The sequence below is a fragment of the Limnohabitans sp. 2KL-17 genome, from assembly GCF_003063415.1.
GTDB lineage: Bacteria > Pseudomonadota > Gammaproteobacteria > Burkholderiales > Burkholderiaceae_C > Limnohabitans_A.
Map to the genome: position 1 here is coordinate 1 of NZ_NESK01000029.1, position 52400 is coordinate 52400.

48 protein-coding genes and 2 pseudogenes are annotated in these 52400 nt (G+C 59.4%); 13 read left to right on the forward strand and 37 right to left on the reverse strand.

Going from position 1 to position 52400, the window contains the following annotated elements:
• The 14 genes from B9Z45_RS13870 to B9Z45_RS13935 all read right to left on the reverse strand — a co-directional run.
• The coding region (locus tag B9Z45_RS13870; RefSeq protein WP_146180858.1) for a transposase at window positions 1-247 on the reverse strand (247 nt) is incomplete at its 3' end.
• A gap of 50 nt (window positions 248-297) precedes the next feature.
• Window positions 298-1779, reverse strand: a complete 1482-nt coding sequence (locus B9Z45_RS13875) for a glutamate synthase subunit beta (RefSeq protein WP_108407817.1) — start codon at window positions 1777-1779, stop codon at window positions 298-300.
• 30 nt (window positions 1780-1809) lie between these two features.
• The gene (locus tag B9Z45_RS13880; RefSeq protein ID WP_108407818.1) at window positions 1810-6507 is read right to left on the reverse strand and encodes a glutamate synthase-related protein; all 4698 of its coding nucleotides are present in this window, start codon (window positions 6505-6507) and stop codon (window positions 1810-1812) included.
• 133 nt (window positions 6508-6640) lie between these two features.
• On the reverse strand, window positions 6641-7342 hold the full coding sequence (locus tag B9Z45_RS13885; protein ID WP_108407819.1) for a transposase: 702 nt from the start codon (window positions 7340-7342) through the stop codon (window positions 6641-6643).
• Between the two features lie 53 nt (window positions 7343-7395).
• The gene (locus B9Z45_RS13890; RefSeq protein ID WP_108407820.1) at window positions 7396-8268 is read right to left on the reverse strand and encodes an SAM-dependent methyltransferase; all 873 of its coding nucleotides are present in this window, start codon (window positions 8266-8268) and stop codon (window positions 7396-7398) included.
• A 119-nt stretch (window positions 8269-8387) separates the two neighbouring features.
• Entirely contained in the window at window positions 8388-8942 is a 555-nt protein-coding gene (locus B9Z45_RS13895; protein WP_108407854.1) for a DUF1415 domain-containing protein, read from the reverse strand.
• Window positions 8943-8947: 5 nt separating this feature from the next.
• Entirely contained in the window at window positions 8948-10165 is a 1218-nt protein-coding gene (locus B9Z45_RS13900) for a CynX/NimT family MFS transporter (RefSeq protein ID WP_108407821.1), read from the reverse strand.
• Window positions 10162-11313, reverse strand: coding sequence for a deoxyguanosinetriphosphate triphosphohydrolase (locus B9Z45_RS13905; RefSeq protein ID WP_108407855.1), 1152 nt, complete (start codon window positions 11311-11313; stop codon window positions 10162-10164). The genes B9Z45_RS13900 and B9Z45_RS13905 overlap by 4 nt, the downstream gene beginning before the upstream one ends.
• Before the next feature lie 35 nt (window positions 11314-11348).
• On the reverse strand, window positions 11349-12461 hold the full coding sequence (aroB, locus tag B9Z45_RS13910) for a 3-dehydroquinate synthase (protein WP_108407822.1): 1113 nt from the start codon (window positions 12459-12461) through the stop codon (window positions 11349-11351).
• Between the two features lie 31 nt (window positions 12462-12492).
• A complete protein-coding gene (locus B9Z45_RS13915) occupies window positions 12493-13044 on the reverse strand; it encodes a shikimate kinase (RefSeq protein ID WP_108407823.1) in 552 nt (183 codons plus the stop codon).
• A gap of 98 nt (window positions 13045-13142) precedes the next feature.
• The gene (locus B9Z45_RS13920) at window positions 13143-14579 is read right to left on the reverse strand and encodes a type IV pilus secretin PilQ (protein WP_108407856.1); all 1437 of its coding nucleotides are present in this window, start codon (window positions 14577-14579) and stop codon (window positions 13143-13145) included.
• Window positions 14579-15670, reverse strand: a complete 1092-nt coding sequence (locus B9Z45_RS13925) for a hypothetical protein (RefSeq protein ID WP_108407824.1) — start codon at window positions 15668-15670, stop codon at window positions 14579-14581. Before B9Z45_RS13925 ends, B9Z45_RS13920 begins: the two co-directional genes overlap by 1 nt.
• The gene (locus B9Z45_RS13930) at window positions 15667-16242 is read right to left on the reverse strand and encodes a hypothetical protein (RefSeq protein WP_108407825.1); all 576 of its coding nucleotides are present in this window, start codon (window positions 16240-16242) and stop codon (window positions 15667-15669) included. Before B9Z45_RS13930 ends, B9Z45_RS13925 begins: the two co-directional genes overlap by 4 nt.
• On the reverse strand, window positions 16242-16991 hold the full coding sequence (locus tag B9Z45_RS13935; RefSeq protein ID WP_108407826.1) for a hypothetical protein: 750 nt from the start codon (window positions 16989-16991) through the stop codon (window positions 16242-16244). Before B9Z45_RS13935 ends, B9Z45_RS13930 begins: the two co-directional genes overlap by 1 nt.
• 188 nt (window positions 16992-17179) lie before the next feature.
• Here B9Z45_RS13935 and B9Z45_RS13940 point away from each other — a divergent pair, with 188 nt between their 5' ends.
• A complete protein-coding gene (locus tag B9Z45_RS13940; RefSeq protein WP_108407857.1) occupies window positions 17180-19567 on the forward strand; it encodes a penicillin-binding protein 1A in 2388 nt (795 codons plus the stop codon).
• Between the two features lie 53 nt (window positions 19568-19620).
• Here the strand turns inward: B9Z45_RS13940 and cyaY are convergent, their stop codons facing one another.
• Window positions 19621-19950 (reverse strand): iron donor protein CyaY, encoded by a 330-nt coding sequence (gene cyaY, locus B9Z45_RS13945; protein ID WP_108407827.1) that lies wholly within the window; start codon window positions 19948-19950, stop codon window positions 19621-19623.
• Window positions 19951-19974: 24 nt separating this feature from the next.
• Between cyaY and B9Z45_RS13950 the strand changes: the two genes are divergently transcribed.
• Together B9Z45_RS13950 and lysA are read left to right on the forward strand one after the other, a co-directional pair.
• Window positions 19975-20256 carry a lipoprotein gene (locus B9Z45_RS13950; RefSeq protein ID WP_233252207.1) on the forward strand — a complete coding sequence of 94 codons (282 nt, stop codon included), beginning with the start codon at window positions 19975-19977 and terminating at the stop codon, window positions 20254-20256.
• The gene (gene lysA / locus B9Z45_RS13955; protein ID WP_108407829.1) at window positions 20253-21542 is read left to right on the forward strand and encodes a diaminopimelate decarboxylase; all 1290 of its coding nucleotides are present in this window, start codon (window positions 20253-20255) and stop codon (window positions 21540-21542) included. Before B9Z45_RS13950 ends, lysA begins: the two co-directional genes overlap by 4 nt.
• 88 nt (window positions 21543-21630) lie before the next feature.
• On the opposite strand, the gene B9Z45_RS13960 is transcribed toward lysA, so the two are convergent.
• The 5 genes from B9Z45_RS13960 to B9Z45_RS13980 all read right to left on the reverse strand — a co-directional run bounded on the left by B9Z45_RS13960 (window position 21631) and on the right by B9Z45_RS13980 (window position 27593).
• Complete coding sequence (locus B9Z45_RS13960; protein WP_108407830.1) at window positions 21631-22230, reverse strand: sulfite oxidase heme-binding subunit YedZ; 600 nt, start codon at window positions 22228-22230, stop codon at window positions 21631-21633.
• Between the two features lie 16 nt (window positions 22231-22246).
• The gene (gene msrP / locus B9Z45_RS13965) at window positions 22247-23242 is read right to left on the reverse strand and encodes a protein-methionine-sulfoxide reductase catalytic subunit MsrP (protein ID WP_108407831.1); all 996 of its coding nucleotides are present in this window, start codon (window positions 23240-23242) and stop codon (window positions 22247-22249) included.
• Window positions 23243-23331: 89 nt separating this feature from the next.
• A complete protein-coding gene (gene ccsB / locus B9Z45_RS13970; protein ID WP_108407832.1) occupies window positions 23332-24642 on the reverse strand; it encodes a c-type cytochrome biogenesis protein CcsB in 1311 nt (436 codons plus the stop codon).
• Window positions 24639-26765, reverse strand: a complete 2127-nt coding sequence (locus tag B9Z45_RS13975; protein ID WP_108407833.1) for a cytochrome c biogenesis protein ResB — start codon at window positions 26763-26765, stop codon at window positions 24639-24641. Before B9Z45_RS13975 ends, ccsB begins: the two co-directional genes overlap by 4 nt.
• Window positions 26766-26963: 198 nt before the next feature.
• Complete coding sequence (locus tag B9Z45_RS13980; RefSeq protein ID WP_108407834.1) at window positions 26964-27593, reverse strand: cytochrome c; 630 nt, start codon at window positions 27591-27593, stop codon at window positions 26964-26966.
• A gap of 169 nt (window positions 27594-27762) precedes the next feature.
• Between B9Z45_RS13980 and yihA the strand changes: the two genes are divergently transcribed.
• Both yihA and B9Z45_RS13990 read left to right on the forward strand, forming a co-directional pair.
• Window positions 27763-28431 carry a ribosome biogenesis GTP-binding protein YihA/YsxC gene (gene yihA, locus B9Z45_RS13985; RefSeq protein ID WP_108407858.1) on the forward strand — a complete coding sequence of 223 codons (669 nt, stop codon included), beginning with the start codon at window positions 27763-27765 and terminating at the stop codon, window positions 28429-28431.
• Between the two features lie 79 nt (window positions 28432-28510).
• A complete protein-coding gene (locus tag B9Z45_RS13990) occupies window positions 28511-29473 on the forward strand; it encodes an alpha/beta fold hydrolase (protein WP_233252208.1) in 963 nt (320 codons plus the stop codon).
• On the opposite strand, the gene B9Z45_RS13995 is transcribed toward B9Z45_RS13990, so the two are convergent.
• Entirely contained in the window at window positions 29467-30333 is an 867-nt protein-coding gene (locus B9Z45_RS13995; RefSeq protein WP_108407835.1) for a lipid A biosynthesis acyltransferase, read from the reverse strand. The genes B9Z45_RS13990 and B9Z45_RS13995 overlap by 7 nt on opposite strands.
• A gap of 7 nt (window positions 30334-30340) precedes the next feature.
• A complete protein-coding gene (locus B9Z45_RS14000; RefSeq protein ID WP_108407860.1) occupies window positions 30341-31174 on the reverse strand; it encodes a lysophospholipid acyltransferase family protein in 834 nt (277 codons plus the stop codon).
• Window positions 31175-31400: 226 nt separating this feature from the next.
• Between B9Z45_RS14000 and B9Z45_RS14005 the strand changes: the two genes are divergently transcribed.
• The 3 genes from B9Z45_RS14005 to groL all read left to right on the forward strand — a co-directional run bounded on the left by B9Z45_RS14005 (window position 31401) and on the right by groL (window position 34154).
• Complete coding sequence (locus B9Z45_RS14005) at window positions 31401-31985, forward strand: helix-turn-helix domain-containing protein (RefSeq protein ID WP_233252209.1); 585 nt, start codon at window positions 31401-31403, stop codon at window positions 31983-31985.
• 148 nt (window positions 31986-32133) lie between these two features.
• A complete protein-coding gene (groES, locus tag B9Z45_RS14010; RefSeq protein WP_108407836.1) occupies window positions 32134-32421 on the forward strand; it encodes a co-chaperone GroES in 288 nt (95 codons plus the stop codon).
• Between the two features lie 86 nt (window positions 32422-32507).
• The gene (groL, locus tag B9Z45_RS14015) at window positions 32508-34154 is read left to right on the forward strand and encodes a chaperonin GroEL (RefSeq protein ID WP_108407837.1); all 1647 of its coding nucleotides are present in this window, start codon (window positions 32508-32510) and stop codon (window positions 34152-34154) included.
• A 202-nt stretch (window positions 34155-34356) separates the two neighbouring features.
• Here the strand turns inward: groL and B9Z45_RS14020 are convergent, their stop codons facing one another.
• The 11 genes and pseudogenes from B9Z45_RS14020 to tal form a co-directional block, all read right to left on the reverse strand.
• Window positions 34357-34704: a DUF6488 family protein gene (locus B9Z45_RS14020; protein ID WP_108407838.1), complete on the reverse strand. Its 348-nt coding sequence runs from the start codon at window positions 34702-34704 to the stop codon at window positions 34357-34359.
• A gap of 35 nt (window positions 34705-34739) precedes the next feature.
• On the reverse strand, window positions 34740-35528 hold the full coding sequence (locus B9Z45_RS14025) for a HupE/UreJ family protein (RefSeq protein WP_108407839.1): 789 nt from the start codon (window positions 35526-35528) through the stop codon (window positions 34740-34742).
• 49 nt (window positions 35529-35577) lie between these two features.
• On the reverse strand, window positions 35578-35853 hold the full coding sequence (locus B9Z45_RS17410; protein WP_233252211.1) for a copper-binding protein: 276 nt from the start codon (window positions 35851-35853) through the stop codon (window positions 35578-35580).
• Window positions 35854-35868: 15 nt separating this feature from the next.
• Window positions 35869-36342: pseudogene (locus B9Z45_RS17415) on the reverse strand (DUF411 domain-containing protein); the annotation flags it as partial.
• Window positions 36343-36353: 11 nt separating this feature from the next.
• Complete coding sequence (locus B9Z45_RS14035; RefSeq protein WP_108407841.1) at window positions 36354-36854, reverse strand: plastocyanin/azurin family copper-binding protein; 501 nt, start codon at window positions 36852-36854, stop codon at window positions 36354-36356.
• A gap of 66 nt (window positions 36855-36920) precedes the next feature.
• A complete protein-coding gene (locus tag B9Z45_RS14040; RefSeq protein WP_108407842.1) occupies window positions 36921-38336 on the reverse strand; it encodes a multicopper oxidase family protein in 1416 nt (471 codons plus the stop codon).
• A gap of 2 nt (window positions 38337-38338) precedes the next feature.
• The gene (locus tag B9Z45_RS14045; protein WP_108407843.1) at window positions 38339-39685 is read right to left on the reverse strand and encodes a TolC family protein; all 1347 of its coding nucleotides are present in this window, start codon (window positions 39683-39685) and stop codon (window positions 38339-38341) included.
• 73 nt (window positions 39686-39758) lie between these two features.
• Window positions 39759-40163: a hypothetical protein gene (locus B9Z45_RS14050; protein WP_108407844.1), complete on the reverse strand. Its 405-nt coding sequence runs from the start codon at window positions 40161-40163 to the stop codon at window positions 39759-39761.
• Window positions 40164-40232: 69 nt separating this feature from the next.
• Entirely contained in the window at window positions 40233-40574 is a 342-nt protein-coding gene (locus B9Z45_RS14055; RefSeq protein WP_108407845.1) for a J domain-containing protein, read from the reverse strand.
• A gap of 114 nt (window positions 40575-40688) precedes the next feature.
• Window positions 40689-42224, reverse strand: coding sequence for a glucose-6-phosphate isomerase (gene pgi / locus B9Z45_RS14060; RefSeq protein WP_108407846.1), 1536 nt, complete (start codon window positions 42222-42224; stop codon window positions 40689-40691).
• Between the two features lies 1 nt (window position 42225).
• The gene (gene tal, locus B9Z45_RS14065) at window positions 42226-43173 is read right to left on the reverse strand and encodes a transaldolase (protein ID WP_108407847.1); all 948 of its coding nucleotides are present in this window, start codon (window positions 43171-43173) and stop codon (window positions 42226-42228) included.
• Between the two features lie 214 nt (window positions 43174-43387).
• Here tal and zwf point away from each other — a divergent pair, with 214 nt between their 5' ends.
• Both zwf and B9Z45_RS14075 read left to right on the forward strand, forming a co-directional pair.
• The gene (gene zwf, locus B9Z45_RS14070) at window positions 43388-44851 is read left to right on the forward strand and encodes a glucose-6-phosphate dehydrogenase (protein ID WP_108407848.1); all 1464 of its coding nucleotides are present in this window, start codon (window positions 43388-43390) and stop codon (window positions 44849-44851) included.
• A 17-nt stretch (window positions 44852-44868) separates the two neighbouring features.
• Window positions 44869-45714 carry a MurR/RpiR family transcriptional regulator gene (locus tag B9Z45_RS14075; RefSeq protein WP_108407849.1) on the forward strand — a complete coding sequence of 282 codons (846 nt, stop codon included), beginning with the start codon at window positions 44869-44871 and terminating at the stop codon, window positions 45712-45714.
• 20 nt (window positions 45715-45734) lie between these two features.
• Here the strand turns inward: B9Z45_RS14075 and B9Z45_RS14080 are convergent, their stop codons facing one another.
• A complete protein-coding gene (locus B9Z45_RS14080; RefSeq protein WP_108407850.1) occupies window positions 45735-47144 on the reverse strand; it encodes a sensor histidine kinase in 1410 nt (469 codons plus the stop codon).
• Window position 47145: 1 nt separating this feature from the next.
• Entirely contained in the window at window positions 47146-47853 is a 708-nt protein-coding gene (locus B9Z45_RS14085) for a response regulator transcription factor (RefSeq protein WP_108407862.1), read from the reverse strand.
• 138 nt (window positions 47854-47991) lie between these two features.
• On the opposite strand from B9Z45_RS14085, the gene B9Z45_RS14090 reads away from it, so the two are divergent.
• From B9Z45_RS14090 to B9Z45_RS14100, 3 genes are all read left to right on the forward strand, one after another.
• Window positions 47992-48966 carry a tripartite tricarboxylate transporter substrate binding protein gene (locus B9Z45_RS14090; RefSeq protein WP_108407851.1) on the forward strand — a complete coding sequence of 325 codons (975 nt, stop codon included), beginning with the start codon at window positions 47992-47994 and terminating at the stop codon, window positions 48964-48966.
• Window positions 48963-49427, forward strand: coding sequence for a tripartite tricarboxylate transporter TctB family protein (locus tag B9Z45_RS14095; RefSeq protein ID WP_108407852.1), 465 nt, complete (start codon window positions 48963-48965; stop codon window positions 49425-49427). Before B9Z45_RS14090 ends, B9Z45_RS14095 begins: the two co-directional genes overlap by 4 nt.
• Window positions 49428-49498: 71 nt before the next feature.
• Window positions 49499-50989 (forward strand): tripartite tricarboxylate transporter permease, encoded by a 1491-nt coding sequence (locus tag B9Z45_RS14100; RefSeq protein ID WP_108407853.1) that lies wholly within the window; start codon window positions 49499-49501, stop codon window positions 50987-50989.
• 79 nt (window positions 50990-51068) lie between these two features.
• Here B9Z45_RS14100 and B9Z45_RS14105 read toward each other — a convergent pair whose 3' ends face one another.
• Window positions 51069-51890, reverse strand: a complete 822-nt coding sequence (locus B9Z45_RS14105) for a hypothetical protein (protein WP_233252210.1) — start codon at window positions 51888-51890, stop codon at window positions 51069-51071.
• 4 nt (window positions 51891-51894) lie between these two features.
• A pseudogene (locus B9Z45_RS14110) lies at window positions 51895-52400 on the reverse strand (IS3 family transposase); the annotation flags it as partial.

A 52400-nucleotide genomic window follows, 5' to 3' on the forward strand; every position in this document is an offset into this window, starting at 1 on the left:
CCTCGCAAGCCTCGTCGGCCAAGTTGAACCAGTGCTGCACAAAGTACATGCGCAACATACGCTCAAGTCCCACCGGCGGGCGACCATTGCCCGGCTTGGGGTAATGCGGCTCGATCACTTCGCATAGCGCATGCCACGGAACGATCTCATTCATTGTGGAGAGGAACACGTCGCGCCTGGTTGCGCGACGGTATTGTTCGAATCCGGCTCCTGCATCGGCCGCTAGGGCAAGGGTCTGTTGTTTCATCGACCTATAACGAAACAGCACCCAATGCGGTGGACTTATTCCGCGTAGCCTTAGCGCGGCAGGTCGCTTGTACCCATCAAGAACTCGTCCACCGCCCGCGCCGCCTGACGGCCCTCGCGAATCGCCCAGACCACCAGGGATTGGCCCCGGCGCACGTCACCTGCGGCAAATACTTTGCTCACATTGGTAGCGTAACCGCCAATAAAGTCTGTGCTTGCCTTCACATTGCCACGGGCATCCTTGTCCACGCCAAAGGCTTCAAGCACGGAGGCCACCGGGTTCACAAAACCCATGGCCAGCAAGACCAGGTCGGCTTTATATTCTTTTTCGGTGCCGGGCACCTCGACCATCTTGCCGTCCTTGAACTCGACATGCACAGTCTTCAGACCCGTGACCCGGCCTTTTTCGCCGATGAACGCCTTGGTGGAAACTGCGAATTCACGGTGCAAGAGGCCTTTTTCGGCGCTCTCTTCATGGCTGGAGCTGGTGCGCAGCTTCATGGGCCAATAAGGCCAGACCATGAGCTTGTTTTCCTTTTCGGGCGGCTCTGGCATCACCTCGAACTGGGTGACGCTGGCGGCACCGTGCCGGGTGCTGGTGCCGACGCAGTCGCTGCCGGTGTCACCGCCACCAATCACGATCACATGTTTGCCATCGGCACGCAACTGGTCTTTGATCTTGTCCCCCGCATTGACCTTGTTTTGCAGAGGCAGAAACTCCATTGCAAAGTGAATGCCGTCCAGGTCACGGCCTGTCACGGGCAGGTCACGTGACTGCTCGGAGCCACCGGTCATCAACACAGCATCAAAGTCTGACTTGATCTGTTCCGCACTGATGGTTTCCTTGGCCCAATTGATGACCTTCGAATCCTTGGGCCAGGTCCCGATCAGGGTGCTGGTGCGGATGGTCACGCCTTCGGCTTCAAGTTGCTTGACGCGCCGATCGATGTGCGTCTTCTCCATCTTGAAGTCAGGAATGCCATAACGCAACAAACCACCCACACGGTCGTTTTTCTCAAACAGCGTCACATCATGGCCAACACGGGCCAGCTGCTGCGCAGCAGCCAGGCCTGCGGGGCCTGCGCCGATCACAGCAACTTTTTTGCCAGTCTTGACCTTGGCGGGACGCGGGGTGACCCAGCCTTCGGCCCATGCGCGGTCGATGATGGCGTGTTCGATCGATTTGATGCCCACCGCATCGTCGTTGAAGTTGACCACGCAAGCCGCTTCACATGGCGCAGGACAAATACGCCCAGTGAACTCGGGGAAGTTGTTGGTACTGTGCAGCACCTCGATCGCATTTTTCCAATCACCTTGATAGACCAGGTCATTGAAGTCAGGAATGATGTTGTTGACCGGACAGCCACTGTTGCAAAAGGGCGTACCGCAATCCATGCAGCGCGATGCCTGAGTTTTCGCTTGCTCATCGGTCAGCCCGATCACGAACTCACCGTAATTCTTCAGGCGCTCGGCAACCGGCTTGTAGCCTTCCTCGATGCGCTCGTGTTCCATGAAGCCTGTGATTTTTCCCATGATGATGTTCCTTCAATCTTGACGTTGGGCTCAGGCAGCAACAGTTTTGCCAGCCGTCGCTTTGGCAGCCTTGCGGGCATTGATTTCACCCAGGGCACGCTTGTATTCGTTGGGGAAGACCTTGACAAACCTGGCGCGGGCGGTGGCCCAGTTGTCAAGCAACTCGCGGGCGCGCTGGCTGCCTGTCCACTTGTGGTGGTCTTCCAGCAATTTCTTGAGTTGTGCTTCGTCCGTCTGATCGCGGTGCCACACATTGCGGTCGATTTGCGCTTCCTGCTCAGCGGCTGTCAGCACTTTGTCCATGCTGACCATGGCGGTGTTGCAGCGCGATGCAAACTGACCGTCTTCGTCATAAACGTAAGCGACGCCGCCGCTCATGCCCGCGCCGAAGTTGCGGCCGGTTTTACCCAGCACAGCCACGGTACCGCCGGTCATGTATTCACAACCGTGGTCGCCCGTGCCTTCCACCACCGCGGTGGCACCCGACAAACGAACCGCGAAACGCTCACCTGCCACACCGGCAAAGAAAGCTTCACCAGTGGTAGCGCCGTACATGACGGTGTTGCCCACGATGATGTTTTGCGATGCTACGCCACGGAACTCCAGACTGGGGCGCACCACCACACGGCCGCCGGACAAACCCTTGCCGGTGTAATCGTTGGCTTCACCAATCAAGTACAAAGTGATGCCTTTGGCCAGGAACGCGCCAAAAGACTGTCCGCCTGTGCCTTCGAGCTGAATTCGCAGCGTGTCGTCTGGCAGGCCTTCAGGATGCACCTTCGTCACGGCGCCCGACAGCATCGCTCCGACTGAGCGGTTCACGTTGCGGGTCACCTCCATGAACTGAACCTTCTCGCCCTTGTCGATGGCGGCACGGCTCTTGGCGATCAACACGTTGTCCAGCGCCTTCTCGAGGCCATGGTCCTGGGTCGACACATGGCGCACGGCGACATCGGAACCAACTTGAGGCACAGCCAGCAAACGGCTGAAATCGAGGCCCTTGGCTTTCCAGTGCGCCACGCCAGCTTTCATGTCGAGCAAGTCGGCACGGCCCACCAGGTCGTCAAATTTGGCGATGCCCAACTGGGCCATGATCTGACGCGCTTCTTCTGCGATGAAGAAGAAGTAATTCACGACGTGCTCAGGCTTGCCTGTGAATTTCTTACGCAATACCGGATCTTGCGTGGCCACGCCCACCGGGCAGGTGTTCAGGTGGCACTTGCGCATCATGATGCAACCCTCGACCACCAGCGGTGCGGTGGCGAAGCCGAATTCATCCGCACCCAGCAAGGCGCCGATGGCCACGTCGCGGCCGGTCTTCACCTGGCCATCGGCTTGCACACGGATGCGTCCGCGCAAGCCATTCAGCACCAGCGTCTGCTGGGTTTCGGCCAGACCGATTTCCCAAGGCGAGCCCGCGTGCTTAACAGAAGACCAAGGCGATGCGCCCGTTCCGCCGTCGTGACCGGCGATCACCACGTGATCGCTTTTGCATTTGGCCACACCAGCAGCAATGGTTCCGACGCCAATTTCAGACACCAGCTTGACGCTGATGTCGCTGTGCGGGGCCACGTTCTTCAGGTCGTGGATCAGTTGGGCCAAGTCCTCGATCGAGTAGATATCGTGGTGCGGGGGTGGCGAAATCAGGCCCACACCAGGCACCGAGTGCCGCAACTTGCCGATGTAATCAGACACCTTGCCACCGGGCAACTGACCGCCTTCACCGGGCTTGGCGCCCTGGGCCATCTTGATCTGGATCTGATCGGCGCTGGACAGGTATTCGGCAGTGACCCCGAAGCGGCCCGAGGCCACTTGCTTGATGCGCGAACGCAGCGAGTCGCCGGCTTGCAAGGGCAAGTCCACTTCGACGTTTTCTTCGCCGATCACGCTCTTGAGTGAGTCCCCCAGCTTGATCGGGATGCCTTTGAGTTCGTTGCGGTAACGGGCCGCGTCTTCGCCGCCTTCACCGGTATTGCTCTTGCCGCCAATGCGGTTCATGGCCACGGCCAAAGTGGCATGGGCTTCGGTGGAAATTGAGCCCAGTGACATCGCGCCGGTGGCAAAACGCTTGACGATTTCGCTGGCAGGTTCGACCTGGTCCAGCGCAATGGCCTTGGCTGGATCGATCTTGAACTCAAACAGGCCGCGCAGCGTCATGTGCCGCTTGCTCTGGTCGTTGATGATCTGGGCGTATTCCTTGTAGGTGCTGAAGTTGTTGGCACGGGTGGAGTGCTGCAACTTGGCAATCGCGTCCGGCGTCCACATGTGCTCTTCGCCCCGGGCGCGCCAGGCGTATTCGCCCCCTGCATCCAGCATGGTGGCCAGCAACGGGTCATCACCGAATGCCGCGCTGTGCATGCGGATGGCTTCTTCGGCGATTTCGAACACGCCAATGCCCCCCACCCGGCTGGCGGTGCCGGCGAAGTACTTGTCGATGGTGGGGCTGTTGATGCCGATGGCTTCAAACAATTGCGCACCGCAATACGACATGTAAGTGCTCACGCCCATCTTGGACATGATCTTGGACAAGCCCTTGCCGATCGCCTTGACGTAGTTGTAGATGGCCTTTTCTGCAGACAGATCCGCTGACAACTCTTTGTGCAATGCCGCCAGGGTTTCCATGGCGAGGTAGGGGTGAACGGCCTCGGCACCGTAACCGGCCAGCACAGCAAAGTGGTGCACTTCTCGCGCGGTACCGGTTTCCACCACCAGACCCGCCGTGGTGCGCAGGCCTTCGCTGACCAAGTGCTGGTGTATGGCTGACAGGGCCAGCAAGGCGGGGATCGCCACCTGGGTTGCACTGATCTGGCGGTCGCTGATGATCAGGATGTTGTGTCCGCCCTTGATGGCGTCCACAGCCTCTGCGCACAAAGATGCCAGCTTGGCCTCCACCCCCTCATGGCCCCAGGACACGGGGTAGGTGATGTCGAGCGTGGCACTCTTGAACTTGCCTTTGGTGGCTTGTTCGATGTTGCGCAGCTTGGCCATGTCGGCGAAGTCCAGCACAGGCTGGCTGACTTCGAGGCGCATGGGTGGGTTGACCTGGTTGATGTCCAGCAAGTTCGGCTTGGGGCCGATGAAGGACACCAGCGACATCACGATCGCTTCACGAATCGGGTCAATCGGTGGGTTGGTCACTTGCGCGAACAACTGCTTGAAGTAGTTGTACAGCGGCTTGTTTTTGTCCGACAGCACCGCCAGCGGGCTGTCGTTGCCCATGGAGCCCAGCGCTTCTTCACCGGCTTGGGCCATCGGGGCCAGCAAGAACTTGATGTCTTCTTGGGTGGTGCCGAAGGCTTGTTGAAGGTCGAGCAATGCCACAGCAGAAGCGGGCGCCACGGGGGCTGCGGCCACGTCGTCCAGCTTGACGCGCAGGTTTTCAATCCACTGTTTGTAGGGCTTGCTGCTGGCCAGGCTCGACTTCAACTCTTCGTCGTCGATCATGCGACCTTGCTCCAGGTCGATCAGGAACATCTTGCCGGGCTGCAAACGCCACTTGCGCAGGATCTTGCTTTCGGGGATCGGCAACACGCCGGTTTCCGAACCCATGATGACCATGTCGTCGTCGGTGATGATGTAACGCGATGGGCGCAGGCCGTTGCGGTCCAGCGTGGCGCCGATCTGGCGGCCATCGGTGAACACAATCGATGCCGGGCCGTCCCAAGGCTCCAGCATCGCCGCGTGGTATTCGTAAAAAGCTTTGCGGCGCTCGTCCATCGTGGTGTGCTGCTCCCAAGGCTCGGGAATCATCATCATCACAGCCTGGCTGATGGGGTAACCCGCCATCGTCAACAGTTCCAGACAATTGTCAAAAGTGGCGGTGTCGGACTGACCGGCAAAGCTGATGGGGTAGAGCTTTTGCAAGTCATTGCCCAGCACCGGCGAAGACATCACGCCTTCACGGGCCTTCATCCAGTTGTAATTGCCCTTGACCGTATTGATCTCGCCGTTGTGTGCCACATAGCGGTAAGGGTGCGCCAGCGGCCACTCGGGGAAGGTGTTGGTGGAAAAGCGCTGGTGCACCAAGCCAAGGGCCGAAACGCAACGCTCGTCTTGCAGGTCCAGGTAATATGTCCCCACTTGGTCGGCCAGCAGCAAGCCCTTGTACACCGCGGTGCGGCTGGACATGCTCGGGATGTAGTACTCGTTGCTGTGCGTCAGGTTCAGGTTTTGAATGGCGGCACTGGCGGTCTTGCGGATCACATACAGCTTGCGCTCCAGCGCATCCTGCACGATCACATCGGCGCCACGGCCAATGAAGATCTGGCGCATGACCGGCTCTTTTTCGCGCACGGTGGGCGACATAGGCATGTCGCGGTTCACGGGCACATCGCGCCAGCCCAACACCACCTGGCCTTCGGCCTTGACGGCACGCTCCAACTCTTGCTCGCAAGCCATGCGTGAAGCATGCTCTTTGGGCAAGAACACCATGCCCACGCCGTATTCACCAAATGGCGGCAAGGCAATGCCCTGTTTGGCCATTTCGTCGCGGTACAGCGCATCGGGCAGCTGAATCAGGATACCGGCACCGTCGCCCATGAGCGCATCGGCCCCCACAGCACCCCGGTGGTCAAGGTTTTGCAAAATCAGCAGCGCTTGCGTCACGATGGCGTGGGTCTTGTGTCCCTTGATGTGCGCCACAAAGCCAACACCGCATGCATCGTGCTCATTGGCCGGATCGTACAGACCGGTCTTTTGGAAATGTTCTTTTTCAGATGCCTTGGTCATGGCGTACTCCTAAGGGTTTTTACGCAGATCGGGAAGTGTAGTGCACTGCAGCATCCATGCCAAGCGAATTAATTGGGGTCAGATCCCTATTGATTCGATCATTATTTCAATGACTATTTAATTGGGGACAGATTTATTCGGCCGTCTTTTTAGCAGGTCGCCCGGCTTTACCCGGCAACAGACGGCGCAAGGTTGACTGCTGCAAGTCAGCCACAAAAGCCGGGGAGCCCAAGGCCCAGCCCGACAGGGCACTGCGTGTGAGTTGGAGTTGGACTTGGTCGGTATGCGCCGAGCCGGACAGGATGAGGTCGTTATACGCCGCTTCCCGGGCAAACGGGGTGTTGCCCAAGCCCCAAAACAGGGCATGCGGCGTCACCAATTTGTCGCTCAGTTGCCCAATACAGTGCCGGTGGCTGGACCACTTGAAGTCAGCCGCTTGCCCCACCATGCCCGCACGCACCGGGTTCAGGTCGATGTAAACCATGCAGGCCAAAAGATAGCGCTCACTCTCAATCAGATTGCTGCGGTAGCGCCCTTCCCACAAGGTGCCCGTCCGCTGATGCCGCTGGTTGAAATAGCGCACATAGGCCCTGCCGACCGCCTGCATCATCTGCGGCAGACCTTGGTCGGTCGTGGGGGTGACCAGCAAATGAAAGTGGTTGTCCATGATCACATAGGCATGGACCGCTAGCTTGAAGGTCTTCGCATGCTCGTGCCACAGGGACAACAAACGCTCGCGGTCTGCGTCATCGCGCACGATGGCCTGGCGATCATTGCCGCGCTGGATGACATGGTGCGGGTAAGCGGCAACGGTGAGGCGGGGTTGGCGGGCCATGGGGGGCTCCCTCCAAATGAGAAAAGCTCAGTTTAATCGGGATCTGACCCCGATTAATCAAGACCAACGGCCATGTGCGGGTACCGGCCCCCCATCTCTGCCTCCACCCCGAACTCTTTGAGCAACGCCACCAATCGGTCCCCAGAAGCACGCTTTTTCTGGCCGGTGTACTTGGCCAAAATCAGCTCGTTTTTCATGGAGTGCTCCCAGCCGACCAACTCGGTCACGGTCACTTGGTAGCCTTGTGATTCCAGGTACAGGCAGCGCAACACGTTGGTGAGTTGGCTGCCCACTTCGCGGGTGTGCAGGGGGTGACGCCAGAGCTCGGCCAAAGGGGTGCGCTGCAGGTTGAGTGCTTTGTTCTGGTTGAGCGCCCGCGCCAATTCGGCCTGGCAGCAGGGCACCAACACCATGTATTTGGCTTTCTTTTGCAGGCCAAACGCGATGGCGTCGTCGGTGGCGGTGTCGCAGGCGTGCAGAGCGGTGACCACATCGATCTGATCGGGCAATTCATTGCTTTGGGTGGATTCCGCCACGCTCACGTTCAAAAAGCGCATGCGGTCAAAGCCCACTTTCAGGGCCAGTGCTTGGGACGACGCGACGAGTTCACTGCGGGTCTCGATGCCGAAGATCGTGCCGTGGCCCAAGGCCTTGAAAAACAGGTCATAAATGATGAAACCCAAGTACGACTTGCCCGCGCCATGGTCGGCAAGCGTGGGGCCCTTGTCGCTGGCAGGCAATTCAAGCAAGAGCTTTTCGATGAACTGGAAGAGGTGGTAAACCTGCTTGAGTTTGCGGCGTGAGTCTTGGTTGAGCTTGCCCTCACGGGTCAGGATGTGCAGTTGCTTGAGCAATTCAATGGACTGCCCTGGGCGAACTTCAGGAGGAAGTTCAGAAACGGGCACTGCAGGTGAGGGTTTTTTCATGGTGTTGGATGTTGAAACGGTGTCTGACCACGATGCATCGTTGCAGTTTGTTCATTGCCAGTGGGCGCGCGTACATGCTGACGTGGATTGCGGCTCAGGCAGTCGAAGTCTTTCTGGCTTCAGTCATGCGGCCCGACGTCGAGCGCTTTCCAACCCGCAGCCCCCAACTTCTCCATCGTGGCGATGTTAGTTTCGTAGATCATTTCGGCCTCAGGAAAAGCCTCGACAGCCCGGTCGATGCTTTCCTCGCGGATCAAATGCAGTGTGGGGTAAGGCGATCGGTTGGTGAGGTTGCCGACATCGTCGGGTTCGGTGTCCGCAAACTGGAATTGCGGGTGGAAACTCGCCACCTGAAATACGCCCTCCATGTCCAGCTCTTGCAACACCGCATCGGCCTCGTCCAGAAAATCGTTGAAAGCCAAAAAATCCTGCAACATCTGGGGAATGATGAGCAACACGGTTTCGCGTTCATCGGCAGGCGCAGCAGCCAACGCTTGCAACTGTTCAATCAGTTCATCGCGCAAGCCCTCAAGGCCTTTGGCTTCACTCACCATGTAATGAATCTGACCCTTGACGTGCGGGGCTTTGGCAAAAGGACACAGGTTCAGGCCGATCACGGCGCGTTCAAGCCAGCGCACGGTGTCGGCGATTTCATGGGTGTTCATGTCAGTCATGGGCGTCATTTTGCCTGTGTGAGCAAGCGCCCGGCCGCCCAAGCCAACACTGCCCCCACCACACAACACCCCACCGTGACCCAGGGCGTGAACTGCCAGCCACCCGCATGCGCGGCCACAGCGGCCACCCCGGGTGGCCCGACAAACTGGCCCAGGGCCGAGAGCTGCTGCACCCAGCCCACGGTGGTGGCCACTTGCTGCTCCCCCGGGGCCAGGCGCACCGCCAAACTGAACAGCGTGCCCGGCACCAGACCGCCCATGCCCGAAAACAGCAGCACCCCGACAAAGCGCAGCCAAGGCTGGCCTTCGGTGAGCGCAGCAAAGGCCACGGTGCTGCCCAGCGCCATCGCGCCAAAGCCAAGCCACAGCGTGGCGCGGGGTGCCCAGCCGCGCTGCAGCAGGCGGCCTGACACCAGGTTGCCGATGATGTTCACTGCTGCCGCCAAGGCCGTGAGCACGCCCAGCAACGCACCGCTTACGCCAGCAGCGGCATAAATGGAGGGCAAAAACCCGACCACAGCCAGCCACTGGCCCGAATACATGGCAAAAGTCAGCGCCACCAGCCAAGGGCCAGGGGCTCGCAATGTGCGGCTCAGGCGCTGCCATGCACCGTGGTTTGTACTGTTTTCATCAGACATCTGGCCAGTGAATGAGCCCACTCGGGGATCGGAAGGCACGCTGCGCAGCAGCAACATCGCCATGCCCAGCGACACGGCGGCAAACAGCCACCACCAAGCGCCCCAGCCCCAAGCCGGGATGAACAGCGGTCCAACCAACAAAGCCAGCGCCGTGCCGGTGGGCATGTAAGCCCCCCACACGCCCAGCATGCCGGACAGTTGCGCGGGCGGCACCAGGCGACGGATCAGCGCGGGTGCGGGCAAGGCCACCCATAAAAAGCCCAGTCCTTCGATGGTCCGCAGCGCCAGCAAGGCGGTGACCGAGGTCGCGAAGCCGCCCAGGGCGCTTGCCAGCGCCAGCAGGCACAAGCCACTCAGCATGCTGCGCTTAAGGCCCATGCCATCCGCCCACAAGCCCATGAATACCGCCAGACTCAAACCGGCCAATTGCACGATGGACAAGAGGAAACCGGACTGCACCAGCGTCAGGCCCAGATCGGCCTGCAAAGCGGGCAGAGCCGGGGGCAGCTTGCCCACCTGCAAGGCCGCGACCACGCCCGCCAACACCACCAGCCAGGCAGTGTGGTCAGTGCGTGACGGACTCAAAGCAGTTTTCTCCCCGTGAGGCGTTCGTGTTCGCGCATTGCGAAACGGTCTGTCATGCCCGCGATGTAGTCGGACACTGAGCGGTGCAGGTCAGCGCTCAAGGCAAAACCCGTGGGCATTTCTGTGGGTTTGTCCACATAAGCCATGAACAGTTCGCGCACGGCTTGTTGGGCCTGCAAAGTGTTGTGCATCACCTGGGGGTGGCGGTACAAGCTGGCAAACAGAAATTTCTTGAGCGCACCAGAGCTCGTTTTCATGTCGGGACTGAAGGCCACCAGAGGTCCGGCCTTACGGGCTTCGTCGACCGTCTTGACGCCTGCCTTAGCCACGGCCAAACGGGTGGTGTGGATCACGTCGTACACCTGGTCGCTGAGCATGCGGCGAATGGTTTCGTACAAAAGGCGACGGGGCTTTTGCGCCAACTCGGGGTGCTCACCCAGCGCTTGCTGATGGTAGTGGGCAAACAGCTCGACCGCCAGCAACTGCTCCATGCTGATCAGCCCGGAACGCACGCCATCGTCGATGTCGTGCGCGTTATAGGCAATGGCATCGGCCAGATTGCACAGCTGCGCCTCGAGACTCGGCTGGGTGTGGTCAATAAAGCGCCGCCCCACCCCGCCCGGCTCGGTCCGCTCCAGATGCTCGGCGTTGGTGCGAGAGCAATGCTTGAGCACGCCCTCACGGGTTTCAAAACTCAGGTTCAGCCCGTCAAAGGCAGGGTATCGCTCTTCCAGTTTGTCAACCACGCGCAGGCTTTGCAGGTTGTGCTCAAAGCCACCGTGTCCGGCCATGCATTCGTTGAGCGCGTCTTGCCCCGCGTGCCCGAAAGGCGTGTGGCCCAGGTCGTGTGCCAGAGACACAGCCTCGACCAGGTCTTCGTTCAGGCCCAAAGCGCGGGCAATCGAGCGACCCAGTTGCGCCACTTCCAGCGAATGCGTCAAGCGGGTGCGGAACAAATCACCTTCGTGGTTCAGGAACACCTGGGTTTTGTACACCAGCCGACGGAAAGCGGTGGAGTGCACGATGCGGTCACGGTCGCGCTGAAACGCGTTGCGTGTGGGGGCGGCGGGCTCAGCAATGCGGCGTCCTCGGGTCTGCGCAGGATCGCAGGCCAAAGCATCCAGGCTGCCAGCACCCAGCGCGGTCATGCCGGGCCATTGCATCGCATCGGCTTGCATGGGGTTCAGGCGCAGCAGGCGTTGATCACGTCGCGCACCATGTCGTCAGGTGCGCCGCACACGGTGGCTAGACCAGGGCCGTCGATCACCACAAATTTGATGTCACCGGCCTCGGCCTTTTTGTCGAGCCGCATGTGTGCGATGTAATGTCCGGCGTTGTCAGCAGCATCGATCACGGGGCCGCGAACCGGCAAACCCGCGCGCACAAGCAGTATTTTGAGGCGTGCCACAAACGCGGCATCGACCTTGCCCAGCCGGTGTGACAGCTCGGCGGCCATGACCATGCCGCAGCCCACAGCCTCGCCGTGCAGCCAAACCCCAAAGCCCAGACCGGCTTCAATGGCATGGCCAAAGGTGTGGCCAAAATTCAGGATGGCTCGCAGCCCAGCCTCGCGTTCGTCCTGCCCGACGACCCAGGCCTTGATCTCGCAGCTGCGTTTGACCGCATGGGCCAGGGCCTTGGGGTCTTGCGCCATGAGCGCATCGATGTTGGCCTCGATCCACTCCATAAAGGGCATGTCGGCAATCGGACCGTACTTGATGACTTCTGCCAAACCTGCGCTCAGCTCGCGCCGCGGCAAGGTCTTGAGCGTACCCAGATCACAGACCACGCGGCGCGGCTGGTAGAAGGCGCCAATCATGTTTTTACCCAGCGGGTGGTTGATGGCAGTTTTGCCCCCCACCGACGAATCAACCTGAGAAAGCAGTGTGGTGGGCACCTGGATAAAAGGCACGCCACGCATGTAGCTGGCAGCGGCAAAACCGGTCATGTCACCCACCACGCCACCGCCCAGCGCAAACAGCACCGTCTTGCGATCACAGCCTTTGGACAGCAGAGCGTCGAAAATGAGGTTCAGGGTTTGCCAGTCCTTGTGGGCTTCGCCATCGGGCAGCACCACGGTATGAACTTGCTTGTAATGCGGGCTGATGGCATTGCGCAAAACAGCTTCGTAAAGTGGCGCGATCGTGTCATTGGTCACGATCATGGCGGTCTGAGCCTGGGGCAATCCTGACCAGGTTTCAGGGTGACTCAGCAGGCCCTGGCCGATGTGGATGTCGTAACTCCGGTCATCCAGTGAAATGGCGACCTGCTCAATGAAGGTGGTGTGCTCGGGCATAGGCGCCAAGTGTAGGGGCTTTGGCCGGATTTCAGGCGCTGGCGGGCGGCAAAGAGGTGCTGCGCAGTGGCAAGTGTCCTGCCAATTCAAGTTGCATGACGATCATGTTGACCAGGGTGGCCACCGAAGGGCGCCCGGTTTCGATGACAAAATGCGCCGTCTCGCGGTACAAGGGGTCACGCGCTTCAAACAAATCGCGCAAGCGGCCGAGCGGGTCAACCACCTGCAGCAGAGGTCGCACCGTGTCACGGCGCACTCGGCGAAACACGTCTTCGGGGGTCGATCGCAGGTAAAGCACATGACCTCGCTCGCGCAGATGGCGCCGATTGGCTTCTCGCAAGACAGCGCCGCCTCCTGTGGCGATCACGCCCTCATGGGTCCGGGTCAGATCGTCCAGCACCTGTTGCTCCACATCGCGAAAATTGTCTTCTCCTTCGCGGGCAAAAAACTCCCGGATCGAGCAGCCCAAACGCTGTTCGATCACGTGGTCAGAGTCGACAAAGGGCACACCCAACCGGCGCGCCAGTTGCCTGCCGATGGTGGTTTTGCCCGAGCCGGGAAGGCCCACGAAGATGATGCTCAAGGAAGTCTCACACTGAAAATATCTGCCAGGCCACAGACAAAAATGGTCCACAGCTCAATGCTTTCAAGTGTATTCGACCCGCCCGGCAGTTGCAGGCCTCAGGGCGGCAGCGTAGCGGGCCCATCGGCCATCACCCGGGGCGTCAGGAAAATCAACAACTCGCTTTTGCGCCGTGTGTGGTCGCGGTTTTTGAACAACCAGCCCAAACCGGGCACATCCCCCAGTCCTGGAACTTTGGCGTCGTCCTGGCGATTGGTTTCTTCGTAAATGCCACCCAGCACCACCGTGCCACCGTCTTCCACCCGCACCTGGGTCTTCACATGTTTGGTGTTGATGGCGTAGCCAGCGGGTGTGATTTGCCCCACGCTGTCACGGTTCACATCCACATCCAGCACCACCGAGCCATCGGGGGTGATTTGGGGTGTGACCTCCAGCTTCAGGTTGGCTTTTCTGAAGGAAATCACCGTCACGCCATTGCCTGAAGCGGTTAGGTAGGGCAGCTCGGTGCCCTGCTCGATCAAGGCCTTGGTCTGGTCGGCGGTCACCACGCGGGGACGCGACACCACCTTGCCCAACCCCGCAGCTTCCAAGGCCGAAATTTCCAGGTTGATGAATCGGTCTGCGGCCGCATTGAACAGCGACACGGCAAAAGTGGCGGGGGTATTGAGCGTTTGCCCCGCAGAGCCTGCAGGCAGGTTGACCTGATTGCCCGTCACCACACCTGCTGCCGCGGGCTGGTTGCTTGACCCTACAGCCAGGGTGCCAGACTTCCCCTGCGACCTCAAAGGAACCGCCAGACCCGCCCCGAGTTTGACACCCAGCGACTGGCCAAACTGGTCATCGGCCTCGACGATGCGCGCCTCGATCAGGATCTGCCGGACCGGCACATCCAGTTGTACCAACATTTTTTCAAGATTCAGCAAACGCTCGGGCAGGTCTGAAATGAACAGCTGGTTGGTTCTGGGCTCAGCCAGCACACTGCCGCGCGCACTCAACCAACGCCCACCTGCACTGCCCGCTGCACCGCCCTGCAAACGCAGAGCCACTTCGGTGGCGCGGGCATATTGCAATCGCAAAGACAACATGTGCATCGGACTCACCGCATCCAGAGCGGCTTGTGCATCGAGTTTCTTTTTTTCGCGAAGCGCCCATTCACCCTGAGGTGCCACCCACAACACGCCCCCCTCCTGGCGCGAAACAAGGCCCCTGGATTGCAAAACAATGTGCAAGGCTTGCTGCCACGGCACCTCGTTGAGCTTGACGCTCACAAGTCCACTGACACTGTCGGACGGTACCAAGTTCCAACCCGAAAAATCAGCAAACACCTGCAGCAAGGCTTTGATGTCGATGTTCTGAAAACTCAGGCTGATGGGCTTGTCGTCGTGTGCGGGCAAGGGCTTGGTTGTTGCCTGCACCTCAATCGGCATGGACAGAATCGGTGGAGTGGCCATGGTTTGCGCCTGCGCCGACAAGACCGCGCAAAAGTACACCGCCCAAAAGCGCCAGTGAATGCAACATGTTTTGAAGTTCGTCATCACTTTTTTCCTTCCCCTGTTTTGCTGTCACCCGTTTTCGAATCCCATAGGAGTCCAACCAAGGGCTCTTGTGCCCGGCGCAAACTCAGCCCCTCATCGGTGATGGCAACGACCCGGTGCCCCTCCAGCGTGACGCGTTGACCCTTGGACACCTTGGTCCAATGGGGTCCAGCAGACAAGATCGCCTGCCGTTCTGTCCCTTGACGCCAAAGCCCCACCAGGCGCACACGGTCCAGCGGCCAATGATGTGGGTCTTCCGGCAAAGCCTCCAATGCGAAAGCGCCCGCTGTACTTGGCCCTGTACCCGGCGCATTGGACGGTTTGGCGTCAATGTTTGCCGACACGCGCACTGCATCGCCCGCCGCAGGCACAGCGACTGCCTGCTCCATCGCAAACAAGGCGCCACGCCGATGCAGCGCGGGAAGGTTTTCCATCGGCGCAGGTGCCAACCATCCAGCCTGCGCAGGCTCCTCGGGCACGCCAAGCTCAACCGGTCGCATCCAGACGCGCAGCACGGCATCGATCTGAACCTCGGCAGGCTTGGCCGTCGCCACCACGCTGATGCGGTCGATCGCGCACAGCGGGCCGGTCAAGGCGCACGCAGCCCACATGCGCGTCCAATCGTCAAACCGACCGCGCAATTGAATGGTCATGGCGTGGCTGGACAATCCGCCATGGCGGGCATCGGCCCCTGTAGGTGGCAACGGCCGCAAAGACAGCAGTTGCAAACCATGCTGAGTCAAGGCTTGTTGCACATCACCCCAAATGGCTTCTTGCCGAATCGCACTTGGCAGGCTGGCCAGCATTTTTTGTTCGACAAACGACAGCGGCTTGCCAGGTTTGGCCGTCAACACGACGGGCAACGTCGCCATTTGCTGGCGCAAGTCTTCAACCGCTTGCTGCGCCTTGGCATGCCCCTCATTCACCTCGGCGTGAGACAGCCACACGCCCCACAGGCCCAGGACCAAACCAGACAGTGCAAAACCCCAACGGCGTAGCCAGCGTTCGGTCAGCCTTTGCAGGTGTGGCCATCGCAGTGTCCCCATGGGCAAACGCAAGGCAAGTCCCATGGGGCTGGTGTCCTGGGTCATGGCTTGAGTGCAGGTGTGAGTGAGCGTGGGGTCTTCAAGGCGCCGTTTGCTGCAGGCCAGTGGGCTTGCCAGACAAAACTCACCGATTCACCAGGCCCGACCGTGATGCTCGTCAGGCCAAGCGTTTGGTCCAGTTGATCAGACAGGTTTTGCCTGGTTTCGGTCATCGCATCGAAACGGGCCATCGTGCCTTGCATCTCGATTTTTTCGGCCTCTGCTTGCAGGCGTTGCAACCGAAGGCCATGCCCCTCTTTGTGCAATGCCTCATGCAAGGAAACCCAAGCCTGCTGGTGCTGGGCAATTTGCTCAAGCTGGCCAAGTTGCTCTGCTTGCAAGCGCGATCGGGTTTGGAGCTGGACAGATTCTTGGGTCTGCTGCGTGCGCACAGCCAATGCCTCTTTTAAATGGCTTTGCTCTTGCAGCAGCCGTGCGGTCTGAACCGCTTGCCATTGCTGCGATCCCCAAGCCAGGGCGCTGCCCAGTAGCAGCCCGGCCAGACCACTCCACCAGCGGTGGAAAACTCTGTTTTGCCGGGCCAGTCCCGGGTAATGCAGCAGATTGAGGGCGCGCATCACAGCCAAGCCTTCAGGGCCAGGCCAGAGGCCACCAAACGGGAGCCCGTCGGCGTGGCCAGGACTTGGCGAGCGGCCTCTTGGATGACCCCATCTGGCTCCATGGGCATGTATGTCTGCGCTGAATGGTTCCCGTTGCTCAGCCGGAATAGCCAGTCTTGCGGCGGCTGGGTCAATAAACTGGCCACCCCGCCCTGTAAAGCCCGCACGGCGCGTTCAGCCGCCTGGGTTTCAGACTCGACAGTCGCCAGTCGCCACCCCGCAGCGCGTGTGCAACTCTTGAAACGGATCAGGTGGGCTTGTGCACAGCCCATCCAACGCACACGCTGCACGAGGGCCCCTGTATATGGCTCGGGTTCAAAATCAAAATTCACCGCATCGGGCGCCAGCTGCAAGGCCTGAGACGCCTCCAGTTGGACCTCGTACAGCCATTCGGTGGGGGACAGATCCGCTGGGAAATCGATGTGGCCTTCCTGCAATTGGTCAGCGGGCAAGGCCATGTTCAGGCGATGACGAAACCCGCCACGCGTGCGGCCCTTTTGGCGCAAGTGCTGGCTCAACCAACGCATGTCAGCAACATCCATTCCGACCGGGGGCTGCAAGGACAGCGAGGTGTGAACCTTCGCCAAGTCTTGCTTTGGCCGCGTTAACCCGACCAAAGCCCAGGCAGCGCCTTCAGGTGCCAAGCCCCATGCCTGGCGAACAGAACCAAGGGCCAAACGCCGCCACCATTGCGCCAATGCCTGCATGCTGAGACTCCCTGGAAACGGCCTGAATGGTCTTTGCAAAAGGGTTTTGTAACATGAATAAGCATTCTTGACAATTTTTTTGCAAACCAAATAGTTGTTTTTGATTTCCGAAATATCCCTGCACCAGGCCCAGGATTTTTATAATGGCCTGCAGCCTGCGAATTGTTGGCTGCCCCAACAGCCCACTTATGCCATCAAAAGACACCGCCGCCTCAGAAAAGCAACGCCTTGAAGGGCATTACCCTTCCCCCACCCTCCTGTCGTGGGTTGTAAAGCTGGCCGTGTGGGCTGCGGGCCTCGTGGCCGCCGGGCTGTTTTCCATCCTCATGGTGGTGGGTGTGGCCATGGTGATCGCCTACCCGAACCTGCCCGATATTTCCGACTTGGAAGACTACAAGCCCAAACTGCCCCTGCGTGTTTTCACGGAAGATGGCCAACTGATGGGCGAATTCGGCGAAGAGCGCCGCAACCTGACGCCCATCAAGGAAATACCGCAAGTGATGAAAGACGCGGTTTTGTCGATCGAAGACAACCGCTTTTACCAACACGGCGGTGTGGACTATCTGGGCATCTTGCGCGCGGGCATTGCCAATTTGGGGCGTATGAAAAGCCAGGGCGCATCGACCATCACCATGCAGGTGGCACGCAACGTGTACCTGTCGTCCGAGAAAACCTACACCCGCAAAATTTATGAAATTTTGCTGACATACAAACTCGAGCACATGCTGACCAAGGACCAGATCCTTGAGATCTACATGAACCAGATTTTCTTGGGCAATCGGGCTTACGGTTTTGCCTCGGCCGCTGAAACCTACTACGGCAAACCGCTCAAGGACATCAGCATTGCCGAAGCCGCCATGCTGGCGGGGCTGCCCAAAGCACCCTCAGCCTACAACCCGATCAGCAACCCCAAACGTGCGCGCTCGCGCCAGCTCTACATCATCGAGCGGATGGAGGACAACAAGTACATCACCGCAGCTCAGGCCAAAGCTGCCAAGACAGAGCCACTCAAGTTGCGCTCAGCGGCTGATAAAAAAATACTGCATGCCGAATACGTGGCTGAAACCGTCCGGCAAATGGTCTTTGCCCAATACGGCCAAGAAACCTACACACGGGGATTGAACGTCTACACCACCGTTCAATCGACCGAGCAAATGGCTGCCTACAAGGCCTTGCGACAGGGCATCATGGATTTTGAGCGCCGCCAGATTTATCGGGGACCGGAAAAATTCATCGACCTGCCTGCCGATGCCAAAAAAATGGAAGAGACCATCGATGACGCATTGGAAGACCACCCTGACAACGGCGACGTGCTGTCAGCGGTGGTGCTCGAAGCCTCCCCTCGCAAAGTCGTGGTGATTCGCCAGAACAGTGAACAAATCACCATCACCGGCGATGGACTCAAACCGGCGCAATCGGGCCTGTCGGACAAAACACCACCGGCCAAACAGGTTCGCAAAGGCGCTCTGATCCGCATCACGCAAACGGGCAAAGGCGCATGGGAAATCACCCAACTGCCGGAAGTGGAAGGCGCCTTGATCGCACTCACCCCACAAACTGGCGCCATCCGGGCCTTGGTCGGAGGCTTTGACTTTGCCAAAAACAAGTTCAATCATGTCACGCAGGCCTGGCGCCAACCAGGCTCCAGCTTCAAGCCCTTCATTTATTCGGCAGCACTCGAAAAAGGCTTTACCCCAGCCACCATGGTCAACGATGCACCCTTGTTTTTTGACAGCGGCATCACTGGAGGGCAGCCCTGGGAGCCCAAAAACTACGATGGAAAATTTGACGGCCTCATGAGTTTGCGCACTGGCTTGGCCAAGTCCAAAAACATGGTCTCGATACGGGTGTTGCAGGCAGTGGGCGCGCGACCGGCTCAAGAGTGGGTCACCCGCTTTGGTTTTGACGAAGACAAGCACCCGGCCTATTTGACGATGGCGCTGGGTGCGGGCTCTGTGACGCCCATGCAAATGGCGACGGGCTACTCGGTGTTTGCCAACGGAGGACACCGGGTCCAGCCGCACTTGATCACACGCATCTCCGACTACAAGGACCGCGTGCTGGTGGACAGCCCTGCGGTGACACAACAGGGCGAAACCCCGGCCATTCCAGCGCGCAATGCGTTTGTCATGACCAGTTTATTGCAAGAAGTCACGCGCTCAGGGACAGCAGCGCGTGCGCAAGCCACCCTCAGGCGCCCAGATATTTATGGCAAAACCGGCACCACCAACGATGCCATGGATGCCTGGTTCGCAGGCTACCAGCCCAACTTGGCTGCGGTGGTCTGGATCGGTTATGACACCCCGCGCAAGCTGGGCGATCGTGAAACGGGCGGGGGCCTGAGCTTGCCTGTCTGGATCAGTTTCATGGAGACCGCTTTGCGCAGCTTGCCCGTTTCAGAGCCCCAAGTGCCAGAGGGCCTGGTGAACATCGGGGGCGACTGGGTGTATGAAGAGTACGCCAAGGGCGGCTCGGTCACCAGCCTGGGCGCAGGTGGCGATGGCTCGGGCAAAACCCAGAACGCCGTGCCCCCGACAGAAGAACGCAACCGGATTCTGGATTTATTCAGAAACTGAGGGGTCGGTGGCGACAAGCCGCCCTCATAAAAACAGAGCCCTGCTGAAAAGTATCAGGGCTTGAACAACAAGTCTTGACCCGCCTGCTGCGAAGCGTAGCGCGACAGGCTTTCCCAAAATTCGCCCTGCCCCTTGCTGTCCATCCAGTGCACGCCGTCAAACCTGTAATGGAAGCCTCCACAGCGGGCAGCCAACCACACCTCTTGCAGGGGCTTTTGCAGGTTGATCACGATCTGGCTACGGTTTGGAAAGGTCAGTGTGACCATGCCGCCCGTGCGCTGGTTGTCGATATCGGCGTCGGTGTCGTCGTTCAGACGATCGCTGCTGATCTCTACGCCCGCGAGCAGGCGTTCAGCTTGGTCCAAAAATTCAAGGTCGGTCATTACAATCGCAGCATGTTGAAGATCATGAAGATTCTAGTCACCGCACATGCCCTTGTTGGGGGTGCGGCAATGTTGGGGGCTTGCGGCCAAAAAGGTCCCTTGTTTTTACCCAACACACCGGAGTCTGAGGGTCGTGCCACCTTGCCTCAGACTTTGAAGCCCTGGCCCGCCCAACCCGCGACTGGCACGCCCGCTGAGACGCCACGTTCTTCGACCGAAACCACTGCGCCGGTTGCGTCACCACCCGGTGCACCTGCCAAAGCCCCCCTGATCGCACCTGCGGCCCCCAAGGCCACCCCACCATGAACGCACCTGCCACACACCAAGGCCTGCCCGGCCAGCCCCACATCGCCTACGCGGGTGACCAGCTCATGGTCGAGGGCGTTCGCCTGTCTGATTTGGCCCACAAATACGGCACACCCCTGTTTGTCTATTCCAAGGCGGCCATGCTGTCGGCGCTGGGCGCCTACCAGCGCGGCTTTGCCGGGCGCAAGGCCCAAATCTGCTACGCCATGAAGGCCAACTCTGGCCTGGCGGTGTTGCAGGTTTTTGCCGAAGCGGGCTGCGGATTTGACATTGTCTCGGGCGGTGAACTGGCCCGCGTTCTGGCCGCTGGCGGTGACCCGGCCAAAGTCATTTTTTCAGGTGTGGGTAAAACCCGTACCGAGATGAAACAGGCCCTGCAAGTGGGCATCGGCTGCTTCAACGTGGAAAGCGAAGCCGAACTCGACGTGCTGAGCGACGTGGCCTCCGGTCTGGGCATGACAGCGCCGGTCAGCCTGCGTGTCAACCCGAATGTGGACCCGAAAACCCACCCTTACATTTCAACGGGTCTCAAGGGCAATAAATTCGGTATCGCGCACGAAGACACTTTGCGCGCCTACCGCCATGCCACCAGCTTGCCAGGCCTGAAAGTGGTGGGCATCGACTGCCACATCGGCTCACAAATCACCGATGCCACGCCCTATCTGGACGCCATGGACCGCGTGCTGGACCTGGTGGCCGAGATCGAGGCAGCGGGCATTCCCATCCACCACATCGACTTTGGCGGTGGCCTGGGCATCAACTACAACGGCGATACCCCGCCTGAAGCCGATGCCCTTTGGGCGCAGCTGCTGGCCAAGCTGGATGCGCGCGGCTACGGCCAGCGCCAGCTCATGATCGAGCCAGGCCGCTCACTGGTGGGCAACGCCGGGGTGTGCCTGACCGAAGTGCTGTACCTGAAACCTGGTGAACAAAAAAACTTTTGCATCATCGATGCGGCGATGAACGACTTGCCGCGTCCTGCGATGTACCAGGCTTTTCACCACATCGTGCCGGTGACGCCCCGACCGGGCGAAGGCAGCCTGTACGACGTAGTGGGCCCAGTGTGTGAAAGTGGCGACTGGATCGGCCGTGACCGGCAACTGCTGGTTCGGCCAGGCGACACGCTGGCCGTGCTGTCGGCTGGGGCGTATTGCATGAGCATGGCGAGCAACTACAACACCCGGGGCAGGGCCGCTGAAATTCTGGTGGACGGCACAAAAGCCCATTTGATCCGCCAGCGCGAATCGGCTTTTGACACCTTTGCGCTGGAGCAACTGGTCGGCTGATTCGGCTGCGGATGAAAGCCCGCCATGTCGTGTGCCAGACCCTCGCGCTTGTGCCCTTGACACGAAGGATCAAGCGTGATCAAGCACATCACCGACTGCGCCCACGCCGTGCAAGACGCCACCCCAGCAAGCTGATGAGGATGGCCGCGTAAACAAACACCTCGGCAAAATTTTGTTTGCCCGCACGCATCCACCAAAAATGCAGGATGGCCAGCACAGCCACCGCATAAACCGCACGGTGCAAGGCCTGCCAGCGACGGGCCCCCAGTTGACGGATGGCACGGTTAAATGAGGTGGTGGCCAGCGCCAGCAAGATCAAAAAGGCGCTGAAGCCCAACAGAATGAAAGGGCGTTTAGCGATGTCCTGAACCATGTCGACCCAATCAAAACCCATGTCGAACCACGCGTAGCACAGCAGGTGTAAAAAGGCATAGGCAAAAGTCAACAAACCCAGCATGCGCCTGAACCGAACCAGTTCAGGCCAAGCCAGCAGTTGGCGCAAGGGCGTGACCGCCAACACCACACACAGACTGCGCAGCGTCCAGTCACCGGTGGTACGGATCAGGGCTTCGGCGGGGTTGGCACCCAGCTGGTCTTGCCAGATTTGCCCCCCCAACCAGGCCAGGGGCAGCAAGCCGAGCACCAGCAGTGCCCACCAGGCTGCAGGGTGACGCAAGGCCTGCCTCATGCAGACAATCCCAGCATCAGAAAAACTTTTTCAGGTCCATTCCGGCATACAACTGGCCCACTTGCGCCTCGTAACCGTTGAACATCAACGTTTTGCGTTTTTTGGCCAGCAGCCCGTCCTCGCCGATGCGCCGTTCGGTGGCCTGGCTCCAGCGGGGATGGTCCACCAGAGGGTTAACGTTGGAATAAAAGCCGTACTCTTGCGGTGCGGCCTTTTCCCAGGACGACACGGGTTGCTTGTCGGTGAAGCGGATCTTGACCAAACTCTTGCCACTCTTGAAACCGTATTTCCAAGGCACCACCAGCCGCAGCGGCGCGCCGTTTTGCTTGGGCATGACTTCGCCATACATGCCAAAGGCCAGCAGGGTCAGCGGGTGCATGGCTTCGTCCATGCGCAGACCTTCCACATAGGGCCAGTCGATTGCCCCACCCCGAAGGCCCGGCATGGTCTTGGGGTCAGCCTGGGTGATGAACTCGACGAATTTAGCCCCGGGCAAAGGTTCCACCCGCTGGATCAGCTGGGCCATTGAATAGCCGATCCACGGAATCACCATCGACCAGCCCTCCACGCAGCGCATGCGGTAGATGCGTTCTTCCATCGCGCTCATCTTCATGAGGTCTTCCAGGCCGTAGCGCCCGGGTTTTTTCACAAGCCCTTCAATCTCCACCGTCCAGGGCTGCGTGATGAGCGTGTGTGCCCGCTTTGAGGGGTCGGACTTGTCGGTGCCGAATTCGTAAAAATTGTTGTAGGTGGTGGCGTCCTTGTAGGACGTGGGCTTGTCCATGGTCATGGCACCCGGCACAGCTGAAGCACCCGAAGCCAATGCGGCCAATTGGCCAGGCCGTGCTGATTGCGCATGCGCCTCGCGCAGGCCCCATGTCGTCAGGGCCACACCCGCAGAACCTGCTGCCAGGCTGCGAATGAGGTCTCTGCGGGTTTGGTAAACGGGCTCTGGCGTGATGTCGCTGTAAGCCGGTTCTTGGGGGCTGGAACGGTTGATAAAACTGCGCATGTATGTCCTTTATGACCAGAACTGAAGAATGTGTTCACACGGTCTGCCTCGCCTTGCAACATGAACAGCTGCCCGTTGCAGCGACCCCATCACAGCGTGCCGTAGCTGTGCAAACCGCTCAAAAACATGTTGACACCCAGGAAAGCGAAGGTCGTGACAGCCAGGCCCATCAAGGCCCACCACGCCGCCACCGTACCGCGCAGACCTTTCATCAAGCGCATGTGCAACCAAGCCGCGTAATTGAGCCAAACGATCAGGGCCCAGGTTTCTTTCGGGTCCCAGCTCCAATAGCCGCCCCAGGCCTCGGCAGCCCACAAGGCACCCAGCACCGTGGCGATGGTAAAGAAAGCAAAGCCGACCGCGATGGATTTGTACATCACATCGTCCAGCACCTCAAACGAGGGCAATCGCTCTGCAATGCGGCGACGACCGAACAAAATACCCGCCACGATCAGGGCCGAAATGCCGAAATAGACCATCCAGTAACCACTGCCGCCTTCGGTGGGTGACTTGCGGAACACCACAGGCTCAAAACACAAGACTATGCCCAGCAACCACAAAGGTGCCAGCTTGTACCAACGGGTTTCACCCGCAGTTTGCTTGATCAGGTAAGCAAACGCCACCATCGCAGCCAGTGCAAAGGTGCCGTAACCAATGAAGTTGGCAGGCACATGCAGCTTCATCCACCAGCTTTTGAGGGCAGGCACCAGGGGCTGAATGGCATGCGCCTCTCGCACCAACGTGTACCACAGCAAAAAGCCCACCGCTGCACTGACCACCAACATCACAAAAGCGCCCAGGGCACGGGTGCGGTAATGGTCTTCGTAGTACAGGTAAAAGCCTGCCGTCATCCAGCAAAACATGATGAACACTTCGTACAAGTTGCTGACCGGGATGTGCCCGATGTCAGGCCCCAGTTGATGGCTTTCGTACCAACGCACCAAGGTGCCAATCAGGGCCAGCCCAACGGCCACCCAGGCCATGCGCGAGCCCAGTGACTCCAGGGCGTCACCTTGGCCGCGCACAAACATGCCCGCCCAGTAAAAAACGGTGCTGATGAAAAACACCATGCTCATCCACAAGATGGCAGACTGGCTGGACAAGAAATATTTGAGGAAAAACACCTGCTCAGACCGCGCCAGGTCGCCCTGGTACAAAAAGATGGCGAACAATGACAGGCCGGTGACCACCAGCATCAAGGTGCGCAATGGACGCCAAAACCAGGCCAGCCAGGTCACGGCCGGCACTGTGCCCACCAAAATGGCTTGCTCGTAAACATCCATCGCGTGCTGGTAACGGGTAAATGCAAACACCATGCCCACCAGTGCCAGCAATGCAAAGCCCCAATCGAGCGGACTGCGGCGAGAGAAATAGCCGGGATTCAAAGTCAAAGTAGTCATGCTTGGTTTTTCTCGGGACGGCCCAGCAAACGGGCTGTCAATTGGTCAAATTCACGGTCAACGTCCAGCGTTTTGCGGTTGGACGACAGCGCCAGGGTGACATTGGCCCCCTCAGCTTGGGGTGACAACCAGACCCACAAACGGCGTTCGCGCACGTAGAGCATCGCAAAAATCCCCAGAATCAGAAAAAAGCAGCCCAAATAAACCACGTTTTTTCCCGGGGCTCTGGCCACCTGAAAAACACTGGCCTGCACTTGCTTGAAGTCTTTCAGCAAAAACGTCATGGGTGCGGGGTAAAAAGGCGCATCTGACAGCGCCAGCACCGCTTGCGACATGAAACCCTGCACATTGTCTTTGGGCAGCGGCTTGGCTTTGACTTGTTCGCGCGCCAGCCCATCGAGCTCCAGCAGGGTGCCATTCAGGATGCGCACAAACATCTCACCTGCGCGCGCACGCTCAGCCTCTGGCACATTGGCCTCCAGAAAATCAGCTAGCGCCTGCAAGCCCGCCACCTTTTTGCCCTGCACGGATTCCAGACCAGCAAACAAGCCCAGTGCCCGGGCGGCCGAGCCCGCCAACTGCTGCGTCAACTCGGGGCGCAGCGGGTCAACCGCCTTGCGGGCATAGCGTTGCACCGCACGCTCGCGCAAGACGGCATCTGCCAATGCCAAGCGCAAGCGCATGAAACCGTCCAGCTCGCCGTTTTCATCAGCTGGTGGGCGCAGGTATCGGTAGGGCTCGCTGGGGTTTTCGCGCATGCCCAACAAGAACACAGGGACGCCATCGCCCGCGTCCACCGGCAGCATGTAGTTGTTGTATTCACGGGCCTGGCCTGCGGCATCGCGCAATTTATAGCTCACGCTCGGGCCCACGTTGCGCAGCTCTTTCGTCTCAGTGGTTTTGTTGCCCGCACCCATGCGCTGGTCTATAGCGCTGCGCAAGTCGACTTTGCGAACATCCACGCCCTGCCCACCCGTGCCATTGCCTGACATGTTCTCCACATTGATCACACGAAGGCCTGTGAACTCAAGGCTCATTTTTTCAGGTCCGTTGCTCAACTCGGTGCTGCCGCCGATGGTGCCGTCCACCTCAAAAGGCCGGGTGTCCGCGGCCATCGGGATCGCGCGCAGCTTGACGCTGGAGCCGCCATCGTCAAAGCTGGACTGGTAAATCTCAACGCCCTTGTAGCTGGCCGGGTGGTTCACCTCCACACGGGCTTCTTTTTTCTCGCCCGTGGCCTTGTCGTGGATCACGATTTCACTGGCAAACAGTTTGGGCATCCCTGTCGAGTAATACTCGACGATAAATTTTTTGAGCTCAATCGCAAAGGGCAACTCCTGCAGCAAAATGCCATTGGACTGGCTCAGGATTGCGGTGCTCGCTGCCGTGTCTTCGGCCACCATCAGGTTGCCGCGAAAAGCCGGGTTGCGCTCGGACAAGCGGTGCTGCTCCGGCACGTCAGCAATCATGCCCCCACCGCTGTAAATGGCCTTGCCGCCAAACCACATCTGGGCGCGCACCACCAAATCACCGTCCAGCAAACCGCCCACGCAGACCAGCACGATCGCCGAGTGGGCCGCGATGTACCCCAGCTTGTTGGCCGCACCGGCTTTGGCCGCCAGCATCCAGCCCATGCCCTGAGGCGTTTGACGTGACTGCAAACGCACCTTCCAGCCACCTGTAGCCAGCAGCTGGCCCAGCCGTTTCGCGGCCTCTTCAGGCGATTCGTTCAGCTGGCCTTCTGCCTTGTGGTGAAAAGCCTTGAGGCTTTGCTCTCGGATGTTTTCCTTGTAGGTCTTGAGATCGGCCAGGATCTTGGGGGTGTTGCGGGCAATGCACAAACTGGTGCTGAGCACCAGGAAGGCCAATATCAGCAAAAACCACCAAGCGCTGTACACCGCATTCAGTTTCAGGGTGACGAAGAACTCAGCCCAAAACGGTCCGAACTGGTTGATGTAATTGGTGCTGGGCTCGTTTTGCTTGAGCACGGTACCGATGACCGATGCCACGCAAATGATCGTCAGCAGGGAGATCGCAAACCGCATGGACGACAGGAGTTCCAGCACAGCTTCCCGGCGAGGCGAACCACGTTCAGATTCAGGACTGGAGGCAACAGACGTCATGGTGCAAAGGTGTCCACAGGCAAAACCATGCGGGCCTGAGGCCCGCCAAAAATGAAAAAGGCCGGAAATCCGGCCTGGCTTATCGCTTAACAGCGCGTTGCAATCGGAGATCCAATTGTGGCTGAGCCAGCTGATCACCGACTGAAGACCCCATGGACCCAAGGGATTGCCCTTGGGTCAGGGGTCTCGAATGGCCTCTTAACGCAGGCCGGCGATGTAGTCGGACACGGCCTTGATCTCTCGGTCGTTCATCTTGGCAGCCACCTGGGTCATCTGGATGCTGTTCTTGCGAATGCCGTCACGGAACTGCAAGAGCTGAGAGGTGGTGTAGTCGGCGTGCTGACCCGACATGCGGGGGTACTGGGCAGGCATGCCGGCTCCGTTGGGCGAGTGGCAGCTGGCGCAGGCCGCGATCTGGCGGTCTGGAATGCCACCGCGGTAAATGCGCTCACCCAAGGCCACCGTGTCTTTTTCTTTGGCAAAACCAGGCTTGGCAGGCTTGGAAGCCAGCCAATAAGAGATGTTTCGCATGTCGTCATCGCTCAAACCCGCGACCATGCCGCTCATCACGGCATTGGCACGCTTGCCCGATTTGAATTCGTGCAACTGCTTGATGAGGTATTCGGGGTGTTGCTGCGACAGCTTGGGATTGACCGGGGTGGTCGAGTTGCCGTCGGCCGCGTGGCAAGCCACGCACATGGCAAAAGCGGCTTCGCCTTTGGCAAGATCGGGTTTAGCCACCACGGGTGCAGGGCCGGCTGCCATCGCAGTGCTCGCCACCAACACAGTAAGGATGGTGGACATCAGGAGAGAAACTATTGACTTCATGGTCGTCGTCCAAAAGTTGGAAGAATGAGCGCAAAACCTCAAGATTCTACAATGAGGTCTGCGTCAGTTCCCTGACGATCCAAGGTCACCCTGATTTATGAGCTCCAGCCACCGCATTTCAAACTCTTCACCCCAAGCCGCGCCTGCCCCCCCCCCCGTGGTGACACCCATGGGCTGGATGCACACGGCCCGCTTTTTGACCACCGCCGCGCAGTTGCACCACCTGCCTGCGATGGACACCCCCGAGATCGCCTTTGTCGGGCGCTCGAATGCGGGCAAATCCACCTGCATCAACACCCTGACGCAAAAGAAACAGCTGGCGTTTGCTTCCAAAAAACCTGGCCGCACCCAGCACATCAACCTGTTTGCCTTGGGCAAGCAAGGCATCACCGACACCGTGCTGGCCGACTTGCCCGGCTACGGCTATGCCGCTGTGGCCAAAATGGACAAGTTGCGCTGGCAGCAAGTCATGGCCAACTACCTGGTCAGCCGCGAAAACCTGACGGGCATTGTGATGATGTGCGACCCACGCCACGGCCTGACCGAGTTGGACGACATCCTGCTCGAAGTCATCCGTCCCCGCGTGGAGCAAGGCCTGAAGTTTCTGATCATCCTGACCAAGGCCGACAAGCTGACCCGTGCCGACCAAGCCAAGGCCTTGTCGATTGCGCGGCTGCAGTCCGGTGGTGGCGAGGTCAAGCTCTTTTCTGCCCTGAAAAAACAAGGCGTGGACGAAGTGGCACAGCTACTGTGGGACTGGACGCACCCCATTGCGGGCAGTGCACCTGCTGAGCCGGCAGCCCCACCCGAGGACGAGCCTGAGGCGCTGGACGAATAATCCGCAGCTGTTCAGCTTGCGTCTTGCCCGTTCACTTTGGGACATTCAAACAAGCCCTCGTCTACAAGCGACCCATTTTGTGAACACCCCTGTCCAGACCTGGCAACGAGAATTGCCCCACGGCATCACCCTCAGTTGCCGCGCCTGCGGCGAACCCGGTGGCCCCGTGCTGCTTTTCCTGCATGGCTTTCCGGAAGCCGCCTGGGTGTGGGACCCTCTGCTGGTTCATTTTTCGAAACCAGAAAACGGCGGTTACCGCTGCGTGGCGCCCAATTTGCGGGGCTATGAACGCTCCAGTGCCCCCGAAGACGTCAAAGCCTATCGGGCCAAATTTCTGGTGCAAGACATTTTGGCCTTGACCGATATCGAATGCGGCGCCCAACCCTTGGCCGCCCTGATTGCCCACGACTGGGGCGGCGCTGTCGCCTGGAACCTGGCCAACCAACATCCTGAGCGCCTGCGCCAACTGGTCATCGTCAACTCACCCCACCCCGGCCCGCTGCTCAAGGCACTGCAAGACAATCCGGCGCAGCAAGCGGCCAGCGCTTACATGAACTTTTTGGTCCAGCCCGATGCCGCTGCCCAATTGGCCCACAACGACTTTGAACGCCTGTTTGGTTTTTTGACTGGACAAGACAACACGCTGACCTCACTGACAGCGCAGTCAACTGAGCCTGCCGCTCAAGCCGCTCCTTGGCTCACCCCAGAGCTCAAGGCGCAATACCGGCAGGTTTGGCAGCAGGGTCTGCAAGGCGGCCTCAACTATTACCGCGCTTCGCCTTTGCGCCCGACGACTGCAAGCGATGCGGGCGCCTTCGCCGTACAGATACCGCCAGAAGCGCTGCGCATCGACGTGCCCACGCTGGTGCTGTGGGCACAAAACGATGTGGCCCTGCTGCCCTGCCTGACCGAGGGGCTGGACACGCACATTGCCGATTTGAAATTGGTACCGATTGAGGACGCCACACACTGGGTGGTTCACGAGCACCCCGCGCGCGTGATCATCGAAATAGCCGATTTTTTAAAGCCCCAGGCTCAGTAAAACCCGTCTTCGCCCTCGGGCCGGGTCTTCAAGCGCCTGTGCACCCAGTAATACTGCTCCGGCATGGTCCGCACCCAATCGGCCAGCAAGAGGTTCATGCGGGTGGTGTCCAGCACCAGATCTGAACTGGGAAATTCATCCAAAGGCGCATGGACCTCGATGTCGTAGCCCAGAGACGTCATGCGCGTGACGACAGGCACCACGCGCGCGCCCACGGCCTTGGACAAACGCGACAAAGAGGGCACAGTGGCGGCCTTTTCGACCCCCATGAAGGGCACAAAAATCGATTCGGTCCGGCCGAAATCCATGTCGGGCGACAGGTGCAAAGGCTCACCTTTTTTGATGCCCGACAGTATTTGGCGCATGCCCTGGTGCCGAAAATAAGGCCGCACATTGCCTGAGCGCTCCCGCCCCTCGCGCACCCAGGTTTCGACTGCAGGTCGGGACTGCCCGACAAAAATAAAGGCCACAGGCCCGGGCACGTCCAGGGACACGGCCATGCCGCCTGCATCAAGACCGACAAAGTGCGGGGCAAACATGACCAAGGGGCCCGGAGCCCTTAAGGCCTGCACATCCCCCACCCAGCACAAGCGCTTGCGCACCAAGGCCTCGGGGGCATGCCACAGCCAGGACCTGTCCATCACCGACTGGCCGAAAACGATGAAATGCCGATACGCCAAAGCCTTGCGCTCGGGCTCGGACAACTCGGGCATGCACTTTTGCAGATTGACCAACACAATCTTGCGGCGCATGACCGCGAAATGCCACAGCAACCACCCCAAGCCGTAACCCACCGCCCGCACCCATGACAGGGGCAGACGGGCAAAAAGTCGCAACACACCGATCAACAAATTCACCATGGGGGTTTCAGGCTGGGGCCTGCCGCGGGTTTTTGTACCGGGCATAAGCCCAGATGTACTGCGATGGACACTGCAGGATCAGCGACTCCATGGCCTGGTTGATCTGCACCACGGCGGTGTCCAGATCGGCTGGCAGCTCATGCCCCAAGGCTTGCGTGTGCAATCGGTAACCGCGCCCCCAGGGCAAACGCTCGCCCCAGATCAGGACGATCCGGGCACCGGTTTGCAAAGCCAAGCGGGCTGCCAAGGTCATGGTGTAGGCCGGTTTGCCAAAAAAAGGCGCCCACTGCCCCATGCCCTCGGGCGGCACCTGGTCGGGCAGCAAACCCACGGCACGGCCCGAGCGCAAAGCCTTGATCATCTGGCGAACGCCAGCCAAGGTGGTGGGCACGGCCTCCAGACCCGGACGCTGACGCGCCAAGCTCATGACCTCACCCAAACCGTCATGGCGGGCGGGTCGATAAAGCACCGTCAAGGGCCCGTGCTGGGCAGAAAAACGCAGGGCCAGCGCCTGGGCGGTGATTTCAAAACAGCCCATGTGGGGGGTCAAAAACAGCACCCCTTGGCCGCTGGCATAAGCCTCAACCGCTGCGCGGTCCTCGGCCCACTCAAAGTGCGGCGTGACACCCAACCACAAGCGCGGCAACTCGGCCGACATGCGCCCAGCATGTCCCACAGCACCTAAAACGGTGCCCCAGCCCAAGCCTGCCTGGCGCACGTTGTCCATGAACCGGCGCCTGTAACGCGCCGAAAAGCACCAGGCCAACCATCCCCCCAAGGCCCCAAGGGCGTGCAGGGCCCACAAAGGCCAATGGGAAAAAAAACGGAACCAACTCAACATGGGGGTGATTTTGCCTTGAACTGGCCAGCACTCAGCGCACTGTTCGGCAGGGCTTGCTTCGGCCATGCCTGAACAGGCACAGACCGACTGCCGAAGGCTCGGCTACCGGTTTTTTCACTGGCCACTACCGGTTCATGCAAGCCCTGAACCACTTGCAGGGCCATAACATTCAAACAGCCCAAGAACGTCAAACCGCATCTTTTGCAACCCCATTGAGGAATTCACCTTGAAAAACACCCAGATCAACCAAGCCTATTTCAGCACCAGCCAGGCTGCCAAAATGCTCGGCCTGTCGGTAGGAACCATCCAGCGCATGGTCGAAAACGGCGTTTTCAAAGCCTTCGTCACCCAAGGTGGGCACCGGCGAATCCTGTCTTCTTCACTGAACCAGTACTGCAAACAACAAGGTTTTGCGACCCCGCTGGCCGCCTCTGACAAACCGCTGATTTGCATCCTGCATGACTGCGAACACCTGCCGCCCGACTTTGAGCAAATGGGCCAATGGGAGCAGGTCAGGGTGATCGCCAACCCTCTGGATTTGATGGGCATTCATCAAACAGTGGGGTCTTTTTTCATTGACGCCCGGATTCCATGGTTGCACACAGCCCCCCTGCACCTGCAAGACAACTTGATGCAAAACGCCCACATCGTGGTTTACAACAGCGCCCACCTGCCCTCCAACAGCCCATTGCGCCTGGCCAAAAAAATCAATTTGTTTGAAGGCGACGTCAGCACCGGTCTGGTCTATGGCTACATGCTGGGCAGTGCGCACGCCAGTGAGATCTCCACTTACCGCCCGACTCACCAGTAAAAAAAAGATCCGACCTTGAAATGGGTCCAAATTCCCTTATCATTAGCACTCGATGGAGTTGAGTGCTAACAACACCCTCCTCAGGTTTTAGCAGCACCCTTGCAGGTGCTTTTGTTTTTCAACCCTTGTTTCTTATCTAGGAGATTCCATGAAACTGCGTCCTTTGGGCGATCGCGTGATCGTCAAACGAGTCGAAAGCGAAACCAAAACTGCTTCGGGCATCGTGATCCCCGATTCCGCTGCTGAAAAGCCCGACCAAGGTGAAGTCCTGGCTGTCGGCCCAGGCAAAACAAATGACAAAGGCGAAACCAAAGCCCTGACCGTCAAGGTCGGCGACCGCGTTTTGTTTGGCAAGTACAGCGGCCAAACGGTCAAGATCGACGGCGACGAGCTGTTGGTCATGAAAGAAGAAGACTTGTTTGCAGTCGTCGAGTGATTTGCGGGACAGACCGAATGACGCGCGAAGCGCCCGTTCGCTCTGTCCTCAACTGATTGAAATTAAACCGAATTAGGAGCTTAAAAATGGCAGCAAAAGACGTAATTTTCGGCGGCGAAGCCCGCGCACGCATGGTTGAAGGCGTGAACATTTTGGCCAATGCGGTCAAAGTGACTTTGGGCCCTAAAGGCCGCAACGTGGTTCTGGAGCGTTCTTTCGGCGCCCCTACCGTGACCAAGGACGGTGTGTCCGTGGCCAAGGAAATCGAACTCAAGGACAAGTTGCAAAACATGGGTGCCCAGATGGTCAAGGAAGTCGCTTCCAAGACTTCTGACAACGCTGGCGACGGCACTACGACCGCGACCGTGTTGGCTCAAGCCATCGTGCACGAAGGCATGAAGTACGTGGCCGCCGGCATGAACCCGATGGACCTGAAGCGCGGCATCGACAAGGCTGTGACGGCCCTGATCGAAGAGCTGAAGAAGGCCACCAAGGCCACCACCACGACCAAAGAAATCGCCCAAGTCGGTTCGATCTCTGCCAACAGCGACCACAGCATCGGCGACATCATCGCCAAAGCCATGGACAAAGTGGGCAAAGAAGGCGTGATCACTGTGGAAGACGGCAAGTCTTTGGACAATGAACTCGACATCGTCGAAGGCATGCAGTTTGACCGCGGCTACTTGAGCCCTTACTTCATCAACAACCCCGAAAAGCAAGCCGCTTTGCTGGACAACCCCTTTGTGTTGTTGTTCGACAAGAAGATCAGCAACATCCGCGATCTGCTGCCCACACTGGAAGCCGTGGCCAAAGCCGGTCGTCCTTTGTTGATCATTGCTGAAGAAGTTGAAGGCGAAGCCTTGGCTACTTTGGTGGTCAACACCATCCGTGGCATCCTGAAAGTGGTCGCTGTCAAGGCTCCAGGCTTCGGCGATCGCCGCAAAGCCATGCTGGAAGACATCGCCATCTTGACTGGCGGCAAAGTGATCGCTGAAGAAGTCGGCCTGACCTTGGAAAAAGTGACTTTGGCAGATCTGGGCCAAGCCAAGCGCATCGAAGTGGGCAAGGAAAACACCATCATCATCGACGGTGCCGGTGCTGCCATCGACATCGAAGCCCGCGTCAAGCAAGTGCGCATGCAAATCGAAGAAGCCACTTCTGACTACGACCGCGAAAAGCTGCAAGAGCGCGTGGCCAAGTTGGCTGGCGGTGTGGCCGTGATCAAGGTCGGCGCTGCCACCGAAGTCGAAATGAAAGAAAAGAAAGCCCGCGTGGAAGACGCCCTGCACGCCACCCGCGCTGCAGTGGAAGAAGGCATTGTGGCTGGCGGCGGCGTGGCATTGCTGCGTGCACGTCAAACTGCTGGCACCATCAAAGGCGACAACGCTGACCAAGAAGCCGGCATCAAGCTGGTGATGAAAGCCATCGAAGCACCTTTGCGCGAGATCGTTTACAACGCTGGCGGCGAGCCATCGGTGGTGGTGAACGCTGTGTTGGCCGGCAAAGGCAACTACGGCTTCAACGCTGCCAATGACACCTACGGCGACATGATCGAAATGGGCATTCTGGACCCCACCAAAGTGACCCGCACAGCCTTGCAAAACGCAGCGTCTGTGGCCTCTTTGATGTTGACCACTGAATGCATGATTTCAGAAGCACCGAAAGAAGAGTCGGGCGCTGGCGGCATGCCTGACATGGGCGGCATGGGTGGTATGGGCGGCATGGGCATGTAAATGCCCCGTCTGTCACCTCGGGCTTGACCCGGGGTCCAAGACCTCAAAGCCCCGCAAGGTTTATGCCTTGCGGGGCTTTGTTCATTGGCGCCCAACAGTCGATGGGCAAGGCCTTCATGCGCTCAAACTGTCTGTGCAAACCAAGCCATGCCAGTGGACCCGTTATCAGAGCCGGATCAATGGACCCGTGGGTCACCGCTCATCAGTCCGTGAAATTGGCGGCGATGAAATTGCCTGGCAGCGTGAAGAACATGTAGAGCGTTTCTTTTGTTTTGTCCTTGGCGGCGGCGTCCTTGAAGGTCACTCGCCATTCCTTGCCGTTTTTGCCTTCCACTGCTTCGATTTTTTCTGGCTTCACAGCGCTCCAAGAGGCGTCGAGTTTGCCGCTTTTGACCAAGGCATCTTTACGTTGCACAGCACAGCCGCTCACGGTGGCGTCGGCAGCCGACTTGTTGCCGTGAAAGTGGCAGCTACCGCCCACAGATGCAAAAACAATAGAGGTCCACAAAACAGTGCTCAGAGTCAAGGAAAAAAAGATGATTTTTTTCATGGCGAATCTTTGAGTTTGAAATTTAAAAAAACGGGTTATTTCAGGGTGTTGCGACTGTCGTCGGTGGTGTTTTCAATGGCCATGTCTTCGTGAACATGCTGATGCTCTTGAACAGGAAAGCGAAAGCTGTCAGGTTGACTGTCGTGCTGGTAACCATGCAACTGCGTGAACAACAGGTAAATACCGGCATAGATCAGTGCCAGGTTGGCGATCTGGCTGAAGCGCTTGAACGAGGGGCGATTTCGCCACAGTGCCAGCACCCCGACCATCACGGTCAACGCGGCGATTTGACCCACTTCCACGCCCACATTGAAGCTCAAGATGCGCCACAACATGGCCACAGGATCGTCACCCAAAGGGATTTGTTGCAAGCGGGTAGACAGGCCAAAGCCATGCAAAAGACCAAAGCCAAAAACGGCCATCAACAAGTTGGGCGACTCCATGTCGAAATGTTTTTGAAATCCCCCGTTGTTGTCAAAGCCCTTGTAAATCACACTGATCGCAATGATGGCGTCCACCAAATAAAAGTTCCAGGTGATCTTGAAGTAAGTCGCCAAGATCAGCGTCATGCAATGCCCCAGCGTGAACACTGTGACAAATTTGGCAATCTCCCTGAAGGTGGTTAAAAAGAAGACCACTCCGAACAGGAACAGCAGGTGGTCATAGCCCGTGAGCATGTGGCTGGCACCCAGGCCGACATATTGAAAATAACCACCGTCCAGCATTTGCTGACGGTCTTCTTCCGAAATGCCATGCGCCCAAGCCAAGGGGGTCAGGGCGCACAGCAACAAGGCCATGAGTCGCCCGGAAAAGATGTTCGTCATCGGTCAAATTGAATTGGAACAATGGAGCGTGCTGGCTTGCATGAGGGCCTCACATGGCCACCACTTCGATTTTCACCACCCAGTAGGCACCGTTTTCCTGCACCGCCTGGAAGCGCACCTTCCGGCCTACCTGCAAGGGGTCAAGCTGCTCGGGATTCTTGACCTGAAACACCATGCTCATGGGCGGCATGTCCAGATTTTTGATTTCGCCGTGTTTCAGCGCGACCTTGCGCGCCACCTTGTCGATGCGCCGCACCTCTGCTGTAGCCCAAGGCAACGTGCTTGCCCCATCGCTTGCGCGTTGCAGGCCGCCTTGCTGCGCCATGCGGCGCAGACCGGGGTAGTGTTGAAAGCTTTTGCTGCTGCCATCTTTTTGCACCAGCAGCACGTCATAGGCGTCTTTGCGGCCTTTGTATTCGGGGCCGTCCATGCCGGGGCTCCCAATGGGCATGCCAGGCACCGACAGGCCCAGGGCGAGTGGCCGCTCCTTGATCAGGCGGTGGATGTCGGCGGCGGGCACATGGCCTTCGATGACATAGCCACCCACGGTGGCTGTGTGGCAAGAGCCGAGTTTTTCGGGCATGCCCAGTCGCTTGCGAGCGGCGGTGTTGCCAACGTCGCGCACCTCGACCTTGAAACCGCTGGCCTGCAAGTGCTCCACCCACAGGTGGCAGCAGCCGCAGTTGGGGTCTTTCCAGACCTGCACTGTGGTCGCTTGTGCCAGTGCGTTGCGTTGAAAACCGGTGAGCGCCAACAAGGCGGCAGCTGCAAGCCAATGGCGTCTTTGCATGACGGTGAATGTTGAATGGGGCATGGTCTTTTCCCTCACTTGACGGTGATGAGACCGACCATGCCCGCTTCAAAATGGCCCGGTATCAGGCAGGCAAATTCAAATGTGCCCGCACGGTTAAAGTTCCAGACGATAGCGCCTTTATGGCCTGGTTCCACATGCGCCATGTAAGGCTCGTCGTGTTCCATGCCAGGGTGCTTTTTCATCATCGCGGCGTGGGCTTTGAGCTCTTGCGGCGTGCCGATCACAATCTCGTGCAGCACTTTGCCCGCGTTCACCGCCACCAGACGCACAGTCTCTCCAAGCTTGACCTGAATCTGGTTGGGCGCGAAACGCATGTCATCGGTCATGCGGATTTCAACCGTGCGTTTTACTTTTTTCAGGTCCCCAGCGATGCCCCAATCTTTTTGCTCAGCGGGCGAAAAACTCTGCGCTTTGGCATGGTGCGCCTGGTGGGCATTTGGAGAGTGCGCGTAAGCCACTGGCAGGGCCAGCAGGCCAACGCTCAGCAACAATAAATAGAGTGGTTTTTTCATGAAAATTCCTGGAAGGTCAATGTGATGGTTCAAGTTTTGAATCGACGCAAGCTGTCTTAAGCTCCATCAGTGGTGCTTATGATTTTCAGGCTTGCGTGCACTGCCTGCGGTTGCCGCAGCCGGCGAGGTGGCTGCATCCGGTGCACGCGTTGTGGACGCCATCGGGCCGGCGTATTCGTAGGATTGCGTGCCGGGCGGTTGTGCGTAATCACCGGGGTCGCTGTAGTTGCCCGGCTTTTGATCAGCCCGGACTTTCAGCGTGGTGAACATGCCGCCCATCTCGATGGGGCCATAAGGCCCAGTGCCGGTCATCATCGGAAAAGTGTTGTCTGGCAGCTCCATTTCCATCTCGCCCATGTCGGCCATGCCACGCTCGCCCATGACCATGTAGTCGGGGATGAGCTTCTGGATTTTTTGTACCAGACCCCGGTGATCCACGCCGATCATGGTGGGCACATCGTGCCCCATGGCACCCATGGTGTGATGGCTCTTGTGGCAGTGCATGGCCCAATCACCGGGCTCGTCAGCGATGAACTCCAGCTGCCGCATCTGGCCTACGGCCACATCGGTGGTCACCTCGGGCCAGCGCGCCGTTTTGGGAACAGGGCCACCGTCGGTACCGGTGACTTCGAACTCAATGCCGTGAATGTGCACCGGGTGATTGGTCATGGTCAGGTTGCCCACACGCACCCGAACGCGGTCGTTCAAGCGTGCCACCAGCGGGCTGATGCCCGGAAAAACCCGGCTGTTCCAGCTCCAGATATTTTGGTCCAGCATGGTGTTCACATTGGGGGTTTTGGCACCCGGTGTCACGTCAAAGGCGTTGAGCAGAAAGGCGAAATCGCGGTCGACATCGGCGATCAGCGGATGCTTGCCTTTGGGGTGGGTGATCCACAGACCCATCATGCCCATGGCCATTTGCGTCATCTCATCGGCGTGTGGGTGGTACATGAAGGTTCCTGGCCTGCGCGCCACAAACTCGTACACAAAGGTTTTGCCCACCGGGATCTGTTTTTGGTTCAAACCGCCAACGCCGTCCATGCCATTGGGCAGGCGCTGGCCATGCCAATGCACCGTGGTGTGTTCCGGCAATTTGTTCGTCACGAAAATCCGCACCTTGTCACCTTCGACCACCTCAATGGTCGGGCCGGGGCTTTGGCCGTTGTAACCCCACATGTTGACGACAAAGCCAGGGGCCATTTCGCGCACCACTGGCTCAGCCACCAGGTGGAACTCTTTAACCCCGTCCTTCATGCGAAAAGGCAAGGTCCAGCCGTTCAAGGTGACTACCGGCCTGTAGGGGCGTCCGGCCCCGGTTACACCCGGGGGTGTCCAGGGTGGGGCGGTATTGGCATGGGTCTGAATGACAGGTTCGGGCAAAGTGGCCAGCGCGCTGCGGCTGACGGTGGCGGCGGTGACAACTGACCCCGCAACGGTGCCCGCAGCGGCCATGGCTTTTTGGAAAAAATCTCGGCGTTGCATGGTCAGTGTCCTGCAGTTCGGTTGTTGGAGGGATTGGCGGTGTCCGTCGCATTGGCGCTGTCCGCATAGGGCAAGCCCGCCAGCACGGCCATCAGGTCGGCATGGGCGAGCCAGCGCTGACGCTGCGCCTGCAAGGCGGCGTCCACGCTGTCGATGCGTGTGCGGGCGCTGGCCAGCAGGTCCCAGGTGCTTTTGAGCATGCCGTTGTAACGCAGAAGAGTCTCCTGCGAGAGTTCGGTGTGCAGGCGCAGCACCTGAGCCTGCGTGTACTTAGCCATCTGGCCTGAAACCCGTAATGCGTTCAGGGCAAGCTGTACATCGGCACGCACCTGCCGCGCCAGCCGGTCGGCCTGCAGTCGGGCTTGCAGGGCGTTTTCAAAGGCATGGCCCCACCGCATGGTGCGCGAGTCCCACAGGGGCAGTTCCTGCCCGGCCAAGTCCTCCAGGTTTTTTTGCGCCGCCTGCAGCGCTTGTGCATTCAAACCGAGCCCTGTCATCAGGCGATGGGCGTGCTGGTCAGCCAGTGACCAGCGCAAATGGGCCTGCAGGGCCTGCGCCTGCAGAGCAGCCACAGCCTCCGGACTCAGTTCAGCCTGCCCATCGACAAGCGAATGCGCGGGCAGATCCACCGGCAAGTGCGGGGGCAACTGCTGCGCCAGCGCCTGCGGTGTCATACCCGCACCGATGCGATGCCACAAAGCCTGCAGCGCGCGATCGGCCTGCAACTGCGCCTTGTCTGCACGTGCCCTCGCATCCCACAATGCCAGTTCTTCCCCAATTTGACGGGCCCGGCTCCAGTTGCCCACTTGTGCCATGCGCTGGCCCAGTTCAGCACCAGCTTGTGCCACGGCAAGAATGTCCTGACTGTGCGCCACGGACTGACGTGTCACCACCGCATTGACCCAAAGCCTTTGCGCATCCAGCCGCACAGCCGCCACTTGCTGGCGAACTGCGCCCTCCTCTGTGGCACTCATGCCGGGCTTGAGCCATTTGCCCTCGTCCTTCAGGACCAGACGCATGGCTCGCTCCAGCGTCAGCTGCCCCGCTTCGGGATGAGGGGGTTCGCCCGGCATCGGCGGCATGTTCTTTTGTTCCCAACGCAGCAGGTCCACGTGGCCACGCGGGAACTGCTCGACAGCCCGGTTGGCGTCCTGCCAGGTAAGGTGTGGCTGGCCTGTGGTGGTCGATGGCACTGAAATCGACGGGTTACTGGACTGATGGCCATGCACATGGGCAGAGGATGGTGTTGTTGAACTGTGGGTTTGCGCCCAGGCAGCAGGACTTATGCCGACCAGCAGCACAGCACCCAAGGTCCAGCGACCGAGGGCACATTTCGAAAGTGGATTCATGTCAATTTCCTGAAAAGACGAACACGGCATTTGACCGCCTTGGCAGCGGGCAGACGCAACTGTGGCGTGAGGTTCAGGAAATGGGGGGCTTGATCAGCGGGGGAGACGAGCGGACCACATGCGCCAAAGACGCTCCGACAGGCAGCGGGTGGGCCTGAAAAACTGGCATCACCAATGGCCACTGCGTCAGGCTCAAGCCTTGGTGGCATACGCCGCACAACTGGCAATTGCCATCGTGGCAATCTCCTTGTTGGACGGATGCATCGAGCAGCGCAAGCTGAGCGTGGGCTTCGTGCAAGGGCTCCACCAAGGCCTCATGGCAGTCGTGCGCAGCATGAGCTTCGTTGTGATGCGCCGGGCTGACAGTCGCCAGGACTGGAAGATGGTGCGAACTGCTTGCCGTGATCGGCATCCACGAACCCGCCCACAGCCGCAAGGGGATCAGGCACAGCAGAAAGCAAAGGAAAAGGCTACGCATGGTGAAATCATAAGTCAAGCACCGCCAGGTCCGGGGTTTTCGGTCCGAATGACCGTTCAGAAACCGCCCTCAGACAAAGGCATGCAGGCGCCCACGTTGGTCATAAGTGGTCAAAAAAGGCTGGGCATTTCTGACCGATGCACTGGATGAGGTGCAGTGAATCAAGGGGACCGAATTCCGGGGGCGTGGGGCACGGCAACTGACGTCATAGGCCCGTCGCTCCTCGGGCTGGCTCAACACCTTGTAGGCATGGTTGATGCGCACCATCTTGGCGGCCCACAAAGGAGAAACGACCCCCTGGCGGTCAGGGTGGTACCGTTGAGCCAGGGCTCGGAACGCCGCCCGAATGACATCGGTTTCGGCCTGCGGTGTGACACCGAGTTCTGCGTAAAGGTCCATGAGCTTGTCCATGGACGAATCATAAAATATGAATACATTTAAATTAACAATAATTGAAACTTAAACGTATCAAATTGTTAATTGCAAACTTTAAATCACCCGATGCCTCGCCTTGCCGCAAATGCCTCAAGTGCGCAGGCGCTGCAGCAATGCCGCTGTTGAAGCATCCAGCCCGGCCACATCGCCCGAAACCATGCGCGCATGGACATCCCGGGCCAGCATCTTGCCCAGTTCCACACCCCATTGGTCAAAGCTGTTGATGCCCCACACCGAACCACTGACAAACACACGGTGCTCTTGCAAAGCAATCAAGGCCCCCAGACTGGTGGGCGTCAATTCGTCCAGCAGCAAGAAGGTGCTGGGCCGGTTGCCTGGAAAGTGGCGGTGACCGCCAGCATCTGACTGGCCCAGCATCAGCGCCTGTGCCTGCGCGATCGCGTTGGACAACAACTGCACATGGTGGTCTTTCAGGCTGTGGGCAGGCTTTTTCACGGCAATAAACTCCAGCGGCACCGTGTCGGTACCCTGGTGCAACATCTGAAAATAAGCATGCTGGCCGTTGGTACCCTGCTCGCCCCACAACACTGGCGAGGTGCCATAGGGCAGCGCATTGCCATTGCGGTCCACGCGCTTGCCATTGCTCTCCATTTCCAGCTGCTGCAAATACGCCGGCAGCCTGCGCAAAGCGCTGTGGTACGGGCCAATGCTGCGGCTGTTGTAGTGCATGAAGTTGCGGTACCAGACATCCAGCAAGCCCAGCCGAACGGGCAGGTTTTCTGCCAGATCGGCAGTCTGGAAATGCCGGTCCATGGCGTGCGCCCCAGCCAGAAAATCCCGAAAACCTTGAGCCCCGATGGCCATCGCCAATGGCAGTCCAATGGCCGACCACAGCGAATAACGCCCACCCACCCAGTCCCAAAAGCCGAAGGTGGTGGTGATGCCAAACCCGGCTGCTGCCGCCACGTTGGTGGTCAAAGCTGTGAAGTGGCGCGCCACATCGGTACCGCCCTGCGCCTTGAACCAGGCCAGCGCCGAGCGAGCGTTGGTCATGGTCTCCAGGGTGGTGAAGGTTTTCGAGGCGACCAGGAAAAGCGTGCTTTGTGGCTTCAGGCCTTTGAGCACCGCAGCCAGCTCATGGCCATCCACATTCGAGACAAAGTGAAAGCGTTTGCCTGGCAGCACAAAATCTTGCAGGGCCAGCACCGCCATCTGCGGGCCCAGGTCAGAGCCGCCAATACCGATGTTCACCACATCGGTGATCTGCGCATCAGCGCGAACCTGCTCGGCATAGGCCAGCATGGGCTTGAGGGTGTCGTGCACCTGCTTCAAGGGCGCTGCCAAATCACCAGACAGAGAACCCTCGGGCTGGCGCAGCAGCCAGTGCATCACTGCGCGGTCTTCGGTGTTGTTGATGTGCTCGCCACGGAACATGGCGTCGCGGTGCGCGGCCAATCCGGTCTGACGGGCCAAGGCTTGCAACAGCGCTTCGGTGGCCGCATCCACATGGTTTTTCGACAAGTCGGCAAACACATGGGGCGCTGACTGGCTCAAAGCTTGGGCGCGGCGGGCGTCTTGCGCAAAGGCGGTGCGCAAATCAAAACCTGCAAAGTGGCTGGCATGAGTTTGCAAGGCTTGCCATGCCTCGGTCTGGTCGCAACGCATCTCAGGCTTTCTGCATCAAGGCTTCAAGCTTGACCGCATCAGCGCAGAAAGCGCGAATGCCTTCGGCCAGTTTTTCGGTGCCCATGGCGTCCTCGTTGAGGGCCAGACGAAACGACGCCTCGTCGTAGTGCACAGCTGGCAAATCCAGGCCCTTGGCGGCTTGCGCGTCCAACGCCAAGTTCAAAGGCGCCTCGCTGGCGGCCAGTTGTGCAAGCAATTCAGGGCTGATGGTCAGCAAGTCACACCCGGCCAAAGCCGTGATCTGGCCGATGTTGCGAAACGACGCCCCCATCACTTCAGTCTGGATGCCGTGCTTTTTGTAGTAATTGAAGATGGCCCGCACTGACTGCACGCCGGGGTCGTTCGGACCGGATTTGGCGGCTTCGTCCCAGGAGGCGCTAGCGGTTTTTTTGTACCAGTCGTAAATACGGCCCACAAAAGGCGAAATGAGTTGCACCCTCGCTTGCCCGCAAGCCACCGCCTGGCAAAACGAAAACAACAGCGTCAGGTTGGTGCGAATGCCCTCGCGCTCGAGTTCGGCCGCAGCTTGAATGCCCTCCCAGGTCGAGGCGATCTTGATCAGCACGCGCGCACGGGCAATGCCTTGCGCTTCGTACAGACCCATGATGCGGCGCGCACGAGCCACGCTGGCAGCCGTGTCAAAGCTCAAGCGGGCATCGACTTCGGTAGAGACCCGACCCGGGATGGTTTTCAGAATCTCACAGCCAAATCGCACCAGCAGATGGTCCATCACCACGTCCAGCGGCTGCCCCCGGTGCACGGCCACGGTGTCGGCCAACAAGGGCGCGTATTCGGGTTTTTGCACCGCCTTCAAAATCAGGGAAGGGTTGGTGGTGGCGTCTTGCGGCTGAAACTGGGCCAGCTGCTTGAAGTCACCGGTATCGGCCACCACGGTGGTGAATTTTTTGAGGGCATCAAGTTGGTTCATGGTGTTGGATTCTCATGGATGCCAAGCCATCTTGGCCGTCATCAATTATGAAAGAGGTCTTTGCTGTGGTCGTGGTCAGTGTTGTGGGCGCGGTCGTCGCCCAATAGCTTTCGATTTCACAGGCTGTCTGGGCGTATAAAAATGGAAAGTGCTTGAATTATCAGTGAAACAAAGTTACATTACAAATCAATTTTTCATGTAACTCAAGAACAACATGGCATTTGATTTGGTTTTTTTTGGCGGCACGGGAGATCTGGTTTGGCGCAAACTCATGCCCGCCTTGCTTCAGGCCTTCAGGCACGACACCCTGCCTGAAGAGGGGCGCATCATTGGCGTTGGCCGTGACGACCTGAGCGACGAGCAATACCGCGCTCAAATTCGGTCCCGTTTTGAGCAAGTTGAGGGCGAAAAACGCCCCAAGCCCGAAGAGTTCGCCCGCTTTGCCAGCCTGCTTTGTTATGTGCGCATGGACCTGTCCAAGCCCGAGGCCTACGCCGCCCTGTCGGCCCGTCTGGCTGAGCACGAAACCGACACCGTGGTGATGTATTTGTCCACTGCCCCCAGCCTGTTCACCACCGTGTGCGAACAACTGGCGGCCAACGGCCTGAACACCCCCAAGACGCGCATCGTGCTCGAAAAACCGCTAGGCCACGACCTGGCCTCCAACCGCGCCATCAACGAGGCGGTGGGCCGTTTTTTCACAGAGCAGCAGATATTTCGCATCGACCATTACCTGGGCAAGCCTGCGGTGCAAAACCTGTTTGCCATGCGATTCGGCAACGCCTTGTTTGAGCCACTGTGGCGCCGCGAACACATCGCCAACATCCAGATCACCATGTCCGAAGAGCTGGGTGTCGAAAAACGTGGTGGCTTTTACGAAACCACCGGCGCGCTGCGCGACATGGTGCAAAACCACGCCCTGCAACTGTTGTGCGCCATCGCGATGGAGCCTCCCATCAATGCCCACGCCGACGCCATTCGCGACGAAAAACTCAAGGTGCTGCGCGCCTTGAAGCGCTGGACACCTGAAACACTCAGCCAGCACGTCATCCGTGGCCAGTACAGTGCTGGCAACATTGACGGCAAGGCCGTGCCCGCCTACCGGGACGAACCAGGCGTCAACCCGGCCAGCAGCACAGAAACCTTTGTGGCCCTGCGCACAGAAATTGCCAACTGGCGCTGGGCGGGCGTGCCCTTTTACATCCGCACTGGCAAGCGCATGGCTGCGCGTGAGGCACACATCGAGATCAATTTCCGGCCCACACCGCATGAGATTTTCAAAAGTCCTTCAGGACAGGTCAACAAACTGGTCATCCACCTGCAGCCCAAAGACGGGCTCGAACTGCACCTGTTTGCACAAGGCCAAAGCAAGCGCGGCCAGGGCAGTGGTGGCGTCACCCTGAGCCCGGTGCACCTGGACCTAGACTTTGACAAACGCTTTGGCAGCGAGCGAGTGGGCGCCTACGAACGCCTGTTGCTCGATGTGCTTGAGGGTCGCCTGAACCTGTTTGTGCGCAGTGACGAACAAGAGGAAGCCTGGCGCTGGGTCGAGCCGATCCTGCAACACTGGAAAGACGACACCATCAGCCCGCGCCCCTACGCCGCTGGCACCTGGGGACCGAGCGCATCCAGCGCCATGATTGCGCGCGACAGCTTTTACTGGAGCGAAGAAACTTAAACCGGAGACACCACACCATGCTCGACCGCATCAAGGCTTCTTTGCCCTCCCTGGCCCCGGCCGAGCAACGGGTGGGCAAGCTCGTGCTGGCCGACCCGCGCGCCTTTGCCAACCTGCCTGTCACCGAACTGGCCGATCGCTCGCATGTCAGCAAACCCACCGTGGTGCGTTTTTGCCGCAGCATGGGCTACGACGGCCTGTCCGACTTCAAACTCAAACTGGCGGGCAGCGTGAGCGAGGGCGTGCCCTTCATCCACCGCAGCGTGGATGCAGACGACAAGACCAGCGACATCGCGGTCAAGGTGATCGACAACACCGTGGCGGCATTTTTGAAGTACCGCAACGACGCCAGCTTTTTTGCTTTGGAGCATGCAGCAAAAGCCCTGGCCGCCACCCAGAAGACCAACCGGCGCATCGAGTTTTACGGTGTGGGCAACTCCGGCATCGTGGCCCAGGACGCACAGCACAAATTCTTTCGCCTGGGCGTCAACGCCATCGCCTACAGCGATGGCCACATGCAGGTCATGAGCGCGTCCATGCTTCGGCCGGGCGACTGCGCCGTGATCATCTCCAACTCGGGCCGCACCCGCGACCTGATGGATGCCTGCGACATCGCCAAAAAGCAAGGCGCCACCACCATCGTGATCACCGCCAGTGGCTCACCACTGGCGGGTGCTGGCAACATTCACCTGACCGCCGATCACCCCGAAGGCTATGACAAATACAGCCCCATGGTGTCACGCCTGCTGCACCTGCTGATCATCGATATTTTGGCCACCACGGTGGCGCTGCGCATCGGTGAAGAACTGCAACCCGTGCTGCGCGACATGAAAAACAACCTGCGCAGCAAGCGTTACACCTGAAAGCCTGGCCGCTGCGCGCCTCAGGCGCGCCAGTGCATCCGTATCGCCGTGCCGCGCTCGTTGCTCACCGGGCTGCGCACGCTCACCTCGGCGCAATGCTGGCTGGCGATTTCTTTCACAATGGCCAGGCCCAAACCACTGCCAGGCACGCCCGAAGGGGCTGCACGGTAAAAGCGCTCAAACACATGGACCTGGTGCTCGGGGGCGATGCCCGGGCCGTTGTCTTCGACTTCAAACCAGCGCTCGCCCACACGCACAGTGATGTGCGTGCCGACCGGCCCGTGGTGAATGGCGTTGTCGATCAGGTTGCTCAAGGCCTCGTGGAGCAAAAGGTCAACCGCCTGCACCTCGCAACGCGCCACTTGCGCCTCCAGCCCCAGGTCATCACCCTTTTGATGGGCACGCAGCAAATGCTCTTGCGTGACCCGTCTGGCCAAATCCACCAGATCGACGGTTTGTGGCGTGTGCATTTCGCGGGCATGCTCCACACGCGTCATGGCCAGCAACTGCTCCGTCAAGCGCACCGCATCGTCGGTGGTTTGACGCGCTGCCGACATCAAGGCCTGCGCCTGCTGGGGCTCGGTGTTGCGCTGGGCCAGCGCCAGCTGGGTCTTGAGGGCAGTCAACGGTGTGCGCAACTGGTGCGCGGCATTGTCCAGAAAACGCTTGCGGATCTCGATCAGTCGCCCCAACCGGTCCAGGTAACCGTTGAGCGTCTCCATCAGGGGCCGCAATTCACGCGGCAAGTCGGGCGGCTGAATGGGCAAAAAATCGTCTTCGGCCTTGTTCGCCAGTTGCTGCCGAAACGCCTCCAGCGGCCGAATGCCGCGCTGCACACCCCAAACGACCAAGCCCGCAGCAGCCAGCAACAACAGGCCCTGGCTGCTCAAGGTGTCCCACAAAATGCGTTGTATGAGTTGCTGGCGCGCCTCCATGGTTTCAGCCACCGTGATTTTGATAAGGGGCTCAGTCAGGCCTGCGTCTTCCATGACGTGCGTCAGCTGTGCCAGCCGCACGGGCTGGTTCAGGTATTGCCCATCGTCGAACTGCACCAATGCAAAATATTTCACCGCTGACAAGGTGCGCACAGGGGCATCGGGCAAGGCGGCTACACCCGCCAGCCATTGGCCTGCTGGCGTGGTCACTTTGTAAAACAAACGCGAGCCGGTGTGGTTTTCAAACAGATAGCCTGCAGCCTTCATCACATCCAGCTGAACGCGCCCATCGCGCCATTCCAGTTCTTCGGCCAAGGTGCGGGCGGCCAGGTACAAGGAGCGGTCATAGGCCTCGTTGGCCGCCTGCACCGCGTTGCCATAGCCCACCCAGGCGTTGATGCCGATCAGTCCCACCAGTGGCAGCAAGATCCAGCCAAGCAGTCGTGTGCGCAAAGACGCAGCAGCGTGGGCCTGGCGTGGGTGGAAAAAAGACATGTCAAGCCTGCCCTGAAGGCAAGGTCAGCATGTAACCCATGCCTCGGAACGTGGTGATCATCACGTTCGAGGGCTGCCCGGACTGGGCCGCCCCCGATTCAAGTTTTTTGCGCAAGCGGTAAATCAGAACCTCCACTGCGTCCAGCCCGGTGGCCTCGTCGGCAAACACCTCGGCATGCAATTGCTCTTTGCTGACGGTGCGCTGGGGTGACTCCAGCAACACACGCAATGCAGCGGCTTCGCGCTTGGTCAGCGCCAGCATCTGGTCGTGCAGGTGAACGGCACCGGTCTCGGGCTGCAACGCGAGCGGCCCCCATCGCAGCGCGCTTGTTTTGGCGCGGCCATGGCGCCGCAGCAACACCTGCAAACGCGCCTCCAGTTCGCTCAGGTCAAACGGCTTGGGCAAATAGTCATCGGCCCCCATGTTCAGCCCCAGCACCCGGTCGGGCACGTTGGCCCGGGCCGTCAGGATCAAGACGGGCACCGCATCACCCCTTGCACGCAAAGCTTGTAGAACGCTCAGACCATCCTGGCCAGGCAACTGCAAGTCCAGCAAGACGGCGTCAAACCCGTGCCTGGGCTGCAGGCAGCGATCGGCCGCCAGCCCATCGGTCGCAAAGTGAACATCCATACCGCCTTGGCGCAGGGCAGTGCCCAGCCACAAGGCGATGTCGGGCGTGTCTTCCACCAGCAAAATTTTGGGCGTCATGTGGAATTTGAGGGTTTTTACCGAACGCAATTGACAGGTGTTTGACAGTTTGGCGCCAGCACCGACACCAAAATTCATGCACCTGCCTAAGGCGCGCGCCCGGCTTTGTGTTTTTTCATTTTTACACAGGAGACCCTCATGTCCATTTCAAAACGCGACTTCCTGGCCCTCGGCGCTGCCGCTGGTGCATCGTTGAGCCTGCCCGCCTGGGCTCAGGCCAAGCCACTCATTGCCAGCATCAACATGTTCGTGCCTGCCGCACCCGGCGGCGGCTGGGACGGCACCGCGCGGTCCATCGAGCGCGCCGCCAAGGCCGCAGGCCTGGTCGGCAACATGCAGTTTGAAAACGTGGGCGGCGCAGGCGGCATGGTCGGCCTGCCCCGCTTTGTCAACCAGCGCAAAGGCCAGGGCAACACCCTGATGATTGGCGGCTCGGTCATGATCGGTGCGGGCATTGCCAACAAAAGCCCCGTCACCATCAAAGACGTGACCCCTATTGCCCGCCTGACCGAAGAAGCCGGCGTGATCGTGGTGCCCGCCAACGGCAAGATCAAGACCTGGAAAGAACTCGAAGCCGCCATCAAGGCCAACCCCAAAGCCGTCTCGGTTGCGGGTGGCAGCGCAGGCGGCACCGACCACCTGATTTTGGGCATGCTCATCAAGGCCCTGGGCAAGAACCCGCGTGAAGCAGCCTACGTGGCTTTTGCAGGTGGTGGCCCCGCCAACGCGGCCATTCTGGGCGGCCAGGTGGTGGCTGGCATTTCGGGTTACTCCGAATTTGAAGAGCAAATCAAGGCCGGCCGCATGATCCCGCTGGCCGTGTCGGGCAAGCGCCGCATTCCTGGTGTGAACTTGCCCACCCTGACTGAGCTGGGCATCAACGTCACCGAATCCAACTGGCGCGGCGTGTTTGCGCCACCCGGCATCTCGGCTGCACAACGAGAAGCCATGATCGACTTCGTCACCAAACTCAACGCCTCAGCCCAGTGGCGCCAAGAACTCGAAACCCGCAAGTGGACCGACGCCTTCATGACCGAGCGCCCGTTTGAACGCGAGCTGGCCAAGGACATCGAAGAAAAAATCGTACTCATGAAAGAACTGGGTCTGGCATGACCCCCTTGCGCGTTGCACTGTTGCTGGTCACCCTTTGCGGGGTGGCCGCATGGCAGGTCACGGTCATTCCTGAATCCCTGATGCAGATGACCGTTGGCCCCGTGCTGGCACCCGGTGTGATCGTGGCCGCACTCAGCGTGCTGGCCGTGCTGTACGGCATCAGCGCCTGGCGCGGTCGCCAAACCGACGAAAGCCACGCGCCCGACCAATCGCCTTTGCCAGGCGCCAATCGCCGTGTGATCAGCTTGTTGGGCGGCGGCGCGGCCTTCATCGCCCTAGTGATTCCGCTGGGTTTTGTCATCCCCGGCATGCTGTGCGGCATGGGCGTGGCCCGTGCTTTTGACGCCCCCCTGAACCTCAAGTCGGCTCTGGTCTGCGGCACCGTTGCCAGCACATTCTGGTTTGTCTTTGCCAAACTGTTGGGCGTGGGTCTGGGCCCTGCACTGCCCTGGCTGATTTGACTCAGGTCTAGGCCCGCTTAAAGCTGAGCGCTCAGCCGCGACGTTTTCACGTTTTTTCGATCGGATACCCCATGGAAGCTTTTGACGCCCTGATGGGTGGCTTTGCCATTGCCTTGCAACCCACCACCTTGATGTGGGGCTTTGTAGGCTGCTTCATCGGCACGCTGGTGGGTGTGCTGCCGGGCATTGGCCCGGCGCTCACCATCGCTTTGCTGCTGCCCCTGACCTACCACGTGCCCGCCACCAGCATGTTCGTCATGTTCGCAGGCATTTATTACGGCGCCGCTTACGGCGGCTCCACCACCTCCATCTTGCTCAACACCCCTGGCGAGTCTGCCGCAGTGGTCACCGCGCTCGAGGGCAACAAAATGGCCCGCAACGGCCGCGCAGGCCAAGCACTGGCCACAGCGGCCATTGGCAGCTTTGTGGCGGGGACCATCGGCACCCTGGCCTTGACTTTTGTAGCCCCCTGGGTGGTCGATGCAGCGCTGGCTTTTGGCCCGGCCGAATACTTCAGCCTGATGGTGTTGTCCGTGGTGGCCGTGTCGGCCGTGTTGGGCAACTCGATGCTGCGCGGCCTGGTGGCGTTGGGCTTGGGTCTGCTCTTGGGCATGGTGGGTGTCGACCTGCAAACCGGGCAAGCCCGCTTTACTTTTGGTCGCCCCGAATTGCTGGATGGCATCGAAGTCACCGTGGCCGCTGTGGGCCTTTTTGCAGTGGGTGAAGCGCTGTACCTGGCCTGGCAAGGCCGTGAAGCCAAAGCCGGCGAGGTCATGAAAATGTCGGGCAGTCTGTGGCTCAGCAAGCAAGACTGGGCGCGCTCCTGGAAAGCCTGGTTGCGGGGTGCCTTCTTTGGCTTTCCGATCGGTGCCATGCCCGCAGGTGGGGCCGAGTTGCCCACCTTGCTGTCGTACTACACCGAGAAAAAACTCTCCAAACACCCCGAAGAATTCGGCCATGGCGCCATCGAAGGTGTGGCAGGCCCGGAAGCTGCCAACAATGCCGCGGCTGCGGGGGTGTTGATGCCCTTGCTCACACTGGGCATCCCCACTTCAGCGACGGCGGCCATCATGCTCTCGGCCTTTGAAGGCTACGGTATCCAGACCGGGCCGCAGTTGTTCAGCCAGCAAGGCAGCCTAGTGTGGACGCTGATTGCCAGCCTCTATATCGGCAACGTCATCTTGCTGGTGCTCAACCTGCCGCTGGTCAGCCTCTGGGTCAAACTGCTCAAGATCCCACCGCCTTGGTTGTACGCTGGCATCATCGTCATCTCGACGGCAGGGGTTTATGGCGCGGGCAACTCGGTGTTCAACGTCGGCTTGCTGTTTGTCTTCGGCTTGCTGGGCTATGTCATGCGCCGCTTTGACTTTCCGGCAGCGCCGTTGATCGTGGGCTTGATTCTGGCCCCTCTGGGTGAGCAATCGATGCGCCAGGCCCTGACCATCAGCCAAGGCGAGTGGTCCACCTTCTTCACCCGGCCACTGTCTGGCAGCTTGATGGCGGTGGCTGCGCTGCTGCTGATCGTGCCGCCACTCTGGAAGCGCTACCGCGCCACACGCTGACGGGAACGGTCATACCCACGCCCGTTCTGTCGTGCACGGCAACAAGGCCATCCATGCGCGCCGAAGGCATGGCCCACGATCAATCCTTTTTCTTTTGGGTTCGTCGGCTTTGCAGCATGTCCACGTTCATTTCGCCATCGAGTGCCGAGGCGTAAAAACGCTCAATCATCTGCACCGATGTGCGGGCATTGCGGGCCAGCGTCAGCATGTCGATGCCTTGCCCATACAAGAGCCGGAACATGATGGAGGTGTGGCGCAGGCAATAAAGCGTGCGCAAACGGCCCAGTGAATCCATCGGTGACACACCCGCCTCGCGCATCACCCATTTGAACCAAAAACCCAACACCGCCAAGGCGTAATTTCGGTCTGTTTCTGCGGGTAAAAAAACATAGTCATCAGGCCTGCCAAAACCCAGACTTTGACCATGCGCCAAGGCAGATTCATACACCTGCACAGCAGGGCGCAAAGGCACCATCGGCGTGTCATGGCGTTTGATTTGCGGCAAGTTCATGCGCAGATACACGCTCTTGCCACGAACTACCTGCACGTGCTTGTTCTTGAGTTGACGCAAATCACCAGGCCGCACAAAACTGTTCACCATGAAGCGGATCGCCCAAGCCATGTCGGGGGGCAAATTCAAATGGCGCGGCTGCACCCAAAATCGCTCTCGATGACCCGTCGAAGCCTTGATTTCGGGGGCTTTGCTGCCCCATCTGGACAAACGGTGGGCGGTGCGTACCATCGCCGCATACTCTTTCAAGCTCAGCATCGAACGCGGGCGACTGGCCACCTTGATCGACGGCAGTTCGGGCACCTCACGCAAGAAACCGTGCCGGATGGCCAATTTAAGCAGTTTGCGCACCACCTGAACCTGCCCCTGTTTGACGTACTGCTTAGCCACTTCATTATGCGGCCTTCAATTGCTGTGCCGCGTCCCAGCGTTTTTCAAACTGCATCGGACTGACGTAGCCCAACGTGGAGTGCAACCGCCGGTGGTTGTAGAACGTCAGCCAGTCAATCACCTCATCCATTGCCTGCCTGCGGGTTGCAAACCTCTGTCCGTACAGCCTGCCCACCTTCAAGCGACCCCACAGACTCTCCGTAGGTGCGTTGTCCCAGCAGTTTCCCTTGCGGCTCATGGAACTTCTCATTTTGTAACCCGCCAGCGTGCCCTGGAACTCATGCCCGCAGTATTGGCTGCCTCGGTCCGAATGGAAGATCAGGCCTGGCGCTGGCTGACGCCGGAACCATGCCATCTTTAACGCGTCTGTCACCAGGCTGCTCTGCATGTGAGGCTGCATGCTCCAGCCCACCACCTGTCGGCTGAACAGGTCTATCACTGCTGCCAAGTACAAACCAGCCCTCGTCGGTGGCGATATAGGTGATGTCTCCCGTCCAGACCTGGTTAGGG

What these genes read in the sequence shown, in the direction of transcription:
- B9Z45_RS13875 (WP_108407817.1), bottom strand. Translation starts at nt 1,779, where the DNA reads ATGGGAAAAATCACAGGCTTCATGGAACACGAGCGCATCGAGGAAGGC.
- B9Z45_RS13880 (WP_108407818.1), bottom strand. Translation starts at nt 6,507, where the DNA reads ATGACCAAGGCATCTGAAAAAGAACATTTCCAAAAGACCGGTCTGTAC.
- B9Z45_RS13885 (WP_108407819.1), bottom strand. Translation starts at nt 7,342, where the DNA reads ATGGCCCGCCAACCCCGCCTCACCGTTGCCGCTTACCCGCACCATGTC.
- B9Z45_RS13890 (WP_108407820.1), bottom strand. Translation starts at nt 8,268, where the DNA reads ATGAAAAAACCCTCACCTGCAGTGCCCGTTTCTGAACTTCCTCCTGAA.
- B9Z45_RS13895 (WP_108407854.1), bottom strand. Translation starts at nt 8,942, where the DNA reads ATGACTGACATGAACACCCATGAAATCGCCGACACCGTGCGCTGGCTT.
- B9Z45_RS13905 (WP_108407855.1), bottom strand. Translation starts at nt 11,313, where the DNA reads ATGACCGCGCTGGGTGCTGGCAGCCTGGATGCTTTGGCCTGCGATCCT.
- aroB (WP_108407822.1), bottom strand. Translation starts at nt 12,461, where the DNA reads ATGCCCGAGCACACCACCTTCATTGAGCAGGTCGCCATTTCACTGGAT.
- B9Z45_RS13920 (WP_108407856.1), bottom strand. Translation starts at nt 14,579, where the DNA reads ATGACGAACTTCAAAACATGTTGCATTCACTGGCGCTTTTGGGCGGTG.
- B9Z45_RS13925 (WP_108407824.1), bottom strand. Translation starts at nt 15,670, where the DNA reads ATGACCCAGGACACCAGCCCCATGGGACTTGCCTTGCGTTTGCCCATG.
- B9Z45_RS13930 (WP_108407825.1), bottom strand. Translation starts at nt 16,242, where the DNA reads ATGCGCGCCCTCAATCTGCTGCATTACCCGGGACTGGCCCGGCAAAAC.
- B9Z45_RS13935 (WP_108407826.1), bottom strand. Translation starts at nt 16,991, where the DNA reads ATGCAGGCATTGGCGCAATGGTGGCGGCGTTTGGCCCTTGGTTCTGTT.
- B9Z45_RS13940 (WP_108407857.1), top strand. Translation starts at nt 17,180, where the DNA reads ATGCCATCAAAAGACACCGCCGCCTCAGAAAAGCAACGCCTTGAAGGG.
- cyaY (WP_108407827.1), bottom strand. Translation starts at nt 19,950, where the DNA reads ATGACCGACCTTGAATTTTTGGACCAAGCTGAACGCCTGCTCGCGGGC.
- B9Z45_RS13950 (WP_233252207.1), top strand. Translation starts at nt 19,975, where the DNA reads ATGAAGATTCTAGTCACCGCACATGCCCTTGTTGGGGGTGCGGCAATG.
- lysA (WP_108407829.1), top strand. Translation starts at nt 20,253, where the DNA reads ATGAACGCACCTGCCACACACCAAGGCCTGCCCGGCCAGCCCCACATC.
- B9Z45_RS13960 (WP_108407830.1), bottom strand. Translation starts at nt 22,230, where the DNA reads ATGAGGCAGGCCTTGCGTCACCCTGCAGCCTGGTGGGCACTGCTGGTG.
- msrP (WP_108407831.1), bottom strand. Translation starts at nt 23,242, where the DNA reads ATGCGCAGTTTTATCAACCGTTCCAGCCCCCAAGAACCGGCTTACAGC.
- ccsB (WP_108407832.1), bottom strand. Translation starts at nt 24,642, where the DNA reads ATGACTACTTTGACTTTGAATCCCGGCTATTTCTCTCGCCGCAGTCCG.
- B9Z45_RS13975 (WP_108407833.1), bottom strand. Translation starts at nt 26,765, where the DNA reads ATGACGTCTGTTGCCTCCAGTCCTGAATCTGAACGTGGTTCGCCTCGC.
- B9Z45_RS13980 (WP_108407834.1), bottom strand. Translation starts at nt 27,593, where the DNA reads ATGAAGTCAATAGTTTCTCTCCTGATGTCCACCATCCTTACTGTGTTG.
- yihA (WP_108407858.1), top strand. Translation starts at nt 27,763, where the DNA reads ATGGGCTGGATGCACACGGCCCGCTTTTTGACCACCGCCGCGCAGTTG.
- B9Z45_RS13995 (WP_108407835.1), bottom strand. Translation starts at nt 30,333, where the DNA reads ATGGTGAATTTGTTGATCGGTGTGTTGCGACTTTTTGCCCGTCTGCCC.
- B9Z45_RS14000 (WP_108407860.1), bottom strand. Translation starts at nt 31,174, where the DNA reads ATGTTGAGTTGGTTCCGTTTTTTTTCCCATTGGCCTTTGTGGGCCCTG.
- groES (WP_108407836.1), top strand. Translation starts at nt 32,134, where the DNA reads ATGAAACTGCGTCCTTTGGGCGATCGCGTGATCGTCAAACGAGTCGAA.
- groL (WP_108407837.1), top strand. Translation starts at nt 32,508, where the DNA reads ATGGCAGCAAAAGACGTAATTTTCGGCGGCGAAGCCCGCGCACGCATG.
- B9Z45_RS14020 (WP_108407838.1), bottom strand. Translation starts at nt 34,704, where the DNA reads ATGAAAAAAATCATCTTTTTTTCCTTGACTCTGAGCACTGTTTTGTGG.
- B9Z45_RS14025 (WP_108407839.1), bottom strand. Translation starts at nt 35,528, where the DNA reads ATGACGAACATCTTTTCCGGGCGACTCATGGCCTTGTTGCTGTGCGCC.
- B9Z45_RS17410 (WP_233252211.1), bottom strand. Translation starts at nt 35,853, where the DNA reads ATGGCGCAGCAAGGCGGCCTGCAACGCGCAAGCGATGGGGCAAGCACG.
- B9Z45_RS14035 (WP_108407841.1), bottom strand. Translation starts at nt 36,854, where the DNA reads ATGAAAAAACCACTCTATTTATTGTTGCTGAGCGTTGGCCTGCTGGCC.
- B9Z45_RS14040 (WP_108407842.1), bottom strand. Translation starts at nt 38,336, where the DNA reads ATGCAACGCCGAGATTTTTTCCAAAAAGCCATGGCCGCTGCGGGCACC.
- B9Z45_RS14045 (WP_108407843.1), bottom strand. Translation starts at nt 39,685, where the DNA reads ATGAATCCACTTTCGAAATGTGCCCTCGGTCGCTGGACCTTGGGTGCT.
- B9Z45_RS14050 (WP_108407844.1), bottom strand. Translation starts at nt 40,163, where the DNA reads ATGCGTAGCCTTTTCCTTTGCTTTCTGCTGTGCCTGATCCCCTTGCGG.
- B9Z45_RS14055 (WP_108407845.1), bottom strand. Translation starts at nt 40,574, where the DNA reads ATGGACAAGCTCATGGACCTTTACGCAGAACTCGGTGTCACACCGCAG.
- pgi (WP_108407846.1), bottom strand. Translation starts at nt 42,224, where the DNA reads ATGCGTTGCGACCAGACCGAGGCATGGCAAGCCTTGCAAACTCATGCC.
- tal (WP_108407847.1), bottom strand. Translation starts at nt 43,173, where the DNA reads ATGAACCAACTTGATGCCCTCAAAAAATTCACCACCGTGGTGGCCGAT.
- zwf (WP_108407848.1), top strand. Translation starts at nt 43,388, where the DNA reads ATGGCATTTGATTTGGTTTTTTTTGGCGGCACGGGAGATCTGGTTTGG.
- B9Z45_RS14075 (WP_108407849.1), top strand. Translation starts at nt 44,869, where the DNA reads ATGCTCGACCGCATCAAGGCTTCTTTGCCCTCCCTGGCCCCGGCCGAG.
- B9Z45_RS14080 (WP_108407850.1), bottom strand. Translation starts at nt 47,144, where the DNA reads ATGTCTTTTTTCCACCCACGCCAGGCCCACGCTGCTGCGTCTTTGCGC.
- B9Z45_RS14085 (WP_108407862.1), bottom strand. Translation starts at nt 47,853, where the DNA reads ATGACGCCCAAAATTTTGCTGGTGGAAGACACGCCCGACATCGCCTTG.
- B9Z45_RS14090 (WP_108407851.1), top strand. Translation starts at nt 47,992, where the DNA reads ATGTCCATTTCAAAACGCGACTTCCTGGCCCTCGGCGCTGCCGCTGGT.
- B9Z45_RS14095 (WP_108407852.1), top strand. Translation starts at nt 48,963, where the DNA reads ATGACCCCCTTGCGCGTTGCACTGTTGCTGGTCACCCTTTGCGGGGTG.
- B9Z45_RS14100 (WP_108407853.1), top strand. Translation starts at nt 49,499, where the DNA reads ATGGAAGCTTTTGACGCCCTGATGGGTGGCTTTGCCATTGCCTTGCAA.